We start from the raw sequence: 57671 nt of genomic DNA on the forward strand, positions 1-57671 counted from the left end.
CGCCAGGATGCCGCGATGCATCGGGAACCCCGCGATAGCGTCCAGCACCGATTGCTCCGCCGCATAAACCGGCACATCGCCGGCCAGCGGCGCGACCAGATCGCCGACGGAGTCCATCCGGTGCGCCGCGACCAGCACCGACTTCGCACGATATCCGGTCGCGGCGACCAGCATCGCCAGCACCACGCGCCCTTCGGCCACGAACAGCCCCTGCCGCCCGACCAGATCCCGCTCGCGAATGTCGCGATACGCGGCGATGCGCGGGTCGTCCGCGTCGTGGATGGGCAGGATCGTCGGCATGGTTGCGCGCTACCGCATCGCGCGCGTGGCATGAAGAGCGAGCGAGATGCTCGAGACAGCTACTCCGCAACCGACGAAGGGCATGCCGTTGCCCGATCTCCGCTCCCCTCCCGTTGGGGAGTGGTTGGGGGAGGGCCTCGCCGCGAGCGCAACGCTGCCCGAACACCGCCGCACGCGCATTTTGTTGGACCCAACCCCTGTCCTACGCGCCCGACCTGTGACACGCCGGACCCGCTCTTTCTCATGCGTCGCCGGTCATCGGGCTCGCCCGGCCGACACGCCCATCCGACACGCTGGCGAAACACCGCATTGGACTAACCTTAGCCTAACCTTCCAAACGCAACGCCCGCCTACGATCTTCCGTCATAAGCGAAAATCCGCTGCATCGGCAGCCACTTGGGACCCGCCGGGTCGATCGCCCGCTGGTACACCCCCATTTCCGCTTCCCACGCCGCGACCACCGGATCCAGCGCGGGATCGGTCGCCCGCGGATAGCCGTCCGCCGCATCGAAGATCATCACCAGCCGGTCGGCGACATGCCACAGCTCCAGATCGTTGCAGCCGATCGCCTCCAGATAGCGGATGATATCGGGCCACACCGCCCCCGGCCGGTGCCGCGCGCGATATTCGGCGATCAGCGCCGCATCGTCGACCAGATCGAGCACCTGCACGACACGGCTCATGCATCCTCCATCAGCAGGTGCAGCGTGTCCGGGCGCACCCAGACCACCGCCCGCGCACCCAACGCCGACAGCGCCGCGGCATCGACCCTGTCGCGCGCCGCCACCACGATCCGCAACCGCCCCGGCAGCCGCGCGGCCACTACGACATTGTCCGCGCCGATCGCCGCTGCCACCCGTTTGGGCAAAGCATAGGCCACCGGCGTTGCCACTGGCGCCGCGACCACCGCAGGACCAGCGTCCAGCACCGCACGCATGTCCATCGCCAGCCCGTCCGCGATCCCGCCGACCACGACCTGCACCGCGGTCGGCGACGGCCGCAGGACGCCGCGCGCACCCAGCCGCTTCAGCGCGGGCTCGTCGATCGCCTGCGCATCCGCGACGGTCAGCCGCAGCCGGGTCGTACAAGCATCGACCCCGCGCAGGTTCGCCGCCCCGCCCAGCGCCGCGACATAGGCCGCCGCCCGATCGCGGACCGGCACCGGCGCCGCGGGGGCGGTCGCCTCCTCCGCCTCGCGCCCCGGCGTCGGCAGGTCGAACCGGACGATCGCCCAACGGAACAGCCCGTAATAGACCGCGGCATAGGCCGCACCGACCGGCAGCAGCAGCAGCGGCTTCGTCGCCTTGCCGAAGTTCAGCACATAGTCGAACAACCCCGCCGAAAAGCCGTAGCCGAGCCGGACACCCAGCGCGTTCATGATCGCCTCCGCCGCGCCGGTCAGCACCGCGTGCACCGCGTACAGCGCCGGCGCGAGGAACATAAAGCTGAACTCGATCGGCTCGGTCACCCCGGTCAGGAACGACGTCAGCGCCAGGCTGAACAGCAGTCCGCCGACCGCCTTCCGTCGATCGGGCAGCGCGGCGTGGTACATCGCCAGACACGCGGCGGGCAGGCCGAACATCATCACCGGGAAGAACCCGCTCATGAACCCGCCCGCGGTAGGATCGCCCGCGAAGAAGCGCGACAGATCGCCCGTCTTCCCGTCGTAACTCCCGACCACGAAGTACGCGACGTTGTTCAGGATGTGATGCAGCCCGGTGACCAGCAACAACCGGTTGAGCAGCCCGAAGGCGAACAGCCCCCACCCCCCGGCCGCGACCACGCCGTTGCTCAGCGCGTCGACACCCGCGCTGACACCCGGATAGGTCAGCCCCAGTACGCCGGCGATGACGAGGCCGGCGAGCCCCGCGACGATCGGCACGAACCGCCGCCCGCCGAAGAAGGCCAAGTAATCCGGCAGCTTGAACGTCGCGAACCGATTGTAGAAATGTCCGCCGACCAGCCCCGCGACGATGCCGATCGGCACCTGCAACTTGTCGATCGCCGCCGCTTTCCACGCGCTCGTCACCAGTCCTGTCGCAGTCTCCGGCACGCCCGCCAGCGTCGCCGCCGGCACGGTCAGGAACACTTGCGCACCGTTGCCCGCGACCAGATAACAGACGATCCCCGCCATCGCCGCGGCACCGTTACCGTCGCGCGCGAAACCGGTGGCGACCCCCACCGCGAACAGCAGGCCGAGATGCGCGAAGATGGCATCCCCCGCCGCGGACAGGAACGCGATGTCGAGCAGATCCGGCTGCCCCAGCCGCAGCATCAGCCCGGCGACCGGCAGAACTGCGATCGGCAGCATCAGCGCGCGACCGAGCGGCTGGAGGAACGCCATCGGCGATGTCATGCGACCGTCTCCTCGGCAAAACGTCTCGCCAGCGTGCGAACGTCGGCAGCCGACTCGCACGCCAGCGCCTGAAGCGCGTGGCCATGCGCCCGCGTCACATCGACCGCAGCGACGCCGGCGCGCGTCGCCGCGATCCGGCCCGCCGGCACTGACAGCGACGTGACGCCCAGCCCGGTCAGGATCGGCACCGCCAGCGGATCGGCCGCCAGCCCGCCGCAAACGCCGACCGGCACCCCGTGCCGCGCCGCGCCCTCGCACGTCGCCGCGATCAGGCGCAGCACCGCCGGATGCAAACCATCGAGCCCCACCGCGACCGCCGGATTCCCCCGATCCATCGCGAGCGTGTACTGAGTCAGGTCGTTGCTGCCGATCGACAGGAAATCCGCGCGCCGCGCGATCAGGTCCGCGCCGATCGCCGCCGCCGGCGTCTCGATCATCGCACCCAGCAAGACCGGCCGCGAGCCGCGCAAACGATCGACGACGACGCGCACCGCATCCAGTTCGGCGACGCTGGCGATCATCGGCACCATGATCCGGCACGGCGCACCCCCGGCCGCATCGAGGATCGCCGCGACCTGAGTCTCCAGCACATCCTCCCGCGCCAGCACGACGCGAACGCCGCGCAGCCCCAGCGCCGGGTTCTCCTCCGCCACGATCGCCAGATATGGCGCAGGCTTGTCGCCGCCGATGTCGAGCAGCCGGATCGTCAGCGGCCGGTTGCCCAGCGCCGTGCCGATCGCGCGATATTCCGCCGCCTGTTCGTCGCGCGTCGGCGCGGTCGCCCGATCCAGGAACAGCAATTCGGTCCGCAGCAGGCCGCACCCTTCCGCCCCCGCCGTCACCGCCGCCGCCGCTTCCGCCGCGCTGCCGAGATTGACGTGGACGCCGACCGCGACGCCGTCCGCCGTCGCCGCCGGGCGACCCGATGCCGCCGCCGCCAATGCCTCGGCCTCCGCCAGCCGGGCGGCCTCGACCTTCGCCCGCGCGGTGTTCAGGGACGGGGCGTCCGGATCTGGCAGCAGCGATCCGGCGTCGCCATCGAGAATCAGCGTCGCGCCGTCGGCGACGGTCGTCAGGGGATCGCCCAGCGCGACCAGCATCGGCACGCCGAGCCCCGCCGCCATGATCGCGACATGCGATGTCGGGCCGCCGCGAACGACCGCGATGCCGGCCAGCGCCGTCGCATCCAGCGCGGTTAGTTGCGATGGCAGCAGATCGTCGGCGAGCAGGATCGTTCCCGACGGCAGGACAATGGCGTCCGGCTCCGTGCCCAGCACCGCATGCGCCAGCCGCTGGCCGATATCGATCAGGTCGTCGCCGCGCTCGGCGATCCGCGCGTCGCTCGATCGCGCCAGCCGCGCCGCCTGAGCCCGCGTCACCGACAGAGCCGCCGCCGCCGCACCCTCCCCCGTCTCGACCGCGGCGATCAGCGCCGCGTCCAGATCGGGATCGTCGAGGATCGCCCGGTGCGCCGCCAGCACGCTGTGTCCACTCGCCACCGCCAGCGTGTCGCGCAGCCTCGCGATCCCGGTGACCAGTCGCTCGCGCTCCGTTGCCACGTCGTCGGCCGGCGGCACCTCCGGCGCGGCGACCCTGAGCCAGCGCGCAATCCCGATCGCCAGACCCGGCGCCGCCGGCACGCCCGCCAGCGCCCCGTCGGCGACCTCCGCCGGCGCAACCGGCACCGCACGCGGCGCAGGCGGGTCCGCGTCCTCGTGGGAAGTGAGGATCGCGACCACCGCCGCGACCGCCGCGTCCGCATCGCCGCCCTGCGCTGCGATCGTCAGCGTCGATCCGTGAACGGCATCGAGTCCGAGCATGCCCGTCACGCTCAGCGCCGACGCGTTGCGATCGTCGCGCGTCAGTGTCGCGCTCGCCCCCGCCGCGCGCACCGCCGCCGCGATCCGCGCCGCCGGACGGGCGTGGATACCATGCGGCAACGCCACGCTGACCGTCGCCGAGGCGCTTGTCGTCGTGGCTACCGTTCGCTCGCGCTGCGCCGCGCCGGTCGGGACCAGCCGCAACAGCGGCGCGCCGACTTCCACCAGCCCATCACCCGCAACACCCTCGATCCGAAAATCGTCGCCCGACGTCAGGACGATCGGTGTCGCCAGCGCACTCGCCCGCTGCGCGATCAGATCGACATCGAAGCGGATCAGCGGCGTGCCTGCCGCAACGTCCTGCCCCGGCTCCACCAGTCGCTCGAACCCCTCGCCACCCATCGCGACGGTGTCGATGCCGATATGGATCAGCACCTCCGCACCTCCCGCCGTCCGCAGCGTCACCGCATGGCCCGCGGCGTGGATGCTCAACACTGTGGCCGCGCACGGCGCGTGCAGCGTGTCGCCGGTCGGATCGATCGCGACGCCCGCGCCCATCATCCCCTCGGCGAAGACCGGATCGGGCACCGCCGCCAACCTCATCAGCCAGCCGGCGAGCGGCGCGACGAGCGTCTCTGCGCTCACGCCACCGCCCTCCCGCCGATCCAGGTGGCGACCGGGCGGAACTGCGCGTCGAGCTGTACCCAGTCGGCGCGCAGCCCCTTCGCCAGCGTGCCACGCTCGTTCTGCAAGCCCAGGAATGTCGCCGGGTTCGTTGCGGCCATTGCAGCCACCGTGGTCACCGGCACGTCGAGGTCGGCGACCGCGTTCGCCACCGCCTGCGCCATGTCGAGGTCGGACCCCGCCAGCGTTCCGTCCGCAAAACGGCAGATGCCGTCCGCGACGCGGATGGGACGGCCCTGCAACACGAAATCCTTGTCGACCGCACCGACCGACGACATCGCGTCGGTGACCAGCATCATCCGGTCGTGCGGTCGCGCCCGCATCGCCACGCGCAGCACCGCCGCCGCGACATGCACCCGGTCGACGATCAGCCCGCACCACGGTCGAGCATCGTCCAGCGCCGCGCCGACCAGCCCCGGCTCCCGCTGCATCATCGGCGGCATGGCGTTGAACAGATGCGTGATGCCGGAGAGGCCGGCGTCGAATGCTGCCTTCGCCTGCTCGAACGATGCCTCGCTATGCCCGGCGCTGACGATCACGCCCGCGGCGACCAGTTGCGAAATCGTGGCGGCGTCGGTGAGTTCGGGCGCAATCGTCAGCATGACCGTGCCACGATGCGGGCGAGACAGCAGCGCGACCGTCTCCGCATCCAGCCGGCGGAACCGCTCCGGATCGTGGATGCCCTTGCGCGCGACGTTCAGGAACGGTCCCTCGATATGAACGCCGACGACGCCCGGCACGCCCTGCGCAATGGCGGCGTCAGTCGCCTCCAAGGCGGCAGCGATGCGGTCCGGCGTCTCGCTGATCAGGGTCGGCAGCAGCGCCGTGGTACCAAAGGCGGCGTGCGCGCGCGCGATCGCCGCCACCGCGCCGACGCTGATGTCGTTGTTGAACAACACCCCGCCCCCGCCATTGACCTGCGTGTCGACGAACCCCGGCATCAGCCAGCCACCGTTCAGATCGACATCACCCGCGCCCTTAAAGGCATCGATCTCGGCGATCCGCTCGCCGTCGACCGCGATCGTCGCCCCTGGCCATACCGCACGACCGGCCACGACATGGCCGTTCCCGAACCGCATCGTGGTCATAGCGTGCGCGTCACCTTCGACAGGAACGGCGGTTCATCCGGGTCGAGCCCCCGCCGCCGCGCCAGCTGTTCCGCCAGCCCATAGAAACTCGCCAGCAACAGGATCGGCTCGATCGCCGGATGCGCCGCGGCGGCGGGCAGCAGCGACGGCCCACCCGCACGCGCCAGCAACACCGCCGCGCCGCGCGCCTCGAACTCGCCCGCCGCCTTCACCACGTCCGCACCCGCTGCGTCGGATGTCGCCAGCGCCAGCAACGGGAACCCGTCGCGCACGATCGCCATTGGGCCATGCCGCACCTCGGCGGCGCTGAACGGCTCCGCTTGGATCGCGCAGGTCTCCTTCAGCTTCAGCGCACATTCCTGCGCCACCCCGAACCCGTACCCGCGCCCCAGCACGAACATCTGCGTCACCCCGGATAGCGGCTCGATTGCAGCGCTCCAGTCCTGCCGCACCGCCTGCGCCAGCGCCTCGGGCAGCGTCTCCACCGCCGCCGCAAGCCGCGCATCGCCGGACCACGCCGCGACCAGCCCCGCCAGACCTGCCATCGCCGCGATGCAGGACTTGGTCGCCGCCACCGATCGCTCCGGTCCCGCGCACAAGGGGAGCAGCGTGTCGGCACGCTCCGCCAGCGGCGAACCCTCATCGTTGACCAGCGCGGCGACGTGAGCGCCCGCATCGGCATGCGCCGCAACGGTCGCCAGCAGGTCGGGGCTTCGACCCGATTGCGAGATCGCAATGCACAGCGCTCGCCGCGTCGTAACGCTCGCCTCGAACAGCGACACGACAGAGGGAGCCGCCGACGCAACCGGCACGCCGACCATCGTCTCGATCAGATACTTGCCGAACGTCGCGGCGTGATCCGACGATCCGCGTGCGCAGGTGACGACGACATCGGGAGCCTCGGCCCGCAACCGCGCGCCAAGCTCGGCGAACGCGACGGCGTTACGCGCGATCATCTCCGCTACGCGCGCCGGGGCCTCCAGCGTTTCCGACCGCATCAGCGTGGTCGTGGCAGGCGTTCGGGGTGCGTCGGTGATCACGAAAGCCTCTTGCTCAGAATCAGATGTCGGACAGCTCGGCCACGAAGTCGTAGGCGTCGCCGCGGTAATAGGAGCGGGTGAATTCGACGGCGCGACCATCGCGCAGGAACCCGCGCCGCTCGATCAGCAATCCCGGCTGGCCGGTATCCACGCCGAGCATGCGGGCATGTTCCGATCCGAACGGAACCGCGCGTAACCGTTGCAGCGCACGCACCGGTCGATGGCCGGCCGCGTCGAGCGCAGCGTACAGCGAGTCGCCGACGGCCTCTACCGACGGCAGGCAGAACCCTGCGATCGTCGAGAACTCCAGGGCCATCGGCACCTCGTCCGCATATCGTATCCGAACGAAGCGAAATACTGGCGCACTTGGCGACAGGCCGAGTGCCATCGACTCTTCCGGACTGACGGTACCCGTCGCGCGCGATACCCAGGAACTGCTCGGAACCCGCCCGCGGGCGACCATATCCTCGCTGAAAGACGACAGTTTGGAGAAGTTCTTCTCCACCCGCCCCGCGACGAACGTGCCCGCGCCGCGACGCCGCGTCAGCAGCCCCTCCTCGACCAGGCCGGCAATCGCCTTGCGCACGGTGATCCGCGACACGTCATAGTCGAGCGCCAGATCGCGCTCGGCCGGAATTGCATCGCCACGCGCGACCGACTCGTTTTCGATCGCTTCGCGGATCAGCTGCTGAAGCTGGATGTAAAGCGGCGAGGCGTTGCCGCTTCTGAAGCGACCGATCCTGCCGGTAAAGTTGTCCGATGCGTCCATCGCCCTGCCGTCCCCTCGGTCATGGCCTGCCCGGTTCGCGAACAGGTCACGGCACGGGCATGATACAGCCTTATTGTCTTACATTGGACTTGTTGTCTAATGCCATCTTCAAGCCGGCCACCACGCCGGCATCGGTAGTCCGTCGCGCCGCCGACGCGAACCCCAGTGCGACGACGCGGTCATCGCGTTCCCCCATGATCCCGCCGGCGGAAGCGTGCACGGCGGGGACGGCCGTCGCCGCCACCAGCGCTGCGACGTTTTCGGGCCGCACGCCCGACCCGGCGATCACCTCCACCCGACCTGCGGCGCGAGCGACCATCGCCGCAATCACGCCATGCGCCTCTCCCGCCGTCGGTGCCCCCCCCGATGTCAGGATGTGGGTGAACCCCAGCGCAGCGATGCGGTCGACCGCTGCGACCGGATCGTCGACCAGATCGATCGCGCGGTGGAAGACCAGGGCGGCGGAACGACCGATGCCGCCGCACACGCCTTCCATCCACCGCGTCGCTGCATCGACATCCACCTCACCGTTCCGTGCCGCACCGAATACGAGACCGTTCACGCCCCGATCGGCCAGTATGATGGCCTCGCGGATCGCCAAGTCGATCTCATCGGTGTCGTAAGCGAAGTCGCCACTGCGGGATCGTACCATCGCATGCACGGCGATGCCTGCGTCCGCGGCGCGGGCGACGGCGAACTCCGTCAGTGCACCGCCGGGCGTTAATCCACCCACGTCGAGAGCGGAGCACAGTTCGATCCGATCTGCCCCGCCTGCGATCGCCGCGCCAATGCCGGCTGGAGAATCGACGCAGATTTCCAGCGTGATGCGCGTCCCATTTCGGGATTCGGTACAGGTCATGCCCCCGCCCTTGCGCGGCCATCCGTCCCCGTTTTTCGGCGCTTAGTCACTTCAATCATTATACGATTCCTCCACTGAAATCGATTTGTCATTTTTGGTAGCACCTTTGGGCTATATTGGTTATGAAGATGCGTCACAAACATCGTATCGGGCCGATTGATGCGCCGGAGCGGACAGGAACAGTGGCCACCGCCAGCAACGCGGTGATTTCGGGGGGCTGCGCTGCTGGGCGCATCCCGAAAGGGACTTGCAACATGACCATCCGCCAACTGATCCTGTTCACCACCGCCTTGTCCGGCGCGATCGGTTTCGCCGACATCGCCGCCGCTCAGGAAGCCGGCCAGAGTGGTGCTCCGAGCGACACCCAGATCGGGACCGAAGACGAAATCCTCGTCACCGGATACCGCCGCAGCCTTGCCGATGCGATCGAAACCAAGCGCCGCGCCGATTCCATCGTCGATGTCATCAGTGCCGAGGATGTCGGCAAGCTACCCGACAGCAACATCGCCGACTCGCTGGCGCGCCTGCCCGGCGTGACCGTCGACCGCCAGTTCGGCGAAGGCGAGCAATTGTCGATCGCGGGCGTCGAGCCGGCACTCAACCGCCTGACCATCGACGGCCACTCGGTCGCCTCCGCCGACTGGGGCGGCAACCCGTCCGACCGATCGAGCCGCAGCTTCAACTATTCGCTGCTGTCGCCGACGATCATCAGCCAGGCCGTCGTCTACAAGACCCCGGAAGCGCGTCTGCAGGAAGGTGCGATCGGCGCGACTGTCGACATCGTGACGCGCAAGCCGCTCGACCTCAAGGCGAACACGATCGCCGTCACGGCCGGCGGTGAGTATAACGACCGGGCCAAGCGCGGCAGCTTCCGTGGCTCGGCGCTGTACAGCTGGCACAATGCGGACGAGACGATCGGCTTCCTCGGCGCGGTCAACTACGACAAGGAACAGCTCAGCCGCGCCGGCGTCGCGACCTACTGGTACCGTACCGGCGCCGCCCTGCTGGAGGCGTATCCGCGCGATATCAACGGCAACATCGTCTATGATGGCCCCGGCGGTACCGTCGCCACCGGCCCGACGATCAACGGCGCGCGGCCCAATCGGGCGACGATCGACGCCTTCAGCAGCGCCCGTTACGCCTCGTTCCTGGCGCGCGAGTTCTTCAAGCAGGAGCGTGAGCGGATCGGCTTCAGCGGCGCGATCCAGGCGAAGCCGACCGACAATCTTTCGGTCGTCGCCACCGGCCTGTTCATCCGCGGCAATTACGACAACGTGTCGAATTCCATGTACACCTATGGCTTCGAAGGGTCGCGGATGAGCGCGGCGACCTTCGACAACGGCATCGTCACCTCCGCGACCTTCACCGGAATACCGGACGGCACCAACGGCGCGACGGGCCAGCTCGACACCAACTTCCGACGTACGCGCATCAAGAACGACTCCGTTGCGATGCTGATCGACTGGCGTCCGGACCGGTGGGAAATCACCGGTAATTTCGGCGGCACGCGCGCGTCGGGTGGCAAGAACCCCGAATATCTGCTCGATTTTCGCACGAAGCAGGGGTTCACCGCCGGTGCCAATGGCCGCAATACGATCGTCAACTGGAACTCGCCCGCCAGCGACCCGACCAAGTGGCTGAGCAACTTCACCGCGCTCGGCGGCGAAAATCTCAGTGCGTCCGATCGCGAAAACAATGGCGGCCGCAATTTCTTTGGTCGGCAGATCGGCGGCATCCCGCTCCAGTCCGGGTTCACGCTCGACAAGGAGATCTTCGGAGAGGCCAATTTCAAGCGCGAGGTCGACATGGGACCGATCAAGAGCCTGTTGTTCGGCGGGCGCTACGTCGCGCATGAGAACAGCAACAGGACGTTCAGCAACGCGATCTTCACCAACCAGAATTTCACGCTGGGCGACCTCGACTTCTACGTCCTCGACGGCGATCTGTATAACGGTCTCGGCACGTCCGGGAACGGCACGCCCTATGCCACGCTGGACCGCGACGGCATCATCGCCGCGCTTCGCAAGTTCGGCACCACCAACGTCGAGCGCGGCTTCTCGGCAGGCGACTATTGGCTGGTGAGGGAGAAGATCGCGTCCGGTTACCTGCAGGCGAACTTCCAGTCCGGGAAGCTGCGCGGCAACGTCGGCGGCCGGTTCGTCAACACGCGCGACGAGTCGAACTTCTTCCTCCAGAGCAACGGGCGGTTCGCCCCGACGCAGATCACCAAGAGCGACAATCGCTTCCTGCCCGCCGCCAACCTGATCTTCGACGTCAGCGACAGCGTCGTGCTGCGCGGTGCCGCGGCCAAGGTCATCGCCCGACCGCGCTATTCCGATCTCGCCGGCTCGATCTCGCTCGACGACGCCTCCCGCTCGGGCAGCGGCGGCAATCCGGATCTGAAGCCCTATGCGGCGAACAATTTCGGGCTGTCGGCGGAATGGTATTTCGCGCCCGGCAGCTTCCTGTCGGGTGAGGTCTTCTACCGCGACATCACCAACTATATCGGCAATTCGGTGACGGATGACGTGACGTTCACCAACTTCGTCACCGGCATCACCCAGACCTATTCGATCTCGCAGCCGATCAATATCGCCAACGCCTCGGTCACCGGCTTCTCGCTGTCAGGCAATACCGCGCTGAAATGGGGTTTCGGCATCCAGGCCAACTACACCTTCGCGGATGCGCAGACCTCGATCGCGACCGGCCTGCCGTTCCTGTCGCGCAACACCGTCACGGTCGTGCCCTATTACGAGAACGGACCGCTACAGGCGCGGTTCAGTTACAATCGCCGGTCGAAGTATTTTTATCGCGTCGGCCGCCTCCAGTCGCAGGATTACACCGATGCCTATCGTCAGCTCGACGCATCGATCTCCTATGCGCTGACCGACAACATCCAGGTCCAGGCGCAGGCGTCCAACCTGCTCGACGAAACCTATTACCAGTATAGCAGCACCAAGAGCGCGCCGACCTCGATCTACAAGAACGGTCGCGTATTCTCGCTGAGCGCCAGCTTCAAGATGTGATGACCGACACGGGGCGATCCCTGCACGATATCGCTCCGTATCGCCCGGCCTTCCCGTGGCGTGCCGTCTCTTGGGGCACGCGCCCTACCTCCCGCTCGCTGGCGTCTCGCCGGCGGGCGGTTTTTCTATTGTCCTGTCGGCACCGCCCGCCCGACGCGGTATGGACCATGTCCGTTATCTTCAGGAGCATGCCTTGATCGCCCTTCGCCTCTCGCCGGCCATCGCAGCCCTTCTCTGCTCCACGCCCCTCGCGGCGCAGTCGCTGCTGCCGATCCCCGCCTCGGTGACGCCGGGCAGGGGCAGCTTCACCGTCGCCGACGGCGCACGGATCGGCGCGGCCGCGGACGACGCCGGTGCGACCACCGCCACGAAACTGCTGGCCGAGCATGTGAAGAGGGTCCGCGGCCTGACGCTGGTGCCCGGCACGACCGGCCCGATCCGCTTCGTGCGGGACGCCGGCATCAAGGGCGACGAAGCATACCGCCTGACGGTGACTTCCACCGGCATCGTCGTCGCCGCATCGGGCGACCGCGGACTCGTCCACGGCGCGATGACGCTGGCGCAGCTGGTCAGCCCCGATGCGCAGTTCGGCAGGCCCGTCACGGTCGCCGCAACGACGATCGCCGACGCGCCACGTTTCGGGTGGCGCGGCCTGATGATCGACCCCGCGCGGCACTTCCTGCCGATGCCCGCCCTGCGGGCGATCGTCGACCAGATGGCGGCGGTGAAGCTCAACTCGCTCCACCTGCACCTGACAGACGATCAGGGCTGGCGGTTCGAGGTGAAGCGCTATCCGAAGCTGACCGAGATCGGCGGCTTCCGCACGCCGCCCTCGACCGGCGGCGCGCCGGGGCCGAAGGTCGGCGGCTTCTATACCCAGGCGGACTTGAAGGCGCTGGTCGTCTATGCACGCGACCGCGGCATCACGATCGTGCCGGAGATCGACCTGCCCGGCCACGCACAGGCGCTGGTCGCCGCCTATCCCGAGCTTGGCCTGCTCGGCGACCGGCCGGAGGTCAGCAACAACTGGGGCATCATGCCCTATCTCTTCAATCCCGGCCCGAAAGGCATCGCGTTCGTGAAGGCGGTGCTGGACGAGGTCATGGACGTGTTCCCCGGCACCTATATCCATCTCGGCGGGGATGAGGCGGTGAAGGACCAGTGGGAACGCAGCCCGGACGTTCAGGCGCAGATCAGGGCGCTTGGCCTGAAGGACGAGAACGCGCTGCAAAGCTGGATGATCGACCAGTTCGGCACCTATCTGCAATCGAAGGGCCGCCGCCTGATCGGCTGGGACGAGATCCTGGAGGGCGGCCTGCCCGCGTCCGCATCGATCATGTCGTGGCGCGGCGAGAAGGGCGGGATCGACGCGGCCAACATGGGCCACGACGTGGTGATGTCGCCGGGCACCCCGATGTACCTCAACTATACGCAGAGCGACCTGTCCGACGAACCGCCGGGCCGGTTCGACGTGCTGCCGCTGGATAAGGTGTACCAGTACGATCCGATGCCCGTCGGCATCGCGCCCGATCGGGAGCGGCACGTGCTCGGCGCGCAGGCCAATCTGTGGAGCGAATACATCGCCACGCCCTATCAGTTGCAGCACCACATCTTCCCCCGCGCCGCCGCCGTCGCGGAGGTGACGTGGGCGCAGAAGGGCGGCAAGGACTTCGCCGCCTTTCTGCCGCGCGCCCACCAGCAGGGCGAACGGTGGAAGCGCGCCGGCATGCAGGTCGCCGACAGTGCCTTTGCGGTGGCCTTCGCCGTGAACGGCACTCGCGGCGACGCGCTGCGCCGGAACAGCATCCCGCTGACGCTGAAGACGCAGGCCCCCTACGGTACGATCCGCTACACCAAGGACGGCAGCACGCCGACCGCACGCTCCAAAGCGTATGCCGCGCCGCTGTCCGTGAAGCCCGGCACCGTCGTCCGCGCCGCCGCGTTCGACGCCACCGGTATGGCGACCGCGACGCCGCGCAGCTTCGACACCGCGCGCGCCGCATTGCTGGCGGGGTCGAGTTCGGACATGCGCGCCTGCCCGAACGGTTCGCTCGGGCTGAGGCCGCCGCTGACATCGGAATCGACCGCCAACGCGCCGGCGTTCAACATCAACCTGTTCGACACCTGCACGCTCTACCCGGATGCGCCGCTCGACATCGCGCGCGGCTACACGGTCGATGTCGTCCGCCTCGCGCGGCATTATGGACTGGCGCACGAAGCCCGCATGCTGCGCGAGCATTACAACGTCACGGACCACGGCGAATTGCTGGTGCAGGTCGGTTGCGTCGCCGCCGCCGCCGCGCGCAAGGCGGGTGACAAGACCGCGCGACCGGTCGCGGCGGGGGCGTTCCCGCTGCCCGATCCAAAGACCGCGCCGCAACGCTTCACGTTCAAGGGCATGTTCCCGAAGATGAGCGGCGATCGGGCGAAGGATCAGGACGTCTGCTTCCAGTTCACCTCGCCGCTCAGCGACCCCTATTACACCGTCGAACGCGTGCAGTTGACGGAGGGCGACCGATGAGGATCGCGTCGGCCCTGACTGCCGCGCTTCTCCTGTGTCCGACCGCCGCCTGGGCGGGTCCGAAAACGGTCACGCCGCTCGACGCCGGGTGGCAGGTGCGGATCGACCCCGCCGACGCGGCGGCCACGAAAGCGCATCCGAAGGCCGCCCGCTGGCTGAAGGCGACGGTGCCCGGCAGCGTGCAGCAGGACCTGATCGCCGCGCGCATCGCGCCCGACCCGTTCAAGGGTACGAACGAGGCCGCGATCCAGTGGGCGGGGCTGACCGACTGGCAGTACCGGCTGGTGCTGGACGTGACGCCGGCGATGCTGGCGCGCGACCATCTCGATCTGGTGTTCGACGGACTCGACACGTTCGCGACCGTGTCGGTCAACGGCCAGCCCCTGCTGTCCGCCGACAACGCGCACCGGCGCTGGCGCGGCGACGCCAAGCCGCTGTTGAAGGCGGGACGCAACGAGGTGACGGTCCGCATCGCCTCCCCGATCAAGCGGCTTCAGCCGATGGTGCTGGCGGAGAAGAACCCGCTGCCGGGCGAATATGATTCCGCATTCGGCGACGAGCCGAAGGGCAAGCAGACTTCGCCCTATCTGCGCAAACCCAAATATCATTATGGCTGGGACTGGGGCCCGCGGCTCGTCGCGATCGGCGTGTGGCGGCCGGTGCGGCTGGAGGCGTGGGACGATGCCCGGATCGAGGCGTTCCGCGTCGATCAGCAGGCGCTGAACGACGCCGAGGCGCGGCTGGCCGCGACGTTCGACATCGTCGCCGACGCGCAAGCCACGACCGAGGTCCGCGCCACCGTCACCGGCCCGACCGGCACGCCCGTCACGGCGGCGCGCACCGTCACGCTGGTGGCCGGACTGAACGTCGTCACGGTGCCGCTGACCGTCGCGCACCCCGAGCGGTGGCAGCCGGTCGGGTACGGCGCGCAACCGATGTACCGCGTCGACGCGGCGCTGGGTGGGGACGATAGCGCCAGCCGCCGCATCGGCCTGCGCACGGTCGAACTGATCCGCGGCGGCGGCGCGTTCGGATTCCGGGTCAACGGCATTCCGATCTTCGCCAAGGGTGCGAACCTGATCCCGTTCGACAGCTTCCCCGCGCGCGTCACGCCCGCGTCGATGCGCCCGCTGCTTCAGGGTGCGCGCGACGCCAACATGAACATGCTGCGCATCTGGGGTGGCGGTTATTATCTCGACGATGCCTTTTACGACATGGCCGACGCGATGGGCCTGATGATCTGGCAGGACTTCATGTTCGGCGGCAGCGTGACGCCGCCCGACGCCGCCTATCGCGAGAACGTCCGGATCGAAGCGGAGGAACAGGTCGCGCGCCTGTCCTCGCATCCGTCGATCGTGCTGTGGGCGGGCGGCAACGAGATCCTGTCTGGCTGGGAGAACTGGGGCGACCGCAAGGCGTTCAAGAAAGCCGTCGGTGCGGACGAGCAGGAGCGGATCGGCGCGAACATGGCCGTGCTGTTCGACCGCGTGCTGCGCGCGGCGGTGACCGCGAAGGCCCCGCAGACGCCGTATTGGGCGAATTCGCCATCGACCGACTATGACGGCCCTGTCGACACCGACGCGGCGGGCGACCGGCATTTCTGGGACGTGTGGTCGGGATCGAAGCCGATCGAGCGCTATCTGGATAGTTGCCCGCGGTTTATGTCCGAATACGGGTTCCAGTCGATGCCCGACCTGTCCACGATCCGCGATTTCGCGGGGAAGGGTTCGCTCGCCGCCGAAAGCCCGGTGATGAAGGCGCACCAGAAGTTCCTGGCCGGCGAGGGCAATGCGCGTCTGCAACTCTACCTCGACGCGCGACTGCGGCCGGCGAAGGATTTCGCCGACATGGTCTATCTGACGCAGGTCAATCAGGCGCAGGCGATCGAGCTGGCCGCGCTGCACCACCGCGCCTGCCGGCCGGTGACGATGGGGTCGCTCTACTGGCAGTTGAACGATGTCTGGCCGGCGATCTCGTGGGCCAGCATCGACTATTCAGGGCGGTGGAAGCTGCTCCACTACGCCGCGCGCCGCTTCTTCGCACCGCAGGCGATCGTCGCGGAGAATGTGAACCGGGTCACGCGGGTGTCGCTGATCTCCGACCTGACCACGCCGACGCCTGCGCGGTGGCGCATCACGGTGCGCGACATGGCCGGGGCGACACTATCGACGCGCGACGAAGCAGTGACGCTCGCGCCGCTTGCGGCCACATTGGTAGCGACGCTGGACGATACCGCGTTGTTCGGCACGGCAGCGCCGACCGCCAGCTATGCGGTCGCGGAGCTGCTGGTGGATGATAAGCCGGTCAGCCGGGCGATCGTCGAGCGCGCGCCGCCCAAGGACATGGCCTATCCCGCGCCCGGCCTGTCCACGCGTTGGAACGGGCGCGACGTGACGATCACCGCCACCGCACTGGCGCGTGCGGTGATGCTCGATTTCGGCGATGTCGCCGCACAACCGTCTGACGATGGGTTCGACCTGTTGCCGGGGGAGAGCATCACCGTCGCGGTCGCCTCCGAGGCTTCGCCGGCGACGCTGGCCAAATCGCTGACATTGAGGACGCTGGCACGATGATCTGGCTATTGTTCGCGCAAGCTGTCTCGGGTTCGGGTGACCCCGTCGCCGCATCGATCGCGACGATGTCTGTCGCCGAAAAGGCCGCGCAACTGCAAAGCAGCGCCCCCGCCGATGCGGAAGCCGGCCTGCCCGCCTATGACTGGTGGGGAGAGGGACTGCACGGCTTGGCGCGGAACGGCCACGCCACGGTGTTTCCGCAGGCGATCGGCATGGCCGCGACCTGGGACCGCGATCTGGTGCGCCGCATCGGCGACACCGTCGCGACCGAGGCGCGCGCGAAGTTCAACGCGCAACCCGTGGCGGCTCCACGCCGTATCTACGAAGGGCTGACGATCTGGTCGCCCAACATCAATATCTTTCGCGATCCGCGCTGGGGGCGGGGGCAGGAGACGTATGGCGAGGACCCGTATCTGACGGGCACGCTCGGCGTCGCGTTCGTCACCGGCCTGCAAGGCCCCGATCCGCTCCACCCCAAGGTCGTCGCCACGCCCAAGCATCTGGCGGTGCATAGCGGGCCGGAGGCGGGGCGCGACGGGTTCGACGTCGATCCCTCCCCCCGCGATCTCGAAGCGACCTACCTGCCCGCGTTCCGCATGGCGGTGATCGACGGCAAGGCGCGGTCGTTGATGTGCGCGTACAACTCGATCCACGGCACCCCCGCCTGCGCGGACGGCGCGTTGTTGAACGATCGCATCCGCGGGGCATGGGGGTTCAAGGGCTTCACTGTCTCGGACTGCGATGCGGTGGCGAACATCCACCTGTTCCACCACTACCGGCTGGACGGCGCGGCGGCGGCGGCGGCGGCAGTGCGCGGCGGCACCGACCTGAATTGCGGCAACGCGTATAGCGCGCTGCCCGCCGCGGTCGCGCGCGGGCTGGTCACCGAAGCCGAACTCGACACCGCGTTGACGCGGGCGCTGACCGCGCGGCGCGATCTCGGCATCGCCTATGGCGCGAACAGCCCGTGGTCGCGGATCAAGCCGTCGCAGATCGGCACGCCGGCCCACCGCGCGCTGGCGCTGGAGGCGGCGCGCAAGGCAATCGTGCTGCTCCAGAACACAGGCGACCGGCTGCCGCTGGCGACCACGACACGGCTTGCGGTGATCGGCGCGGACGCGGACGATCTCGGAGTGTTGCAGGGCAATTACCACGGTACCGCGACCGCGGCGGTGACCCCGCTGGAGGGTCTGCGCGCGCGTTTCGGGGACGTCGTCTATGCCCAAGGCTCGATCCTCGCGGACGGTGCGCCGGTGGTGGTGCCGGAGACGGCGCTGACCGGACTGAAAGCGGAATACAGCGTCGAAGGCCGCACCGTCGCGACGCGCACCGAACGTCGCATCGACCTCGACATCAACCGCGCCGCGCCGGTGCCGCAGATCCGCGGCGACCGGTTCTCCGCGCGCTGGACGGCGCGTTTCACGCCGCCGGGTCCGGGCACGTATAAACTGGTCGTCGACGTTCCCGCCTGCTGGAAATACTGCAAGTCGCACGACGCGGTGCGGCTGTGGATCGGCGACCGTCAGCTTGCCGCGGGCGAGGTCGCGAAGGGTCGTGTCGAGGTCGATTACGTCAGCGACGGCGCGCCGGTGCCGCTGCGGCTCGAACTCGATCACGTCAGCGAGGACGAAGGCATCCGCCTGATGTGGCTGCCTCCCGCAGAGCCGTTGCTGGCGCAGGCGGTGGCCGCCGCCGAGTCCGCCGATGTCGCGGTCGTATTCGCCGGCCTGTCCCCCGATCTGGAGGGCGAGGCGCTGCCGGTGCAGGTGCCCGGCTTCGTCGGCGGCGACCGCACCGACATCGCGCTGCCGTTCGCGCAGCAGCGCCTGCTCGCCGCGCTGAAGGCGACGGGCAAGCCGATCGTGCTCGTCCTCGCCAGCGGCAGCGCGGTGGCGGTCGATCCGGCCTCCGCCGACGCGATCCTGACGATGTGGTATCCTGGCGAGGCGGGTGGCACCGCCGTTGCCGACACGCTGGCCGGCGTCAGCAATCCCTCGGGGCGGCTGCCGGTCACGGTCTATGCGCGTACCAGCGACCTGCCCGCCTTCGTCGATTACGGGATGAAGGAGCGCACCTATCGCTACTTCACCGGGACGCCGCTCTGGGGTTTCGGTCACGGACTCAGCTATACGCGCTTCGGCTATGAGGGCGTCGCCGCGCCGGGCGTCGCGACGGGTGCGCCGATCACCGTGACCGCACGTGTCGCCAACACCGGTGCGCGCGCTGGCGAGGAGGTGGTGCAGGCTTACTTGGTCCCGCCGCCGTCGGACGAGCCCGCGGGCTTCACCGATCCGGTGCTCCAGCGCCAGCTTGCCGCCTTCACGCGCGTGGCGCTCAAACCCGGCGAGACGAAGACGGTGTCGCTCCGGATCGATCCGCGGACGATGGGCAGCGTGTTCCGCGACGGCACGCGCCGCGTGCTGCCCGGCACCTATCGCCTGTGGGTCGGCGGCGGCCAGCCGGATGCGGCGGCGGGACGCTGGATCGACGTGGCGGTCACGGGATCGCCACTCGACCTGCCGAAATGACCCTTACCGGAGTAGCCGCATGACCGAGTTTTCGCGCCGTACCCTGCTGGCATCCGGTCTGGTGTCGGGGCTGGCCAGCGCCGCTCCGGGCCTGGCCGCAGACGGCGCACCCAAGGCTTGGGGTGCGACGCCGTCTGCCCGGCAATGGGCGTGGCACGGGCACGAGCAATACGCGTTCGTGCATTTCTCGATCAACACCTTCACCGACAAGGAATGGGGCTATGGCGACGAAAGCCCGTCGCTGTTCGACCCGACCGATTTCGATCCCGACCAGATCGTGGCGGCGGCCAAGTCGGCGAACATGCGCGGCATCATCCTGACCGCCAAGCATCACGACGGCTTTTGCCTGTGGCCGACGATGCTGACCGACCACTGCATCCGCAACAGTCCCTACAAGCAGGGCAAGGGCGACATCGTCGGCGAGATGGAACGCGCCGCGCGCCGCGCCGGGCTGATGTTCGGGCTGTATCTGTCGCCCTGGGACCGGAATCATCCCGAATATGGCCGCCCCGCCTATATCGACTATTACCGCAAGCAGGTGGTCGAGCTCTGCACCCGCTATGGCGAGCTGTTCGAATTCTGGTTCGACGGCGCCAACGGCGGCGACGGCTATTATGGCGGCGCGCGCGAGACCCGGACGATCGATGCACCGAAATATTACGACTGGCCGTCGATCATCGCGCTCGTCCACCAGCACCAGCCGATGGCGTGCACCTTCGATCCGCTCGGCACCGACATCCGCTGGGTCGGGAACGAGGACGGGGTGGCGGGCGACCCATGCTGGCCGACGATGCCCAATCACCCCTATGTGCAGGCGGAGGGCAATGCCGGCGTGCGCGGGGGCGCGCTGTGGTGGCCGGCGGAGACCAACACGTCGATCCGGCCCGGCTGGTTCTATCACGCCGACGAGGACGCGAAGGTGAAGAGCCCCATGCGGCTGCTGAGCTATTACGACGAGTCGGTGGGGCGCGGCACCAACATGCACCTGAACCTGCCGCCCGACCGGCGCGGACGGATCGCCGATCCCGATGTCGCATCGCTCACGTCGTTCGGTGCGGCGATGCGCGCGACGCTGGCGTCGAATCTGGCGGAGGGGGCGGTCGCGTCCGCCAGCGCCACGCGCGGGGCTGCGTTCGCCGCCGCGAACGTCCTCGACGGCCGGCGCGATACCTATTGGTCCAGCCCGGACGGCGACACGACGCCGTCGCTGACGCTCGATCTGCCGCCGGGACGCAGCTTCGACCTGATCCGTATCCGCGAATATCTGCCGCTGGGGGTGCGGGTGACGCGGTTCGCAGTCGATGCGTTTTCGGATGGCCGCTGGCAGACGCTGGCCGAACGAGACTGCATCTCGGCGCAGCGGATCATCCGCCTCGATCGGCCGGTCGCCGCGCGCCGTCTGCGCCTGCGCATCCTCGACGCCCCCGTCTGCCCGGCGATCAGCGAGATAGCGCTGTTCCATCAGGTCGCGCCGCAGCCGGTCGCCGCTGCCCGGTCGAGCGACCGCACGATCCTGTCCCCCGCCGGCTGGTCGATCGTCGCCGCCTCCGCCCCCGGCGGCGAAGCGCTGATCGACGATGACGCCGCGACAATGTGGACGATCGATGCACCGACGTCGACCTCTCCGGCCACCGTGACGATCGATCTCGCCCGTGCCGAAACGCTCGCCGGATTCAGCCTGACCCCGTCACGCGCGCCGCCGAACGGCTCGGTCCCGCCGCGCGGCTACCGCGCGGACACCAGCGTCGACGGACGCGCGTGGCAGGCCGGCTCCAGCGGCGAGTTCGCGAACATCGCCTACGCCCTCGCCACCCAGCGCATCGCCTTCGCCCAACCCCGCACCGCGCGCTTTCTGCGATTGCGCTTCGACGCACCCGCCGTGGCGGGCGCGACCCGCGTCGCGGTGGCCGGGATCGGGGCGTTTACCACGCCGCAGGGTGCACCGCAGCCGCGGTAGCGCTCCCGCCATCTTGCATTAGTCCCGTCATGGCCGCAAAATACTTTCCGGTACAATTGTTTGCACGCCGGCTCGCCGGTCGTGACTTTGCCGTTACGACCGGTTAGCATCATCTCATGACAGGCCAAAAATTGCCCGAGAACGAGGGAAAGTCTCCCACCTATTCAGCCCCCGCGTTGGAAAAGGGGCTCGACGTGGTCGAGCTGCTCGCGCGGGAGCCGTCCGGTCTTTCGATCGGCGAAATGGCGGCGCGGCTGGGTCGCTCGATCAGCGAGCTGTTCCGCATCATCGTGGTGCTGGACCGGCGCGGCTGGTTGCAGAAAATTCCCGGTGGGGACCGCTACCGTGTGACGTACAAGGTGCTGGAGGTGGCCCACCACGCCACGCCGGCCCGCGAACTGACCCACGTCGCCGCACCCCTGATGCACGATCTGGCGGCGAAGATTCAGCAGTCGTGCCACATGGCGGTGATGAACGGCGACCACGGTTTGGTCGTGCTCCGCCACGAAAGTCCCGGGCCGACCGCGTTCGCCGTGCGGCTGGGTACGACGATCGACCTGCTGACCAGCTGTTCGGGCCATGTCCTGCTCGCCTTCGCCAGCCCGGAACGTCGCGAGGCGCTGATGTCGGCGCTATCCGCCCCGGCGGGACTGGACGCCGAACTCGAAACGATCCGCGAACGTGGGTATGAGCGGCTGGCCAGCGCGCGCCTGTCCGCGGTGTGCGACGTCAGCTGCCCGATCTACGGCTTCGACGGCAAGGTCGTGGCGGCGCTGACCGTTCCCTATCTGGAGGCGATCGACCGCGACGGTCACGCCGATCTGGACGCCTCGCTGGCGGAACTGCAAAGCACCGCGGCCGCGATCTCGACCGCGCTCGGCTGGTACGACCGCTCGGACCAGCCGATCATGCCGACCCTGTCGGTCGCCACGCCGCCGCCACGCCGCCGCCGCGCCCCCTGATCGCGCCGGCCGGAGCGACGGGCGGCACGATGGGCGACCGCATCCTGATCCTGTACGGGTCCTACCGATCCGATCGGCAGGGCATCAGGCTGGCGGACTATCTGGTCGCCAGCTTCACGGCGCGCGGCGCGACGGTAGAGTTGATCGATGCGAAGGCGATCGACCTGCCGATCCTCGATCGCATGTACAAGGAATATCCGGCGGGCGAGGCACCGCCGAAGCTGGCGGAACTGGCGGCGAAGATCCGGGCGGCCGATGCCTTCGTGATCGTGACCGGCGAATATAACTGGGGCGTCCAGCCCGGCCTGAAGAACCTGACCGACCATTTCCTAGAGGAATGGTTCTGGCGACCCGCCGCCATCGCCAGCTATTCCGCCGGCCGGTTCGCCGGCGCGCGGGCCGGGCTGGCGTGGCACGGCACGCTGTCGGAAATGGGGATGGTCGTCATATCCAGTTCGCTGGCGGTCGGCGGCATCGGTCAGGCTTTCGATGCGGACGGTACACCCGTCGGCTCGGGCGGCGCGGCGCTGGAACGCGCCTTTCCACGCTTCGCCGACGATCTGGCGTGGTGGACCGAGGCCGCACGGGAACAGCGCGCGAAACGACCGCCGCCATATTGATGGTGGTGCGCGGCAGCCGCTCTCTCATGTCACCCCGGCGGAAGCCGAGGCCAGTCGGGATGTCGGCGGCAATCGACTGAGAACGTCAGCCGAACGCGACTTCGGCCTTTGCCGGGGTGGTAGTGACGGGCAGCTTCGCTATGAAGCCCCGCCCGAGCCCACGGCGTCCGCCCCCGTGACGTCCCCCAGCAAGTCCCGCGTCGCACTGATCCGCGCATTCTCCAACAGCGCCGCCGCCCGTTCGTCGGGATAGGCGCGGGACAAGGCGACCGTGCCGACCATCTGCGCCAGCACCGATGCGGCGCGCGCATGCGCCACGTCCGCCTTCAGCCCCAGCCGCTCGAGCAAATCCGCCACCCGCCCGACCAGACGGTCGATCGCATCCGCGAACCGGGTCTGTGCGGCTTCCGGCAATCGGTGGATCTGCCCCGCCAGGATCGGCACCGGACACCCCTTGGCCAACGACTCACGGTGCAGCATCGACATATAGGCATCCACGAAGCGGCGCAGCGTCGCCGCCGGATCGTCCCCCTCGCCTTCCAGAAACCGCCCGTACCGCTCGTCGAACATGTAGCGGACGGCTTCTCCCAGCAGGTCGTCCTTCGACTTGAAGTGCGCGTAGAAGCCGCCATGCGTCAGCCCGGCACGGTTCATCACCGTCGCCACCGCCATCCGGTCCGCGCCTTCGATCCGGATCGCCTTCGCCGCCTCTTTCAGCACGCGCTCGCGGGTCCGGGCCTTGTGTTCGCTGTCGTAGCGCATGCCGCATCCTATCCCCTCTTGTGACATGACGTCCATCATATTATGAGCATCATATTACGATTAGGAACGCTCTCACATGAGTCAGGATCAGGATACCGACGGCCTCGACGGACTCACGCAGTTGCGGGCGATGATGGAGACGAACCGGCAACCGCCGATCGGCGAGACGCTCGGCTTTTCGCTGGTCGAGGTCGATCGCGGCCATGCGGTGTTCACGGGCGCGCCCGGTCGCAGCGTCTACAACCCCATCGGTTCCGTCCACGGCGGCTATGCCGCGACGTTGCTCGACAGCGCGTGCGGGATCGCGACCCATTCCGCCCTCGCCGCCGGCCAAGGCTACACGACACTGGAGCTGAAGGTCTCGTACGTGCGCGGTCTCTCCGATCGCAGCGGCGAAGTCCGCGCGGTCGGCCGGCTGGTGTCGATCGGCCGCCGCGTCGCCTTTGCGGAGGCGACGCTGCACGACGGCGACGGACGCCTCTGCGCCACCGCCACGTCCACGCTGCTCGTCTTCGAACAGCCGCGCTGACCCCCGTCCTGCCGCCCCATTCTATCGGAGAAATACGATGATGATCGTCACCGCCACGCTCGCCCTGTTCGCCGCCGCCGCCCCGCAGACGGCCGAGGCTCCCAAGCCCGGAAAGTATCTGACCCAGGCCGACGGTCGCCAGATCGCCCGCATCCAGCGCGTGCTGGCGGACGGTTCCGTGGTCGTGATCGTCGGCGAAAAATACGTGACCGTCCCCGCCGCCACCGTGTCGGTGAAGGACGGGAAAGCCAGCACCACGATGACCCAGCGCGAGATCGCACGGATGTAGCCGGCCGGCGACGCACCCTTCCTCGCCCCGTCCCGTTCGGACTGAGCCTGTCGAAGCCCCTGCGCCCATCGACGACAGTGCCGGCGGGTAGCAGCCTTCGACACGCTTTGGGCGAACGGACTGGGCGAGTAGCCGTCGTCACCTCCACGGCATCACGGGATCAGCCGGTCCGCGCGCAGACGATCGAACAGCGTCAGGAACGCGTCGTCCGTCTCGCGGTAGCCGGTGAACCCCAGCCGCCGACTCTTGGACATATCCGTGACAACCTCGATCGGTCGGCCAAGATCGGCGTCGGTGTGCCACGGCGACGCCAACCGGGCGAGGTCCGGTTCCGCCAGCCCCTCGCGCAGCGCCAGTTCGCGCCAGATCGGCGCATCGTTCGCCATCTGCTGCTCCAGCGGATGGACGGTGCCGTCGAACGGTGCCGCCTCGACCCCGAAGGCAGCGGCAATGCGGCCCCACATCCAGCTCCAGCGGAAGACATCGCCGTTGACGACATTGAACGCCTCGTCGCGCGCGGCCGGCGTCGTCGCCGCCCATAGCAGATGCTCGGCGAGTAGGCCGGCGTCGGTCATGTCGGTCAGCCCGTTCCACTGCGCCGCCGATCCGGGAAAGTAGAAGGGCCGTCCGGTCTCGCGACACAGCGTCGCGTAGACCGCCAGTGTCGTGCCCATGTTCATGGCATTGCCGACCGCTTTGCCGATCACGGTATGCGGCCGGTGCACGCTCCACCCGAAACCGTCGCGCGCGGCCGCGGCGAACACCTCGTCCTCCTGCGCGTAGTAGAAGTTCTCGATATCGAGCCGCCCCTGCTCCTCGCGGAACGGCGTCTGCGGCAACGTGCCCTTCCCATACGCCTCGAACGGCCCGAGATAATGCTTCAGGCCGGTGACCAGCGCGACATGCCGGGGCGCGCCGCCGGGTCGCAGACCGTCCAACAGGTTGCGGACCATCGCCGAATTGACGCGGATATTGTCCGCCTCGCTGTCCTGCCGCAGCCATGTGGTGATGAACACCGCGTCGGGCGTCACGCCCTCCAGTGCCGCCGCCGATCCAGCCGCATCCGTCAGGTCGGCGACGATGGGCGTCACGCCCGCCTGCTCGACCGGCCGCCGTGCGAGACCCTGCACGCTCCAGCCCCGCTCCACCAGCAGCGCCGCCGTCGCGCTGCCGACGATCCCGCTCGCGCCCACCACCAATGCCGTCTTCGCCATCTTTCCAGTCCCTTGCTGCTGCGGACGGCAGCTAGGCAGCGGATGCGTGCGTTCCTAGACGGCACCAAGAGGTAACCACATGCAGGCTGGCAGCGACGATAACGACTGGCGGGAGGATTGCGCGCCGCGCCGCGTGATGGAGCTTTTCGCGACGAAATGGACGAGCATGATCCTCCACACGCTGCACGCCCGTCATGCCGGGGCGGCGCGCAGCGGCGTGCTGCTGCGCAGCCTGCCGGGTATCTCGAAGAAGATGCTGACTCAGTCGCTCCGAGAGATGGAGGGCAGCGGCCTGGTGTCGCGCCATGTCGAGGACACGACCCCGCCCGCGGTCGAATACCGGCTGACCCCGCTCGGCTCGCGCTTCGTGGGCGCGGTGGAACTGCTCTACGCCTGGGGCCGCGACAACGCCGATGCGCTCGATGCGCTGGGCGCGCGACCGTCGTCGCGGCGGGCTGGCCCGGCTCCTCCCCGGCAAGGGGAAAAATAGCGCTCGCCGCCAGAAATCCTCCCCTGCAAGGGGAGGTGGCAGTCCGCAGGACTGACGGAGGGGTGTCCACGCTGATGGCGCCACCCCTCCGCCGCTCCGCGCCCCCCTTGCAAGGAGGGATTACCGCTCGTGCAACCGCGCCAATGCGCCACCCGCCAGATTCTGCGCCCGCTTCACATACCGAACCCGCGGCCCCTGCCCCGCCGTCGCCTCGACGAACACAGCATGATGCCACGCGTCCCCGCCCCGCGCCCGCACCGTGCCGTTCGCCTGCGCCACGACCGCCGCAGAGTCGCCGATCAGCACGACTGCGTCCCACCCGATCGCCCGCGTCAGCTCCACCGCCTGCAGCAACGCGAGCCATTCCGCGTCCATGCTCGTCCCCGGCCCCAGATCGCGGCGGACATGCGCCTCCCCGCGGATCACCACCGCCGTTTCCATCCCTTCGGGACGCAGGCCGCCGTCGAAATACACCTTCAACCGTGACAATCGCGGGCTCCTTTGCGCTAAGGCGGCGCTCATGCTGCGTATCACCGAACTGAAACTGCCGCTCAACCATCCGGAGGAGGCGCTGGCCGCCGCCATCCGCAACCGGCTGCGCATCACGCCGCGCGACCTGATCCGCTACACGATCGCCCGCCGCGCCAACGACGCGCGCGACAAGATGGACATCCAGCTCGTCTATTCGATCGACGTGACGCTGAAAAACGAGGCGCAGGTGCTCGCCCGGTTCAAGCGCGACCGCCACGTCAACCCGACGCCCGACACCGGCTACCGCTTCGTCGCCAAGGCCCCCGCTGGTTACGACGGTCCGCGCCCGATCGTCGTCGGCGCGGGTCCATGTGGGCTGTTCGCGGGGCTGTTGCTGGCGCAGATGGGGTTCCGCCCGATCATCCTCGACCGTGGCAAGGTTGTGCGGGAGCGGACCAAGGACACCTGGGGCCTGTGGCGGCGCAGCGAGTTGAACCCCGAATCCAACGTCCAGTTCGGAGAGGGCGGCGCGGGCACCTTCTCCGATGGCAAATTGTGGAGCCAGATCAAGGACCCGCGCCATCTCGGCCGCAAGGTTCTGACCGAGTTCGTCAAGGCCGGCGCACCGCCCGAAATCCTGACCGAGGCGCACCCGCATATCGGCACGTTCCGCCTTGTCACGATGGTCGAAAGCATGCGCGAGACGGTCGAGAAGCTGGGCGGCGAATACCGCTTCGGCACCCGCGTCGAGGATGTCGACATCGCGGAGGACGCGGACGGCACCCGCCGCCTGACCGGGCTGACCTTCCACACCGGCGAGCATATCGACGCCGGACCGGTCGTGTTCGCGGTCGGTCACAGCGCGCGCGACACCTTCGCGATGCTCCACCGCCACGACGTGCATATGGAGGCCAAGCCTTTTTCGATCGGCGTCCGCATCGAACATCCGCAAAGCTGGATCGACGAGGCGCGCTTCGGCCCCTGCGCCGGTCACCCCGATCTCGGCGCCGCGGCCTACAGCCTGTCGCACCACTGCAAGAACGGGCGCACCGTCTACAGCTTCTGCATGTGCCCCGGCGGCACCGTCGTCGCCGCCACGTCGGAGGTCGGCCGGGTCGCCACCAACGGCATGAGCCAATATTCGCGGAACGAGCGCAACGCCAATTCGGGCATCGTCGTCGGCATCGATCCGGCACGCGACTATCCGGGCGATCCGCTGGCCGGTATCGCGCTGCAACGCCATTGGGAGGAACGCGCGTTCGCGGCGGGCGGCGGCGACTACCGGGCCCCGGCGCAGCGGCTGGGCGACTTCGTTGCCGGGCGACCCTCGACGGCGCTCGGCAGCGTCATTCCCAGCTACAAGCCCGGCGTGACGCCGACCGATCTCGCCGAGTGCCTGCCCGATTTCGCCGTCACCGCGATGCGCGAGGCGCTGGTGGCGTTCGGGCAGCAGATCCCCGGCTACGACCATCCCGACGCGGTGATGACGGGCGTGGAGACGCGCACCTCCTCCCCCGTCCGGATCACGCGGGGCGACGACTTCCAGAGCGTCAACACCGCGGGGCTCTACCCTGCCGGAGAGGGCGCGGGATATGCCGGCGGTATCCTGTCGGCGGCCGTGGACGGCATCAAGATCGCCGAGGCGGTGGCCGCGCAGCTGACAAAGGATTGCAGCGGCTAATTCACATCGATCAAGATAAAAGTCTTATTTTTCCAACATATATGCATTGAGGCGAGGCAACACGCGCGGTATAATTGCATCACTCACTTCGAGCGGAAGGCCGCCGAAGCCGCTTGGGGGATGATGCGATGAAGGCGAAGATGGCGTTGTGGATGGGCATGTCGGCAATGGCCGCCATGACCAGCCTGTCGCAGGCGCAGGCGCAGACGGCGTCACCGTCGAGGACACAGCCGCAATCCGGTGCGGCCGACCTGCCGCGGCCGGAAACGCCGTCGGATCAGAGTGCGAACACCGCCGCGCCACTGCCGGCGGTGCAGGAAACCCCGGAAGAGGGCGGCGACATCGTCGTCACCGGCCTCCGCCGCAGCCTCGAATCCGCGCAGGCACTGAAGCGCAATTCCGACGGCATCGTTGATGCGGTCGTCGCGGAAGATATCGGCAAACTGCCCGACACCTTCGCCTCCGCCGCCCTCGCCCGCATCTCGGGCGTGCAGGTCACGCGCGGGGCGGGCGAAGCCGCGGGTGTCCAGATCCGCGGCCTGCCGGACATCAGCACCACCTATAACGGGCGTGAGATCTTCACCGCCGAAGGGCGCTTCGTCGCCATCCAGGACTTCCCCGCCGGCACCGTCGCCGCGCTGGAGGTCTACAAGAACGGTACCGCCAACCTGATCGAGGGCGGCATCGGCGGCCAGGTCAACGTGCGCGGTCGTCGCCCGTTCGACTTCAACGGGTTCGAGGTGTCCGGTTCGCTTAACGGCGTGAACTGGGAGCATTCGGGCCGGACCACGTGGAATGGCAACATCCTGATCAGCGACCGTTGGGACACCGGCATCGGCGAGATGGGCCTGCTGGTGAACGCGTCCTATGTCGGGCTGAACTATCTCGACGCGACGCGCGAACAGTCCACCGTGATCGGCACCACCACCGCCGAAAATGCGCCGGGCGTCGGCGCGGGCATCCGCTATCCCGATGCGCAGGGTCGCTTCACCAGCAACGGCGACCGTTTCCGCCCGTCCGCCAACGCCGCGTTCCAGTGGCGGCCGACGCCGGAGCTGGAAATCTACGTCGACGGCCTGTTCCAGGGCTATCGCGGCAAGGACACCAACCAGTGGATGTTCGTGCCGATCTTCGGCGGCCCCGACTTCCGGCTGGAGAATGTGACGACGCGGGCCGGGCGTTCCAACGTGGCGCAGAGCGCGACCGTCGTCGGTGCGACCGCGCCGGACGGCTACTACACCTCCGCCAACGGCCACACCGACACGTATCAGGCGGGCGGCGGCGCGGTGTGGAAGCGCGACAACCTCCAGATTTCGGGCGACATCGCCTACACCAACAGCAAGTATAAATTCGACCTCGTCAACATCGACTATGCGATGGCGAGCTCGCCGACCCGCGACGTCGTGTTCGATGCGCCGGGCACGAACGGCGGACCGACCTTCGCCTTCCGGAACTTCGACGTCACCGATCCGTCGAACTACATCGCCCGCGGGCTGTTTCAGGAATATCTAGTCGTCAGCGGCAAGGACATCCAGAGCCGCGCCGACGTGCAGTATGAATTCGACAGCGGTTTCCTGAAGCGCATCCAGTTCGGCGCGCGCTACAACGACCGCGATGCCACGCGCGACCGCGGTGCGCCCTACGTCAACACGATCAACGGCGTGCCGGTGCCCGACCTGCGCATTCCGATCTCCGGCTTGCCCGTCTCCGTCCAGAACACGCGTCCCGCCTTCACCTTCGACAATACGTTCGGGGTGCGGACCTTCGCGGGCATCTCGTCGGCGAGCATCCGCGACAATCTGCCTGAGTTGCGCGCGTTCTTCCAGGCACCGGAAGGGCGGCCGGCGTTCAACCCGACCGAGAATTTCGTCGCCAACGAAAAGGCGTATGCCGCCTATGCGCAGCTCAAATACGGCTTCGATCTCGGCCCGACCATGTCCGTCGACGGTTTGATCGGCCTCCGGGCGGTCAAGACCAAGACCCGGATCAGCGGCTTCGTTCAGGAAGAGACGACGCCGGGCGCGACGCCCAGCTTCTCGCCGACGACGGCGTCGAACGACTATACGGACTATCTCCCCAACGCCAGCGCACGGCTGATGTTCACGCCGGAACTGCAACTGCGCCTGAACTACAACCAGACGCGCACGCGCCCGAACTTCTTCGACCTCAACCCGACCCTGACCGTCGGCCCGCCGCCGACGATCTCGCCGGAATGTCAGGCGAACCCGGCGCTGCCGCAGTGCATCAACAGCAACCTGCGCAACATCACCGGCGGCAATCCCGATCTGCGCCCGCTGACATCGGACAATTACGACATCAGCCTGGAATGGTATTTCTCGCGCTCCGGTTCGCTGACGGCGGCGGTGTTCCGCCGGGACGCCAACGGCTTCATCTCGCGCATCAACCGGGAGGGCGTGGATGTCGGCTACGGTCCGTCGCGCCTGAACCTGCCGGAGAATACGGGCAACACCCGCTTTCAGGGTGCGGAGCTGCAGTTCACCAGCTTCCTCGACATCGACGGCCTCCCCGATTGGGCGAAGGGTTTCGGCATTCAGGCCAACGGAACCTATGTCGACTCGAAGGGCGACCTGCCGACCGATCTCGCGAACTCCGCCAATATCGCGGGAAGCCCGCAGCGCTTCACCGGCGTGTCGAAATGGTCGGGCAACCTCGTCGCGCTGTACGAGCGCCCGTTCTTCTCGGCGCGCATGGCGTATAACTACCGCTCCGACTTCGTGTTCGAATACGGCGTCGTGAACCTCGACGTCGATGCGAACGGCGTACCGCGCACCGGTGCGATCATCGAAAAGGGTCGCGGACAGCTCGATTTCTCGACCACGGTCACGCCGATTCCGAACATCACGCTGGCGTTCGACATCGTCAATCTGCTCGGCAATCCGCTGAAGCGCACCCGCGAATTCGGCAGCGACGGCGACGCCTTCCCGCGTCAGGTCGTCTATCTCGAGCGCGTCTACTCGCTGGGCGTCCGCTTCCGGTTCTGAACGACATACGCGCCGTCATGCGGGGATGGTCCGGCATGACGGACGATGATTGTCGATCGTGCTGCTCCAGATCAAAGGAGGCGGCGGTTGAGGGTGACACCCCCCGCCCCCGGGACTAGACGGCACGCGTGATCCCGGTCCGCCGCCTGATCCGCGACTATCGCGCTGTCGCCGCCCTGCTGGTGGCGCTGGCGTTGGCGCTCCGGCTGCTGGTGCCGGCCGGGTACATGCCGATGATCGCGCAGGGCAGCGTCGTGCTGGCCATCTGCGACGGTGCCGGGCCGGTGACGATCACCGCGCCCGCCGCCAGGACACCGATGGCCGGCATGCACCATCATTCCGGCACCCCTGCCGACACCGCACCGGTACCGTCCAAGCCCGCCAGCGCCTGCGCCTTCGCCGACCTGTCGACGCCGGCGATGGCGTCGGTCGACGCGGTGCTGCTGGTCGCGGCGATCGCGTACGCCGTGGCGCTGGCGATCCGCCGGGTGGTGCCGCTGCGGGTCCGCGAACATGGCCATCTGCGCCCGCCACTCCGGGGACCACCGGCGCTCGCCTGAGCCCGTCCGTCTCCTCGCCCTGCGGCCCGGCCGCGGGGCCAAGCTGGTATCGTCATGTCCCGAACATCTCCGCGCGTCGCCGCGGCCGCACTCGCATGCGTCCCGTGCGCCGTCCTCGCGCAAGTCGCGCCGCCGCCCCCGCCCGTGCAACAGCCAGACGAGATCATCGTCACCGGCACCGCCCTGACGCTGACCACCGGCATCGCCGGCCAGACCGTCACCACGATCGACACGCGCGACATCGCGCTGACCCCCGCCACCACGATCGGCGACATCGTCAAGCTCGCGCCCGGCGTCGCCTTCATCCAGGGTAACGGCCCACGCGATGTCGGCGTCTCGATCCGCGGCTCCAACGCCCGCCAGAGCTTCGGCGCGCGCAACATCCAGGTGTTCGAGGACGATTTCCCGGTCACCCAGCCGGACGGTCTTGCCCGCTTCGACCTGACCGATCCGCATGCCTATGGTGCGGTCGACATCGTCCGCGGTCCCTCCTCCGCGCGCTACGGCAATTTCGCGCTCGGCGGCGCGGTCAATTTCCGCAGCCGCAGCGGGCGGGAGGTCGACGGGCTGGAGGTCGGCAGCGACGTCGGCCGCTACGGCTACGCCAAACTCTATGCAACGCTCGGCAAGGCCGGGCCGGGTTACGACTACAGCATCTTCGCCAGCCTCGTCGGCGGCAAGGGTTCGACCGGACACACCGATTACCGCACCGGCACGATCAACGCGCTCGGCACCTTCGCTGTCGACGGCAACGATCGCATCGCGGTGAAGCTGATCCACAACACGGGCGAGTTCCGGCTGTCGACGCGGCTGTCCTACGCGCAATATCTGGCGAACCCGTATCAGCAGGGGTGCGAGCGTGCCGCCACCGCCGCGCCCGGCTGCGCGACGATCCAGGTGTTCGTCAACGGTCGCAACGGCCCCCGCATCGCGCAGACCGCGGCGGAGGCCGATCTGGCCCGCGACGACAAGCGCACGATCATCGGCGTCCGCCACGAACATGATCTGTCGTCGCACGCCACGTTGCGGACGCAGGGCACATTCGATCGCCGCGACGTGTACCAGCCGACCAGTGCGACACCGTTCCGCGGCACGCTCAACAGCTACCAACTGTCGTCGGACCTGACCGTCCGGTCGGGCAAGACGACCGGCTTCGTGCAGGTCGCCTACGGATCGCTGGAGAACCGCAGCTACAGCTTCGCCAAGACCCCGGCGGGCCGCGACGGGTTCGGCGCACCGACACAGTTCGTGGTCGGCGACGTCCGCAACCTCGCGATCCGCGCGCGCGGCGAAACAGCGCTGACGCCGCGATTGCTGGCGGTGGCGGGCGTCGGCGCGGAACGGTCGTGGATCGACGTCGTACAGACCGGCTTCACCTATCCGCTGAACTCCACGCGCATCGTCACCGTCATCCCGGCCCAGCGCCGCTTCGACAATCTCGCGCCCGAAGCCTCGCTGCGCTGGCGCGCGATCGACCCGCTGACGCTCCACGCCCGCGTCGCGAAGGGTTACGGCATCCCGCAGGCGGGCGGCCTGTTCGTCACGCAAGCGGGCATTCCCGGCGACAACCGCGCGCTGAAAAGCCAGCGCAACACCGGCGTCGATCTCGGCGCGACGGTGGCGCTGGGCGGCACGCTGACCGCGGAAGCGACGGTGTATCAGGAGTGGTTCCGCAACGAACTGGTCAGCCAGTCGGCGGGCGTGAACCTGCTCGCCTACACGTCGAACGTACCGCGCTCGGTCCACCGCGGCGTCGAACTCGGTCTCGACTGGCGACCTGTCGCGGGCCTGCGTGCGCTGGCGAGCTATGGCTATACCGACCAGACCTATCGCGATTTTCAGGAGCGGCTGACCACCGGCACCGTCTCGCGCACGATCGACCGGCGCGGCAATGCGATCCCCGGCGTGGTTCCGCATTTCGGCAATGTGCGGCTTGGGTACGACCAGCCGACCGGGCCGGCGGCGGGGCTCGGCGGGTTCATGGAGACGACCGTCCGCAGCCGCTACTGGCTCGACAACGGCAACCGGCTGCGCGTGCCGGGCTATGCGCTCGTCAACCTCAACCTCCATTACGACCCGCCGCCCGGCGACGGCGCGTGGCGGCGCTTGAGCTACTTCGTCTCGGTCCAGAACGTCGCCGACAAGACCTATGTCGGGTCCGCCGGCATCGTGTCCGACAGCCTGTCGGCGGCGGGTGTGGAGAACAGCGCGGCGGTGCTGCGCAACGTCGGCGGCGCGCTGTATGCCGGTCAGCCGCGGACGTGGTTCGCGGGCATCAGGGCGCGCTTCCAGTGAAGCGCGCCTGGCCCCGCTATCCGACCGTCTGGCGCTGGCACTTCTATGCCGGGCTGTTCTGCATCCCGTTCATCCTGTGGCTGTCGCTGACCGGCGGCGTGTACCTGTTAAAGCCGCAGATCGAGGCGTGGCTCGACCGCCCCTATGCCACCGTCGCGCAACCCGGCCCGCGCGCCGGCCCGGCCGCCGAAGTCGCCGCCGCGCTGAAGGCGGTACCGGGCGGTACGCTGTCGCAGTACGAATTGCCCGCGACCCCGACGCAGGCGGTGCAGGTGCTGGTCAGCGACGGCGACCTGACGCAGCGTGTCTATGTCGATCCGGCGACGCTCACGGTGCTGAAGGTCGGGCGGGAGGATCGCCGCCCGATGAAGATCCTGTCGCGACTGCATGGCGAGCTGCTGGCGGGTCCGGTCGGGTCCTACGTCGTCGAACTCGCCGCATCCTGGGCGATCGTCATGCTGGTGTCGGGTCTGTTCCTGTGGTGGCCGCGGGGGCAGGGCCTCGCCGGTGTGGTCTACCCCCGCCTGCGCACCGGCGGCCGCCGGTTCTGGCGCGACCTGCACGCCGTGACGGGGTTCTGGGTGTCGGCGGCGGCGCTGTTCCTGCTGGTGTCGGGCCTGCCCTGGGCGGCAAGCTGGGGCGCGTATCTGAAGATGGCGCGGCACGTGGCGGAGGGGCAGCCGGTGAAGCAGGACTGGTCCTCCAGCCACAGCGGACACGACGGGATGGCCGACATGGCGGGCATGACGATGCCGAAGCCCGCGTCCGTCCCCCTCGCGCCGCTCGACCGCGTGGTCGCAACGATCCGACCGCTCGATCTCGCCGCGCCGGTCCTGATCGCGCCGCCCGCGCAGGCCGGGCAGTCGTGGACGGCGAAATCGAACGCCGCGAACCGCCCGCTCCGCGCCGACCTGACGCTCGACACCGAAGGTGACATCCTGACCCGCGAAGAGTTCACGCAGCGGCCATTGGTTGATCGCCTCGTCGGCTGGGGCGTGGCGATCCACGAGGGGCAGGCGTTCGGCTGGATCAACCTGCTCGTGAACCTCGTCACCGCGCTGATGCTGTTGCTGCTGTCGATCAGCAGCGTCATGCTGTGGTGGCGACGCCGCGCGCCGGGGACGCTGGGCGCTCCGAAAGTCGCGGTACGCCCGGCGCTGGCGTGGAGCTTCGCCGCGATGGTGGCGCTGCTGGCCGTGATGCTACCGCTGTTCGGCGCGTCGCTGCTGCTCGTTCTGCTGATCGACCGCATCCTGCCGGCTCGGCCACGCGCCTGGCTCGGGCTGGAGGCGACGTGAAAGATAGTTAACTTGGCAGTATCCTTTTTCTTGCAATAGCGCGGGATCAGGGAGCGAACATGTCGGAAAACCCGGTCTTCTACGATGCCACGGGACGGCGACGGCGCCGCTTTCTGGTGGCGGCGCTGGCATTCGCGCTGCTGCTCGTGCTCGCGGTGGCGGCGTTCGCCGCGACGGTGCTCGACGTGGTGCCGCAATCCGCGCTGCCGTTCCACGCGGAGCGCGCGCAGTTGCGCAAGCCCAGCGGGGCGGAGCGGCTGGTCGCGCAGGGTCGCCAGACGCTGCGTCACACCGTTCATGCCGGCAAGCGCCTGTTCCGCACCGGTCCCGCCGTCAGCCCGCCGCTGGCGGTTGCCTTTCACGCGCCGTGGGACGATGCCAGCGCCGCCTCGCTCCAGCGCAATATCAGCCAACTCGACTGGCTCGTGCCCGGCTGGCTGTCGATCACGGGCCCGCAGCATCAGGTGACGCTGTTCCCCGACGCTCGCGGACGCGCCATCATCGCCGGGGCTGCGCGCAGACCCAAAGTGCTGCCGATGGTCCAGAACGCGCTGAACGGCGAGTGGGACGGTGCGGGCGCGGCGGCGCTGATGCGCGACCCGACCGCGCGCAAGGCGGCGCTCGACCGGATCGAGGCGCTGCTGGTGCAGACGCATGCGGACGGCGTGTTCTTCGACTTCGAAAGCCTGCCCGACACCGTTCATCCCTATTATCGCCGATTCCTGACGGAGGCGCGTGCCCGCTTCGCCCCGCGCAACTGGGTCGTGTCGATCGCCGTGCCCGCCGCCGATCCCGCCTGGGACCTCGCCGCCTATGCCAAGGTCGCCGACAAGCTGTTCCTGATGGCCTATGACGAACATTATGCCGGCGGCACCCCCGGCCCGATCGCGTCGCAGGAATGGTTCGAGAACGTCGTCGCCCGCGCCGCCCGCGACGTGCCGGTCGGTCACCTCGTCGTCGCCGTCGCGTCCTACGCCTATGACTGGCACAAGGGCGGCACGGACGCGCTGGCCGTCGACGAGGCGTGGCTGGCCGCCAAGGAATCCGACGTCGTTCCCCGCTACGACCGGGCGAGCGGCAACAGCGCCTTCGCCTATGACGAGGATGGTGAGCGGCATGAGGTCTGGCTCGCCGACGCCGCCTCCGCCTATCACCAGATCGACTGGCTGCGGAAAGCCGGCATCCAGTCGCTGGCGCTGTGGCGGCTGGGGAGCGAAGACCCGTCGCTGTGGCGCTTCTTCGGCCGCAATCACCGCAAGCTGCCGCCCGCCAACGTCATCGACGAAATCCCGGCGGGTACCGATGTCGATATCGAGGGGACCGGTGAGGTCCTGCGCATCGGCGATCCCCCCGTCGCCGGCCATCGCAAGGTCACCGTCGATGCCAAGGGCGAGCTCAGCGACGTCGTGTTCTCGCAGCTCCCGTCCCCCTGGACGGTGCAGCGGACCGGTTACCGCCCCGGCCTGGTCGCACTGACGTTCGACGACGGTCCCGATCCAAAATGGACGCCGCAGATCCTCGACGTGCTGAAGGCGAAGCACGTCCCCGCCACCTTCTTCATCATCGGCGACAATGGACTGACGCAGCGCGGCCTGCTCCAGCGGCTGATCGCGGAAGGGCATGAGGTCGGCAACCACACCTACACCCACCCCAATCTGGCGACCACGTCGGACGACACGACGATGCTGGAACTGAACGCGACGCAGCGGCTGTTCCAGGCGTTCACCGGCCGCTCGCTGCGCCTGTTCCGCGCGCCCTATTTCGGGGACGCCGAGCCGAGTACCGCCGACGAAATCGGCCCCGCCTATGCCGCGCAACAGCGTGGATACCTGTCGGTCGGCCTGCACGTCGATCCCGACGACTGGATGCGTCCCGGCGCGCAGGCGATCGTCGATCGCACCGTGGCCGGCGTCGAAGCCGGCGACGCGGAGCGCAGCGGCAACATCGTCCTGCTTCACGACGCCGGCGGCGACCGCGCCCAGACCGTCGCGGCACTGCCCGTGCTGATCGATCGGCTGCGCGCCAAGGGGTACCGGTTCGTGCCGGTGTCGGAGCTCGCCGGCCTGCCCCGCGACATGGTCAACCCGCCGATCTCGTCCGGCGACCGCTGGGCCGCGCGCGCCGACCTGGGCCTGTTCCTGACGCTCGGCGGGCTGACGGTAGCGATCAAATGGCTGTTCGCGGTCGCGATCACGCTTGGTATCCTGCGCGCACTCGCCTTGTCCCTGCTCGCCCTGATCCAGGCGCGGCGCGAGGCGCAGACGGTATTCCCGGCGATCGATCCCGCCACCGAAGTCACCGTGCTGATCCCCGCCTTCAACGAGGAACGCGTGATCGAGCGGGCGGTGCGCCGCGTGCTCGACAGCCGCGACGTGGCCGTGAAGATCGTCGTGATCGACGACGGCTCCAGCGACCGTACCAGCGCCGTCGTCGCCGAGGCGTTCGCCGACGAACCGCGCGTCCGCCTGATGACGCTGGCGAACGGCGGCAAGGCGCGCGCGCTCAACACCGCCTTGCTGGAAGTGACGAGCGACATCGTCATCGCGCTCGACGCGGATACCCAGTTCGAGGAAACGACGATCGCCCGCCTCGCCCGCTGGTTCGTCGATCCGAAGCTGGGTGCGGTCGCGGGCAACGCCAAGGTCGGCAACCGGGTCAACCTCATCACCCGCTGGCAGGCGCTGGAATATATCACCGCGCAGAATCTGGAACGGCGCGCGCTGGCGCGGCTCGACGCGATGACCGTCGTGCCCGGCGCCGTCGGCGCATGGCGGGTCGCAACGCTGCGTCAGGTCGGCGGCTATCCGACGGATACGCTGGCGGAGGATCAGGACCTGACGATCGCCATCCAGCGCGCCGGCTGGCGCGTCCATTACGACCAGTACGCCGTCGCCTGGACCGAAGCGCCGGAAAACATTCGCGGCCTTGCCAAGCAGCGCTTCCGCTGGGCGTTCGGCACGCTGCAATGTTTGTGGAAACACGGGCGGGTCATCCGTGAAGGCCACCCGAAAGGTCTTGCCCACGTCGGCCTGCCGCAGGCGATCCTGTTCCAGGTCGTGCTGGCCGCGATCAGCCCGATCATCGATCTCGCGCTGATCCTCAGCGTCATCGGCACCTGGACCCGCGTCGCCGCGCATGGCTGGGCACAGACGCAGACCGACGTGTTCACGATGCTGACCTATTGGCTGATCTTCACCGCGATCGATTTGCTGGCGGCGTTCATCGCCTTCGCGCTGGAACGGCGGGAGAAGTGGCGCCTGCTCTGGCTGCTGATCCCGCAACGCATCGGCTATCGCCAGATCATGTACTATGTCGTCTGCAAGGCCATCGTGCAGGCGATGCGCGGCCCCTCCGTCGGCTGGGGCAAGCTCGACCGCAGCGGCCGGGTGACCGCGGCATAGCGACGCTTTAACCGCCGTCATTGCGAGCGTAGCGAAGCAATCCAGAGCGTGGAGGTCGGCCCTGGATTGCTTCGCTACGCTCGCAATGACGGGTGAATTGCCGGTCGCTCGCCAACCTTCAAACCGTGAAGGCCGAAACGCGTCAAAACGCCCCCGCGAAGTCCGGCACCACCGCACACCCCGTCCGCGCCGCCTCCGCCGCCGCCTCGACCACCGCCATCACCGCCAGCGCCTCGCCTGGCGGTACGGGGTTCGGTGCGCCCGCCGTCAGCGCCGCCGCCAAACCTGCGTAGAAGCGCCGCTGATCGCCCGCGATCGCCGGCACCACCCGCGGCGCGCCACCGCTGCCGTCATAGACCAGCAGCGGGTCCGGGTCCTCGCCCCAGCCCGGCGCACCCGGCGTCATCCCCTCGATCAGCTGCGCCTCCTGCCGGTCGATCGACGGCTTCACCAGTGTGCCCCCGCTGCCATGCACCACGAACCGATGCGTGCCCCCCGCGACCAGCATGCCCGCATGCAGCACCACGCGCCGCGTCGGATAATCGAGCACGACATGCGCCCAGTCGTCGACCTGCGCGCCGCGGCGCAACGTCCCCAGATTGGCGTGCACCCGCTCCGGCGGACCGAACAGGCACAGCGCCTGATCCGCCAGATGCGGCCCCAGATCGTACCACAGCCCACCGCCCGGCCCATTCCGCTCGCGCCAGCGGTCGCGGACGACCGGGCGGAACCGGTCGATGTGCGATTCGAGATGCGCCACCTCACCCACCCGCCCGTCCTCGATCGCCTGCCGCACGGTCAGGAAATCGCTGTCCCAACGGCGGTTGTGATACACCGACACCAGCCGATCGGCATCGCGCGCCGCCGCGATCACCGCGCGCGCTTCGGTAAGGTCCAGCGTGAAGGGCTTGTCGACCACGACATGCCGCCCCGCCCTCAGCGCGGCCAGCGCCAGCGGCGCATGGCTGTCATTGGGCGACGCGATCACGACCAGATCGACACTCTCGCTCGTCGCCAGTGCAACCGGGTCGCCGTCCACCCTGACGTCCGGCCAGTCGGCATGCACCTTCGCCGCATCGCTCGACGCCACCGCGACCAGCTCCAGCCCCGGCGTCGCCTGGATCAGCGGGGCATGGAACGTCTTGCCGACATAGCCATAGCCGATCAGCGCGACGCGGATGGGGTTCGGCATGGAGGTTCTCCCGGTGGTGCCGCCGGGCGACGGCGGCTATCGTCACCGACTTTCCACAGGAATGGGCCGATGACCACCACCTCGCGCGCCGTGACGACGATCCGCATCTTCTGTCCGGTGCAGGCAGCGACGCTCGCTGCGGCCATTGCGGGCGACGCGGCGGCGATGGACGCCGATCCGGTCCTCGGCGCGATGCTCGCGATCCTGCGCGACGACGGCCCGCTCGGCGACTTCGGCATCTACCGGAACGTGGTCGAGATCGCGCCGGGGTGGGAGAGCTTCCGCCCGACCGACGACGCGAACCCGACCAGCGGCACCGCCGGTGCGGTCGCGTTGTCACCGACCATCGTGCTGACGACCTATATCGCGGCGAATGCGCCGGCCGAGGCGGTCGACACGGCACTGGCCCGGATCATGGCCGCGCATCCGTGGGAAGTGCCGGTCGTGGAGATCGGCAGCGCCCGGTTGTTGGTACGGGGGTGAGCACGCACGAGCGGGTTGGCCTGTGGCCATCCCGCTCGTGGCGCAAACCCTCAGTGGTTATCCCGCGGCAGCCCCATCGTCTGTGCGATCCGCTGATAGGCTTCCGCGCCCTCCAAAATCGCGCCGGTGCCCAGCTGGCCCACCGTCGCACGCTGAATCTCCTGCCACGGCGTCTGCGAGGCGGGATATTTGAACCCGCCCTCCGCCGCGAGCGCGGCACGACGGTCGGCGATCTCGGCGTCGGACAGCAGTACGTCGGCGCTGCCCGTCTTCAGGTCGATCCGCACCCGGTCACCCGTGCGCAGCAGCGCCAGCGTTCCGCCCGCCGCCGCTTCCGGGCTGGCGTTCAGGATCGACGGCGAACCCGACGTCCCCGACTGACGACCGTCGCCGATGCACGGCAGCGCGTGGACGCCGTCCATGATGAGGTGCGCGGGCGGCCGCATGTTCACGACCTCCGCGGCACCGGGATAACCGACCGGGCCGGCGCCGCGCATGATGAGCAGCGTCTCCGCGGTGATGCCCGTCGCCGGATCGTCGATGCGGTGGTGATAATCCTCCGGCCCGTCGAACACCACGACCGGTCCCTCGAACGCGTCGAGATCGCCCGGCTTCGACAGATAGCGCTCGCGGAATTCCGGGCTGATGACGCTGGTCTTCATCACCGCGCTGTCGAACAGGTTGCCGGACAGCACGACGAAGCCCGCCGCCTCCTTCAGCGGCTGGTCGAACGGGCGGATCACCTTCTCGTCCTCGATCGCGACGCCGCGGCAATTGTCGCCCATCGTCTTGCCGTTGACGGTCATCGCGCCTTCGTGGATCAGCCCCTGACCCATCAGCTGGTTGACCACCGCGGGCACGCCGCCGGCGCGGTAGTAATCCTCGCCCAGATACTCGCCCGCCGGTTGCAGGTTGACGAGCAGCGGCACGTCCAGCCCCTGCTCCTGCCAGTCGGTGATCGGCAGGTCGACGCCGATGTGGCGCGCGATCGCGCACAGGTGGATCGGCGCGTTGGTCGATCCGCCGATCGCGGAATTGACGCGGATCGCGTTGTGGAACGCCTCCTTGGTCAGGATGTCGGACGGCTTCAGGTCCTCCTGCACCATCTCCACGATGCGCCGGCCGGTGTGGTACGCCACCTCCTGACGGTCGCGATACGGGGCCGGGATCGCCGCCGAACCGGGCAGCGACATACCCAGCGCCTCGGCCAGCGAGTTCATCGTCGTCGCGGTGCCCATCGTGTTGCAATAGCCCGTCGACGGTGCCGACGACGCGACGAGGCGGATGAACTCCGCATCGTCGATCTCGCCCGCCGCCAGCATCTGCCGCGCCTTCCACACGATCGTGCCCGATCCGGTGCGCTCGCCCTTGTGCCAGCCGTTGAGCATCGGCCCCACCGACAGCGCGATCGCCGGGATGTTCACCGTCGCGGCGGCCATCAGCATCGCCGGCGTCGTCTTGTCGCAACCGATCGTCAGCACCACCGCGTCGAGCGGATAGCCGTACAGCACCTCGACCAGCCCCAGATAGGCCAGATTGCGGTCGAGCCCGGCGGTCGGGCGCTTGCCCGTCTCCTGGATCGGGTGGACGGGGAATTCGAGCACGATGCCGCCCATCTCGCGGACGCCTTCGCGCACGCGCTCCGCCAGCACCAGATGGTGGCGGTTGCACGGCGACAGGTCGCTGCCCGACTGCGCGATACCGATGATTGGCCGGCCGGACCGCAACTCGTCCAGCGACAGGCCGAAGTTCAGATACCGCTCCAGATACAGCGCGGTCATGTCGATGTTGGCGGGATTATCGAACCACGCGCTGCTGCGGAGCTTCGGGGCGGTGGTATCGGACATCGTTACGAGCTCCGGGTCAGAAATACGAACACAGATATAGTCAGACAATTATGCCAATCGCGGCGACGGGGCAAGCGGGCCGGTGACGCAAATATAACATGCGCTATCGACAAAGACCGGTGCCGTCGGCTCACGCCATTCGCGAAGAGGGAAACGCTGGCTGCCCGAACCGGTCGGTCGGAAAACGGGACTACCGGTAAGGCGAACGGACGGACGGCATGCGATGCGATTCACGACGTCCTCCTCCCTCATCGCCCACTACGATGGCGGACGCGTTGCGCTGATAGCGCTATCACGAGCAGGGTTATCGGGCCGCTCGCTAGGCGTCAAGGCGCATGCTCGTCAGCGGTAGCGGTACAGCTTCACCCGCTGGATCTGCCAGTCGCCCGCACCCAGCCGGATATGGCGTCCCTGATGGGTCTGATCGCCGTTGAGCAGCCGGCCCGGCACCCAGCCTCCGCCCGCATCGAACACCCCCTCGTACGCGCTGTCGATACCGGCGGAGGCCGGGCCGTCGCCGACCGGCTTGAACGTGACCGTGATCCCCTGCCCCGCGATCAGATACTCTTCCGGCCCGATCTGGATGATCATGCCGCCCGCGGTGGCGATGTCGGGCGACGTGACCGGGCGCTGGATGTCGGCGAAGGCGATGGTGAAGCGATAGCCGCCGATCTCGCGCGTCTGCGGCTCATAGACGATCGTGTCGTCGTACAGTTGCCGCGGTTTGAAACCTGCCATCCGGCCCGTCCCCTGCGCCGCCAGGATGTGCGGACGAAGCTGCTGCAACACGCCGTACGCATCCTTGAGCTTCCCCGGCTCGGCGTCGATCGAATCGATCGAGAACGGCCCGAAGCCGATCGCGTCCAGTTGTCCGAAGGCATAGAAGGCGTTGGCGGCGACGGTCGGGTGATCGGCATTGTTGGCTTCGGGCACGAACAGCGGATTGTCGCGCCGAGTGTACCGATTGACGATGTCGACGAAGTTCGGGAAATAGATGTCCGGGGCGATCAGGTCGATGCTCGGCGCGCCCGCTTTCCACACGTCGATCAGATGCGGCAACGGCCCCCCCGCCGGATACTCGCCGGGCGCACGGCCCGGGCGGTTGAGCGCCACGTTGACGTACATCGGCATCGGGTACGCCGCCTTGCCCGCCCGCGTCAGGGCATCGGCGAACCGCGCATAGTGCCATGCCGCGAACACCTCCGCCCCGGCATCGCCCTCGCCGAACAGTTCGGTCCAGCTTCCCGCCGTCTTCGCCCCGCGATCCAGCCACATCGCCCGCATTTCGGGCACCAGCCCATCCTTGTGGGCGACCAGATAATCGACCAGCTCGCGCGGCACCGGCTGTGCGAAGGCGGCATTGGCGACCGGGCTGTAATCGCGTGCGACCGGCAGCATGCCGATCTCGTTCTCCACCTGGGTCATGACCACGGTGTTGTCGCGGTCGTCCACGGTCTTCAGATGCGCCATCAGCGCCGCGAACGCCTTCTGGTCCGCCGCCAGCGTCTCGGCGCCGAAGGTCGAGAGGATCTCCACGCCCTGCCCGTTCGGCAAACCCGCTCGCGGAAACCGGGTCTGATCGCGCTTCACCCACGCCGGGACATAGGTGGACATCGAATTCTTCCACGCCCCGAACCACAGCACGACGATCTTCAGGTCGTTGGCCCGCGCCGCCTTCAGCATCGCATCGACCGACGACCAGTCGTAGCGGCCCTCGACCGGCTCGATCAGTTCCCACGACACCGGCGCCAGCACGGTATTGAGATGCATCGCCTTCAGCTTCGCCCAGTGCGGAGCCATGTAAGTCGCACTCGACGCGGCGGAATTGCTCAGTTCGCCACCGATGACGAGCATGGGCTGGCCGTTGACGATCAGCTGGGTCGCCGTTCCCTGCTTGCGCAGCGAGGGCGGGTCGGCGAGCGCCGGCGCGGAAATCAGGGTAGCCAGAAGCAGGGCGCGGCGGATCATCGTTGAGTTCCCAGGCTGGCGACCGCGGCCCGGGCGCCGCTGGTCTGAAGGAGGTGGAGATGCGCCGCGATCGTTCCGCGCGCCGTGGCGTCGATATCGTCGGCACCGATCGCGGCCAGCAAGGCGTCCACTCCTCGCGCCGATGCCAGTCGATCGGCGATGGGATCGTCGACGACGAACCGGTCGCCGGCATCCGTCGTGCCCGCCTGCCACCGCATCCATGCCGCCACCGCGAGAGCGAGCGCATCCACCGGCAAGCCCCGCTCACGTCGCTCGCGGATCGGCGCGATCAGCCGCTGCGGCAGCTTCTGCGACCCGTCCGCCGCGATCTGGCGGGTGCGATGCTGGAGCGCCGAATTGGCGAAGCGCGCCATCAACTGTTCGCGATAGGACGCCACGTCCAGCCCCGCCGGCGGAGTCAGCGTAGCGGCGGATTCATTCCACAACGCATCGACGAACGCCCGCCCCTCTGGCCGTGCGACGAATTCGTGCACGAAATCATCGCCTGCCAGCCCGCCGAGATAGGCGATGCCCGAATGGGCACCGTTGAGCAGCCGCAGCTTTGCGTCCTCCCACGGCCCCACCGCGTCGGTCAGTTGCACGCCGAACCGAGCCAAGTCGGGTCGCGGTCCGGAAAACCGGTCCTCGACCACCCATTGCAGGAACGGCTCGGTCTTCACCATCGCGCGATCCTCGACGCCGATGCGCTCCGTCAGCTTTATGATATCGTCGTCGGTCGTCGCCGGGACGATCCGGTCGACCATCGTCGCAGGAAACGCCACGTTCGTCGCAATCCAGTCCGCCAGCGCCGGATCGTGCGCGCGCGCGATCTCCAGCACACCCGCTCGCAGCAGCGCCCCGTTGTGCGGAAGATTGTCGCACGACAGGACCGTGATCGCCGCGATCCCCGCCGCCCGCCGCACGGCGAGCCCGGCCGCGATCAGCCCCGGCACCGTGCGTGGCGCGTCGAGCGACGCCAGATCGCGGGTCACGTCCGCGTCGGTCCGGTCGAGCGATCCGCTGGCACGATCCAGCTTGTAACCCTTCTCCGTCACCGTCAGCGTCACGAGGTGCGTGTCCGGCGCGCCGATGCCTGCCACGACCGCTTTGGGGTTCTCGGGTGCGACCAGCACGTCCAGCACCGCGCCGATCACCTGCACCTGCGCTGCGTCGTCGTCTCGCACCACCACCGTGTACAGCCCGTCCTGCGGCCGCATCTGGTCGCGCACCGCCGGGGACCGCAGGGAGACGCCGACGACGCCCCATCGCAGATCGCCCGCCGCCAGTGCCGCCTCGAAGATCGTTGCCTGATGCGCGCGGTGGAACGCGCCGATGCCCAGATGCACGACGCCGCGCCGGACCTGCGACCGGTCGTAGGTCGGTACGGCGGCGCCGTCCGGCAGGACGGATGTGGACAACCTCACAGCTTGTAGGCCGCCTTCGCCAGATCGTACGTCAACGCGTGCGCCAGTTCGTGCGCCTCGTCCTCGTCGAGCCGATGATCCGCGACGAGTTGCGCCAGCCACGCGCAATCGATCCGGCGCGCGACGTCGTGGCGGGCCGGGATCGACAGGAATGCACGCGTATCGTCGTTGAACCCGACCGTGTTGTAGAAGCCGGCGGTTTCCGTCGCCCGCTCGCGGAACCGGCGCATCCCTTCCGGCGAGTCGTGGAACCACCACGGAGGCCCGAGCTTCAACGCCGGATAGTGCCCCGCCAGCGGTGCGAGTTCGCGGCTGTACGTATCCTCGTCGAGGGTGAACAGGATCAGCGTCAGCCGCGGATCGTTGCCGAACCGGTCGAGCAGCGGTTTCAAACTGCGAACGAACTCCCCCGGCAGCGGGATGTCACCGCCCTTGTCGCGCCCGAAACGGGCGAAGACATCCTTGTTGTGACTGCGGAACACGGCAGGGTGGAGCTGCATCACCATCCCGTCCTCGACCGACATCCCGGCCATTTCCGTCAGCATCTGCGCACGGAACAGTTCCGCCTCCGCCGGCGTCGGGTCGGCAAGGACACGCAGGTACAGCGACGCCGCCTCGTCCGGCGGCAGGTCCGCCGTCGCGGCGGACGGATGACCGTGATCGGTCGATGTCGCTCCCGCCTCGCGGAACCGTGCCCGGTGAAAGCGGTGCGCGGCAAGATAACCGGCATAATCCGCCACCGCGACACCCGCCGTTTCGCCGAAGCGGCGGACGTTGTCCGCGAAACCCGGCGTGTCCGGATCGACGACCGGGTCGGGGCGATAGGCCGTGACGACCCGCCCGTGCCAGCCGCTCGCCCGGATGGCGGCGTGATGCTCCAGCGGATCGAGCGGGCTTTCGGTCGTGGCGATCACTTCGATGCCGAACCGTTCGTATAGCGCACGCGGGCGGAACGCGTCGGTCTTCAGCGCCGTGTCGATCGTGTCGTAATAATGGTCGGCCGTGGACGGCTCCAGTTGTACGTCGATCCCGAACGCCTCCGCAAAGACCCAGTCGAGCCACAGTCGCGACGGCGTACCCCGGAACAGGTGGTAATGGTCCGCGAACACCCGCCAGATCGCGCGCGGATCGGTCTCGACGGGACTGCCGTCGACGCTGGGAACCCCGAGCGCTTCCAGCGGAACGCCCTGGCTCATCAGCATGCGAAATGCATAATGGTCGGGCACGATCAGCAGATTGGCCGGATCGCTGAACGGCTCGTTTCGCGCGAACCATGCCGGATCGGTGTGACCGTGCGGACTGACGATCGGCAGATCCTTGATCCGGGCGTACAGCGACCGGGCGATCGCACGCATACCCGGGTCGGCGGGGAACAGGCGGTCGGGATGCAGAACGAGCGGGCGGGTCATGCCATGATCCTCACGGCCCCATGATGGAGCGTCGGCCACACACTATCAGCAGTTCCTTGGAAATGGCCAGACCACATCGACAGACAGCATTCCTGACATCTGCTTACCAATCCGACGCGATATATGAGGCCGCTCAGGCGATCTCGAGCGTCGCGGTCTTCAGGTCGCGGCTGTTCGGACCGGCCATGATGTCGAACAGACCGGGCTCCACCACCTCGCGCATGTCCATGTCCCACATCCGGAACGCCTCCGGACCCAATACGAAGCGCAGCGTCCGGCGCTCGCCGGGGGTCAGCGTCACGCGCTCGAAGCCCTTCAGCTCCTTCACCGGTCGCGCCACCGACGACACCTGATCGCGGACATAGACCTGCACGACCTCGTCGCCAGTTCGCTCACCGACATTCGCGACGTCGACCTCGACGGTGACGCTGCCGCCGCTGCCGATTTTCGACACGGACAGCCGCGGCGCGCCCACCTCGAACCGCGTGTAGCTCAGCCCGAAACCAAACGGGAACAGGGGTTTATCGTCATCAAACAAATATCCGCGCCGCGCCGACGGCTTGTGATTGTAATAGAACGGCACCTGCCCGACGTCGCGCACGACGGTGACGGGCAGCTTCGCGCCCGGATTGAAATCGCCGAACAGCGCCTCGGCCATCGCGGTGCCGCCCTCCTGCCCGACATACCAGCATTCCAGCAGCGCGTTCGCCCCCGCGACGACGGTCGGCCATGACGGCGGCCGGCCATTGATCGCCACCACCACCACGGGCTTGCCGGTCGCCTTCATCGCCTCGAACAGCGCATTCTGCTCGCCGAGCAGGTCCAGCCCGGTACGGTCGCCGAGATGGTTCTTTGCATAGCCTTCGCGGCTGGTCTGTTCGGTGTCACCGATGGCCAGCAGGATCACGTCGGCGGTCTTCGCGACCTCGACCGCCTCCGCGATCAGTGCGCGGTTCTTCGCGGGGTCGGCGAGCAGCACCTCGTTCGCGGACCGATCCTCGCTCTGCGTAATGAACACGCCCTGCGCATGCACGACCTCCGCCTTCCCCTTCAGGCGCGCGCGCACGCCGTCCAGCAGCGACACCTCGGTGCGTGGGATCGAGGAATAGCCACCCAGCCGCGTCACCGCCGCGTTCGGCCCGATCACCGCCACCCGTTTGTGCGCGCCCGCCGTCAGCGGCAGCACGCCGTCATTGACCAGCAGCGCGATCGACCGCCGCGCCGCCTCCAGTGCCAGCGCGCGTGCCTCCGCGTTGGCGGTCAGCGCCGCCGCCGCGCGTGCATTCACCGGCTCCGCCTCGAACAGCCCCGCGCGGAACTTCAGCGTCAACATGCGCCGACAGGCGGCATCCACCGCCGCGACCGGCACCGCGCCGCTGCGCACCTGATCGGCGAGCGTGCGATACGCGACCCCGTCCGGCAGGTCGCTGTCCACGCCGGCCTTCAGCGCCAGCGCCGCCGCCCCCGGCAATCCGGGGGCGATGCGGTGGAAGCTCGCCAGTTCCTGGATCGCGGCATAGTCGCTGACCACCGCCCCGTCGAACCCCCATTCGCCGCGCAACACCGTGCCCAGCAGCCAATGATTGGCGTGACTCGGCACGCCGTCGATCTCGTTATAGGACGGCATCACCGCGCCGATGCCGGTCCGCTCCACCACCGCGCGGAACGGCGGGAAGAAGCTCTCGCGCAACTCCCGCTCGCCCAGCGGCGCCGGCGCGACATTGTTGCCCGCCAGCGGCTGGCCGTGCCCGGTCATGTGCTTCAGTGTCGCGAAGACCTTGTCCCGCGCCAGCGTCTTGCTCGGACCCTGGAGGCCGAGGACGGCGGCCACACCCATCTCGCCGCACAGATACGGGTCCTCGCCGAACGTCTCCTCGATCCGGCCCCAGCGCGGGTCGCGCGCGATGTCGACGACGGGCGACAGCGCCAGCACGGTGCCGTGCGCGCGCACCTCGCGCCCGATCACCGCCTGCACGCGCGTCATCAGGTCGCGGTCGAAGCTGCCCGCCAGCGCGATCGCCTGCGGAAAGCTGGTCGCCTCGGGCGCCATGTACCCGTGCAGCGACTCCTCGTGGTACAGGATCGGAATGCCCAGCCGCGTCGTCCGTGCCCAGGCTTGCCCGGCATTGACGAAGGCGATCGTATCCGCCGGCTTCCGCCAGCGACCGGTAACATCGGCGCCCGTGTTGTTCGCCGTCGCCGCACCGCCGCGATCGGACGGCCGGGCGATCTGGCCGATGCCGTGGGGATATGCCGTGCTCGCCATCACCGGATCGAAGGCGCGGTCGGCGTTCATCACGTCGCGCTTGCTGGTCGACAGCGTAATCAGCTGCGCGACCTTCTCGTCCAGCGTCATCCGCCCGATCAGGTCGCGGACGCGCAGGTCGACGGGCGCGCGTGCGTCACGGTACAACGGGCGATCGGCGACGGCAGCACGTACGGCGGCGGGCATCAGGCTGGCCAGCGAAACGCCCGCGCTCCAGCGCAACAGGTCGCGGCGGGCAAGGGTCGTGGCGGCGGGGGTCATGTCAGGCTCTCTCCCGGATGCAGACGCGGCATTGCTTGCGATGCCATCACTGTGATAGCGTTACCATGAACGACAGGAGGCGGCGCTGTCAACGGCGCCGCCCGCGCAATGGGACGAGGATGATGACGCTTTTCGCACGCATCGTGCTGATCGCCGGGTTGTTGTCGGCGGGTGCCGCGCCCGCACTGGCCGAAGATGGTTACGACCTGTGGATGCGATATCCTGCGACGACGATCGCGCCGGACAGCGTCTCGGTACGCGGCGACACCCCCATGCTGCGCGTCGCCGCCGCGGAGCTTCGCCGCGCGCTTCCCGCCCGGGCCGGTGCGATCGTGCTGGCAAAGACGGATGAGGTCGCCGACCTGAAGCTGCCGACCGCGACGCTGGGGGACGAAGGCTATCTCATTCGCGCCGTCCGGCTGAACGGTCGCCCGGTCACCCTCGTCACCGGCAACACCGACCGCGGCGTACTCTACGGCGCGTTCGCGCTGATCCGCCAGCGCGCGACCGGCGCCACCGGCGACCTCACCTCCGCCCCCCGCGTGAAGCTGCGCGTCCTCAACCACTGGGACAATCTCGATGGCGTGGTGGAGCGCGGTTATGCCGGCCGCTCGCTGTGGGACTGGTGGACGCTCCCCGACTATAAGGACTCGCGCTACGTCGATTATGCGCGCGCCAACGCGTCGCTGGGCATCAACGGCACCGTCCTCAACAACGTGAACGCGAAGGCCGAAAGCCTGTCGCCGCGCTACATCGCCAAGGCAGCGGCTCTGGCCGACATCTTCCGCCCCTATGGCATCCGCGTCTACCTGTCGGCGCGCTTCTCGGCGCCGATCGAACTGGGCGGGCTGAAGACCGCCGATCCGCTCGACCCGCAGGTCGCCGCATGGTGGCGCGCCAAGGCCGACGAGATCTACCGCGCGATCCCCGATTTCGGCGGCTTCCTCGTCAAGGCGAACAGCGAGGGTCAGCCCGGCCCGCGCGACTATCACCGCACCCATGCCGACGGCGCGAACATGCTCGCCGCCGCCGTCGCGCCGCATGACGGCATCGTGATGTGGCGCGCCTTCGTGTATGCGGACACCGATCCCGACGATCGCGCGAAACAGGCCTATACCGAGTTCAGGCCGCTCGACGGCCGTTTCGCGAAGAACGTCATCGTGCAGGTGAAGAACGGCGCGATCGACTTTCAGCCGCGCGAACCCTTTCATCCGCTGTTCGGCGCGATGCCGAAGACGCCGCTGATGATGGAATTCCAGATCACCAAGGAATATCTGGGGTTCGCCACTCACCTCGCCTATCTCGGCCCGCTCTTCGCCGAAACGCTGGCGAGCGACACCTTCGCGAAGGGCGCGGGATCGACCGTGGCGAAGGTCGTGGACGGCTCGCTGGAGGGACATACGCTCACCGGCATCGCCGGCGTCGCCAATATCGGCGACGATCGCGACTGGACCGGCTCAACCTTCAATCAGGCGAACTGGTACGCGTTCGGCCGCATGGCCTGGGACCCGTCGCTCTCTGCGGAGACCGTGGCGCGCGAATGGGCGACGCAGACCTTCGCACCCGCCGCCGTCGCGCCCGCCGTGACGATGATGATGGGATCGCGCGAAGCCGTGGTCGATTACACCGGCGCGCTCGGACTCGCGCATGTCATGGCGACGGGCCACCATTACGGGCCGGGGCCGTGGGTGTCGGATCTGAAGCGCCCCGAATGGAACCCGGTCTATTACCACAAGGCCGACAAACGCGGCATCGGCTTCGACCGCGCGAAGTCCGGCAGCAACGCCGTCGCGCAATATGCCCCGCCGGTCGCCGCGAAGCTCGCCGATCCCGCCACCACGCCGCCGGGCGAGCTGCTCTGGTTCCACCACGTCGCATGGGACCGGCGGATGCCGTCCGGCCGGACGCTCTGGGCGGACCTCGTGGGGCATTACGATGCCGGTGTCGCCTATGTCGCCGGCATGCGCACCCGGTGGGATACGTTGAAGCCCGTGGTCGACGCCGAACGCTGGCAGAAGACCGCCAGCTTCCTCGCCGTGCAGCAGCGCGAGGCACAGTGGTGGCGCGACGCCAGCCTCGCCTACTGGATGTCGGTCAACGGCCTGCCCCTGCCCGCCGGCGTCGCGCCGCCGCCGCACGACCTGAGCTGGTACAAGGCCCTGAGCTTCCCCTACGCGCCCGGCAATCCGCAATAGCGGCGAGCGCGGAGTATCAGCACGGCCAGCAGCGGCACCGCGACGACGCCGTAGAGATACAGCCCGCCCCAGGTCGACCAGCCGAACCACTCGCTCGGCCATGTCCGGAGGTCGCCGCGCAGGAACCGGTACTCGATCACCGCTCTCCAGATCGGGAAGCGGAATTCGGGCGGCGCGGCGATCTCGGCCGAAGCCACGCAGAGGTTCAGCCCGATCGATACCGCCAGCACCGCGCCCGCCGCCCATCGCCCAATTGGCTTCAATCCCGCCCACCACGGCGCGAGACACAGCGCGAGCAATCCCACCGCAGGCATCGCATGCCGCGGTCCAGTGGAATTGCCGCCATCCCAATAGACATAGGCGGCGTTGACCATCAGCACGATCAGGATCACCGCCGCCGCCATCGCCGCCACGTCGCGCGTCCGCCGCTCGTCCGCCATCGTCGCCAGCCCCAGCGGCGCGATCAGCAACACCGGCGCGACCCAGAACAGCCCGCGCCGCTCCCCGAACAGGATTTGCCACAACAGGATCGGCCGCGGCCATGTCAGCCCAAACAGCCCCTGCTGCATCCCGTCGAAGCCGACCACACCCGAATAACCGACCTTGAACACCGTCCCGAACGCGAACAGGTTATAGAGCGGCAACGGCAGCAGCGCGACGACCCCGCCGGTGGCGGCCAGCCCCAGCAGCAGCCAGCGTCGCGGCGACGGCCACACCCGCCACACCGCCCAAAGCGCGATGGCGCTGCCCGCCAGCACCGCCTGATATTCGACCACCACCGCCCAGCCGAGCGCCGCGCCACCGATCAGCGCCGGCCAGCGTCCTTGCGTCAGGCTCGCACGCCAGAAGCACCAGACCGCGATGACGTACAGCGCGGCCACCGCGGCATGGCCGAAGATCGTCGTCGACCATCCCCAGATCGGCGTCCCCAAGGCATAGGCGAGCGCCGCGAACAGCCCCGCCCCCACGCCTGCTCCCGAACCGGCGGTCGACGCCGCCGCCATGTCGAACAGCAGCACCGCCGCGATCGCCGTCAGCAGCGCCGGTCCGCTTGCCGTCGCCAGTCGCAACCTCAGCCGCAGGAACCGCGCGAGTTGCGGATCGCCCAGCGCCATCACGAACGAACTCGCCCGCTCTCCCGTCACCGCATCGGCCACCGCCACCGCCGGCAACGCCATCAGCGTCATGCCCGGCGCCTTGTCGAGATAGGCGTGCGGCCCGAAGATCGCCTTGTCGATCGTCAGGTCGCGGAACTCGTCGATCGTCGCATCGCCGTCCTCGACCATGCTGATCGCCGCGAACAACCGCGTCGAGTTGTTCGGATTGAACTCCCACGACCCGAACCACGCGCACGACAGCCAGACGAGCGCGAACAGCAGGATGCGGATCGTCTTCATCTTACGACCCGGCGACTAGCCGGCGGCCGGACAGCACGACGGCACCGACCGACAGCATGTTCTGAAACCCGTCGGCCGCCATCCCCGATCGCGGCGGAACCCCCGAAACGATCGTCGCCATGTTCTGCGCCCCCCGGAATCTACCCGATCTGGCTAGCCGTCATGTCCGGTGCCGTCAAAGTGCAGGACGTGCCGAGGATGCAGTCGTCATCTGCCGAGCCCACCGCATGCGACGATGCGCGAGACTTTTGCTGTCACGCCTCCACATAGTGGAAATAGCGGAAGTCCGCCGGTCGGCCGGTGCCGGCCATGTCCTGGCACGCCATGCCCACGAACGTGCCGGTAAAATTCGGCAGACCGGGCAGCGTCGCTTCGTCCGACAACAGGCTGGCATCGTGCTGGTCGTCCAGCCAGCACCAGTCGGTGCCGCCTTCCATTCGCCATGCGAACCGCAGCTGTTCGTGGTCCACACTGACGCGCAGTTCCACCGGACCGGGCGCGATGACGATCGGCGGCGTCATCAAGCTCTGCCCCTCGCCGAGCGGCAGGATCGACAGGAGCTGGATCTGGCGCCCGCCGTCGTCTCCGGCGGTAATGTGCAGGAAATGATATTTGGTGCTGTTGTAGTAACAGACCAGTCCCGCCGCCTGCTGGAAGTGTTCCGGCTCGAAATCGACCAGCGTCATGGCATCGTACCGAAACGCCTGTTGCCGGCGCGCGACCAGCGATTGGCGGAAGTGACTGCCGATCGTCTCGCGCCCGAACAGCCGCAGATGTCCTGGCCGCTTGGTCAGGCTGAACAGATCTTCCGGGTACGGCGTGCGCAGCCACTGGAACGCCGGCGGGAGGAGCGACCCGGCGAATTCGCTGCGTTCGTCGATCGGCGTCTCGACGGTTTGGGCAGGCAACGGCGCGGCACTGCGCAGCCAGCCGTCCGCATCCCACCGCATCGGCAGGATCGCCGTTTCGCGGCCCAGCACGCAGCGATCGCTGGCGGGCAAGGGGCGTCCGCACAGGAACGCCATCCACGGCTCGCCCGTGGGCGTCTCGACCAGATCGCCGTGCCCGACGCGCTGCAATGCCGACACCGGATTGCCCGCCGCGGTCAGGACGGGACCGTCCGGGTGCGCTTCATACGGGCCGAACAGCGAGCGCGACCGGGCCATCACGACCGCGTGGTTGCGCTCGGTACCGCCCTCCGCGACGAGCAGATGATACCAGCCGTCGCGCTTGTAGAGGTGTGGTCCCTCGGTGAACCCCAGCGGGGTGCCGCGGAAGATGAGGTGCCGCTGCCCGACCAGGTGCCCGGCGTTCAGGTCCATTTCCTGCGCGACGATGCCGGCGAAGCGCCCCCGGTCCGGGCGGTGATCCCACAGCATGTTCAACAGCCAGCTTCGGCCGTCGTCGTCATGGAATAGCGCCGGGTCGAAGCCGCTGCTGTTGAGGTGGACGGGATCGGACCAGTCGCCGTCGATCCGATCGCTCCACACCCAGAAGTTGTGGAAGTCGCGCAGCGACGCCCCCTTCGCACCGTCGACGGTGGTACGGCCGTAGCGCTTCACGTCGGTGAAGATCAGGTGGAAGCGGCCGTCCCTGTAGCTCAGGTCCGGTGCCCAGACGCCGCAGGAATCGGGATCGCCGCGCATGTCGAGCTGGCTGGGGCGGACGAGCGGGCGACCGACCAGCCGCCATGCCGCGAGGTCGCGGCTGTGGTGGATCTGCACCCCCGGAAACCATTCGAAGGTCGATGTGGCGATGTAGTAATCCTCGCCCACCCGCACGATCGAGGGGTCTGGATTGAAGCCGCGCAGAATGGGGTTGGCAGGAGTCATGCGGGTTTTCGCACCAGGGTCCAGAGCAGGGCCGCACCGGCGAGGTCCAGCAGGCCGAGCAGGATGAAGAAGGGCTGGTAACCGACCTGATCGACCAGCGACCCGAGCGTCAAGGTGAAGATCAGGACGCCGAGATTCGCGGCGGTGCCGGACACGCCCGTCGCCGTCGCGACCTGATCCTGCGGAAACAGATCGGAACACAGGGTGATGACCGTGACCGAGAGCGTTTGGTGCGCGAAGCCGCCAAGGCACAGCAGCGCCACGGCGGCGACGGGGCTGGTGACGCTGCCCACGAACATCATTCCCGTCATCAGCACCGCGCCGAGCGTGAAGGCCCCGCGGCGGGCGTCGATCAACCCGATGCCTCGCCGTTGCAGGAACGCCACCACCGCCGGGCCGAACAGGCACCCCAGATCGGCCGCGAGAAACGGCAGCCAGGCGAACAACGCGATCTGTCCGAGGTCGAAGTGGCGGACCTGCACGAGGTAGAGCGGCATCCACAGCGACAGCATGCCCCAGACCGGATCGGCCAGGAACCGCGCCGCCGCGATGGCCCAGAGGTTGCGGCGGCGTAGCAGTTCGCCCAGCGGCGGCCGGCGGCGATGCTGGACCAGCGCGGGCTCCTGCCCCTCGACGATCAGCGTCCGCTCGCGATCGGACAGGGCGCGATGCCGCGCAGGCGGCGCGTACCATGCGATCCATCCGAGCACCCAGACCAGCCCGAGCCCACCGGCGACGAAGAACGCCGCACGCCAGCTATAGTTGAAGACCGACCAGGCGACGAGCGGCGGCGCCAAAACCGCGCCGAACGACGCCCCGATCTGGTAGACGCCGCCGGCAACGCCGCGTTCGCGGGCGGGAAACCACTCCGCGACCAGCTTCATCCCCGCCGGCTGCGCCGATCCCTCGACCAGCCCCAGTGCGCCGCGCAGCCCTGCGAAGCCGACCCAGCCGGTGGCCAGCCCGTGCCCGAGCGTGATGAGCGACCAGACCGCGACGAACAGCGTGAAGCCGATCTTCAGTCCGATCAGGTCGAGCAGATAGCCTGCCACCGGCTGGAACATGATACCGAACTGGAACGCGCCGGTGATCCACGAATATTGCGCGGAGGAGATGTGCTGTTCGGCCATGATCGCCGGGGCCGCGACGCCCAATACGCTGCGGGTCAGATAGTTGATGACCATCGCGCCGACGAACAGCGCGATGATCGTCCAGCGGACATAAGGGAATCGTCTCACCGTCCGCCTCCGTGACTCATGGCTGTGGCCCCTGTGGTAAACAACGTCCGAAAGGTTCGCCAAATTCCGGAGACGATACGCCCCATTGACGTGCCCCGGCGGAACGATGCAAGTCCGTGAGCGGCGGCGACGATCCACGATACGCCGGGGCCAGCGCAGAGAGAGACTTGGACCGTTCGACCCGTCGCCCACGCGGCGTGACCATCATCGATGTCGCGAAGGCCGCGGGCGTGTCGCCGATGACCGTGTCGCGCGTCATCAACGGCGACGCGGGCGTCCGGGCCGAAATGCGCGCGGCGGTCACCCAGGCGATCACCGCGCTGAAATACACGCCGAACCTGATGGCGCGCAGTCTCGTCACCTCGAAAGAGGTGAGGATCGGCGTGATCTATTCGAACCCCAGCGCCGCGTTCATGAGCGACTTCCTGGCCGGCGTGTTCGAGGAGGCGTCCGCGCGGGCCGCGCAGTTGATCCTGCTGAAGGGCGAAGGCGGCGCGCCACCGACGCGCGATGCGATCGAGGGGCTGATCGCATCGCGGATCGGCGGCGTGATCCTGGCGCCACCACTCGGCGAGAGCGCGGCGGTGCGGCAGATCGTGACCGACGCCGGCCTGCCCGTCGCCGTCGTCGGCGGCGTCGTCCCGGATGCGATCTGCGTCAACATCGACAACCATCGTGCCGCCTACGACATGACGCGGCATCTGGTCGGGCTCGGCCATCGGCGGCTCGGCTTCGTTCTCGGCAACCGCGATCAGGCCGCCAGTATCGAGCGGCTGGCGGGCTTCGAGGCGGCGGTGCGGGATGCCGGGACGGTCACCACCCACGTCGTCGAAGGTGATTTCAGCTACGCGTCCGGCCTGATCGCGGGCGAAACGCTGCTCGACGCGGCCAGCCCGCCCAGCGCGGTCTTCGCCAGCAACGACGACATGGCCGCCGCCGTCGTGTCGGTGGCGCACCGACGGCACATGGACGTGCCCCGCGACCTGACCGTCGCCGGATTCGACGACAGCACCGCCGCGGTCACGCTCTGGCCGCCGCTCACCACCATCCGCCAGCCGGTCCGC

General features: G+C 68.4%; 39 protein-coding genes (2 of these 39 cut by a window edge). 19 read left to right on the top strand and 20 right to left on the bottom strand.

The window, feature by feature from the left end; genetic code table 11:
- The 8 genes from AC0CH8_RS11680 to AC0CH8_RS11715 form a co-directional block, all read right to left on the bottom strand.
- Positions 1-300, bottom strand: the beginning of a protein-coding gene (locus tag AC0CH8_RS11680) for a TrmH family RNA methyltransferase (protein ID WP_465240030.1). The gene continues 525 nt to the left of window position 1, outside the view; 300 of the gene's 825 nt are visible here — the first part of the coding sequence; its start codon is at positions 298-300; its stop codon lies off the left edge, out of view.
- Positions 301-650: 350 nt separating this feature from the next.
- Positions 651-983, bottom strand: coding sequence for an L-rhamnose mutarotase (locus AC0CH8_RS11685; RefSeq protein WP_465240031.1), 333 nt, complete (start codon positions 981-983; stop codon positions 651-653).
- On the bottom strand, positions 980-2656 hold the full coding sequence (gene nagE, locus AC0CH8_RS11690) for an N-acetylglucosamine-specific PTS transporter subunit IIBC (RefSeq protein ID WP_465240032.1): 1677 nt from the start codon (positions 2654-2656) through the stop codon (positions 980-982). Before nagE ends, AC0CH8_RS11685 begins: the two co-directional genes overlap by 4 nt.
- Positions 2653-5121: a phosphoenolpyruvate--protein phosphotransferase gene (gene ptsP, locus AC0CH8_RS11695; RefSeq protein WP_465240033.1), complete on the bottom strand. Its 2469-nt coding sequence runs from the start codon at positions 5119-5121 to the stop codon at positions 2653-2655. Before ptsP ends, nagE begins: the two co-directional genes overlap by 4 nt.
- On the bottom strand, positions 5118-6248 hold the full coding sequence (nagA, locus tag AC0CH8_RS11700) for an N-acetylglucosamine-6-phosphate deacetylase (RefSeq protein WP_465240034.1): 1131 nt from the start codon (positions 6246-6248) through the stop codon (positions 5118-5120). The genes ptsP and nagA overlap by 4 nt, the downstream gene beginning before the upstream one ends.
- A complete protein-coding gene (locus AC0CH8_RS11705; protein WP_465240035.1) occupies positions 6245-7288 on the bottom strand; it encodes an SIS domain-containing protein in 1044 nt (347 codons plus the stop codon). The genes nagA and AC0CH8_RS11705 overlap by 4 nt, the downstream gene beginning before the upstream one ends.
- A gap of 19 nt (positions 7289-7307) precedes the next feature.
- Positions 7308-8057 carry a GntR family transcriptional regulator gene (locus AC0CH8_RS11710; protein WP_465240036.1) on the bottom strand — a complete coding sequence of 250 codons (750 nt, stop codon included), beginning with the start codon at positions 8055-8057 and terminating at the stop codon, positions 7308-7310.
- A gap of 70 nt (positions 8058-8127) precedes the next feature.
- Positions 8128-8916, bottom strand: a complete 789-nt coding sequence (locus AC0CH8_RS11715) for a copper homeostasis protein CutC (protein WP_465240037.1) — start codon at positions 8914-8916, stop codon at positions 8128-8130.
- Positions 8917-9170: 254 nt separating this feature from the next.
- On the opposite strand from AC0CH8_RS11715, the gene AC0CH8_RS11720 reads away from it, so the two are divergent.
- From AC0CH8_RS11720 to AC0CH8_RS11750, 7 genes are all read left to right on the top strand, one after another.
- Positions 9171-11942, top strand: coding sequence for a TonB-dependent receptor (locus tag AC0CH8_RS11720; protein ID WP_465240038.1), 2772 nt, complete (start codon positions 9171-9173; stop codon positions 11940-11942).
- Between the two features lie 193 nt (positions 11943-12135).
- Entirely contained in the window at positions 12136-14463 is a 2328-nt protein-coding gene (locus tag AC0CH8_RS11725; RefSeq protein ID WP_465240039.1) for a beta-N-acetylhexosaminidase, read from the top strand.
- Entirely contained in the window at positions 14460-17036 is a 2577-nt protein-coding gene (locus tag AC0CH8_RS11730; protein WP_465240040.1) for a beta-mannosidase, read from the top strand. Before AC0CH8_RS11725 ends, AC0CH8_RS11730 begins: the two co-directional genes overlap by 4 nt.
- Positions 17033-19564: a glycoside hydrolase family 3 C-terminal domain-containing protein gene (locus tag AC0CH8_RS11735; RefSeq protein WP_465240041.1), complete on the top strand. Its 2532-nt coding sequence runs from the start codon at positions 17033-17035 to the stop codon at positions 19562-19564. The genes AC0CH8_RS11730 and AC0CH8_RS11735 overlap by 4 nt, the downstream gene beginning before the upstream one ends.
- A gap of 19 nt (positions 19565-19583) precedes the next feature.
- Entirely contained in the window at positions 19584-21521 is a 1938-nt protein-coding gene (locus AC0CH8_RS11740) for an alpha-L-fucosidase (protein ID WP_465240042.1), read from the top strand.
- Between the two features lie 176 nt (positions 21522-21697).
- On the top strand, positions 21698-22483 hold the full coding sequence (locus tag AC0CH8_RS11745) for an IclR family transcriptional regulator (RefSeq protein WP_204200005.1): 786 nt from the start codon (positions 21698-21700) through the stop codon (positions 22481-22483).
- Positions 22484-22512: 29 nt separating this feature from the next.
- A complete protein-coding gene (locus AC0CH8_RS11750; RefSeq protein ID WP_465240043.1) occupies positions 22513-23103 on the top strand; it encodes an NADPH-dependent FMN reductase in 591 nt (196 codons plus the stop codon).
- 138 nt (positions 23104-23241) lie between these two features.
- Here the strand turns inward: AC0CH8_RS11750 and AC0CH8_RS11755 are convergent, their stop codons facing one another.
- Positions 23242-23865: a TetR/AcrR family transcriptional regulator gene (locus tag AC0CH8_RS11755; RefSeq protein ID WP_465240044.1), complete on the bottom strand. Its 624-nt coding sequence runs from the start codon at positions 23863-23865 to the stop codon at positions 23242-23244.
- Positions 23866-23941: 76 nt separating this feature from the next.
- Between AC0CH8_RS11755 and AC0CH8_RS11760 the strand changes: the two genes are divergently transcribed.
- Together AC0CH8_RS11760 and AC0CH8_RS11765 are read left to right on the top strand one after the other, a co-directional pair.
- A complete protein-coding gene (locus tag AC0CH8_RS11760) occupies positions 23942-24394 on the top strand; it encodes a PaaI family thioesterase (RefSeq protein ID WP_465240045.1) in 453 nt (150 codons plus the stop codon).
- A gap of 37 nt (positions 24395-24431) precedes the next feature.
- Positions 24432-24683, top strand: a complete 252-nt coding sequence (locus AC0CH8_RS11765) for a hypothetical protein (protein WP_465240046.1) — start codon at positions 24432-24434, stop codon at positions 24681-24683.
- Positions 24684-24835: 152 nt separating this feature from the next.
- On the opposite strand, the gene AC0CH8_RS11770 is transcribed toward AC0CH8_RS11765, so the two are convergent.
- Positions 24836-25897 carry an SDR family oxidoreductase gene (locus AC0CH8_RS11770; RefSeq protein WP_465240047.1) on the bottom strand — a complete coding sequence of 354 codons (1062 nt, stop codon included), beginning with the start codon at positions 25895-25897 and terminating at the stop codon, positions 24836-24838.
- A 79-nt stretch (positions 25898-25976) separates the two neighbouring features.
- Between AC0CH8_RS11770 and AC0CH8_RS11775 the strand changes: the two genes are divergently transcribed.
- Positions 25977-26387: a winged helix-turn-helix transcriptional regulator gene (locus tag AC0CH8_RS11775; RefSeq protein ID WP_465240048.1), complete on the top strand. Its 411-nt coding sequence runs from the start codon at positions 25977-25979 to the stop codon at positions 26385-26387.
- Between the two features lie 120 nt (positions 26388-26507).
- Here AC0CH8_RS11775 and AC0CH8_RS11780 read toward each other — a convergent pair whose 3' ends face one another.
- Entirely contained in the window at positions 26508-26876 is a 369-nt protein-coding gene (locus AC0CH8_RS11780; RefSeq protein WP_465240049.1) for a reverse transcriptase-like protein, read from the bottom strand.
- 31 nt (positions 26877-26907) lie between these two features.
- Between AC0CH8_RS11780 and AC0CH8_RS11785 the strand changes: the two genes are divergently transcribed.
- The 6 genes from AC0CH8_RS11785 to AC0CH8_RS11810 all read left to right on the top strand — a co-directional run bounded on the left by AC0CH8_RS11785 (position 26908) and on the right by AC0CH8_RS11810 (position 39095).
- On the top strand, positions 26908-28539 hold the full coding sequence (locus AC0CH8_RS11785; protein ID WP_465240050.1) for an NAD(P)/FAD-dependent oxidoreductase: 1632 nt from the start codon (positions 26908-26910) through the stop codon (positions 28537-28539).
- A gap of 128 nt (positions 28540-28667) precedes the next feature.
- A complete protein-coding gene (locus tag AC0CH8_RS11790) occupies positions 28668-31541 on the top strand; it encodes a TonB-dependent receptor (protein ID WP_465240051.1) in 2874 nt (957 codons plus the stop codon).
- A gap of 128 nt (positions 31542-31669) precedes the next feature.
- Positions 31670-32101, top strand: coding sequence for a DUF2946 family protein (locus tag AC0CH8_RS11795; protein WP_465240052.1), 432 nt, complete (start codon positions 31670-31672; stop codon positions 32099-32101).
- Between the two features lie 144 nt (positions 32102-32245).
- The gene (locus tag AC0CH8_RS11800) at positions 32246-34396 is read left to right on the top strand and encodes a TonB-dependent receptor family protein (RefSeq protein ID WP_465240053.1); all 2151 of its coding nucleotides are present in this window, start codon (positions 32246-32248) and stop codon (positions 34394-34396) included.
- Positions 34393-35694, top strand: coding sequence for a PepSY-associated TM helix domain-containing protein (locus AC0CH8_RS11805; protein WP_465240054.1), 1302 nt, complete (start codon positions 34393-34395; stop codon positions 35692-35694). Before AC0CH8_RS11800 ends, AC0CH8_RS11805 begins: the two co-directional genes overlap by 4 nt.
- Positions 35695-35753: 59 nt before the next feature.
- On the top strand, positions 35754-39095 hold the full coding sequence (locus tag AC0CH8_RS11810) for a polysaccharide deacetylase family protein (protein ID WP_465240055.1): 3342 nt from the start codon (positions 35754-35756) through the stop codon (positions 39093-39095).
- A 142-nt stretch (positions 39096-39237) separates the two neighbouring features.
- Here the strand turns inward: AC0CH8_RS11810 and AC0CH8_RS11815 are convergent, their stop codons facing one another.
- Positions 39238-40287 carry an oxidoreductase gene (locus AC0CH8_RS11815; protein WP_465240056.1) on the bottom strand — a complete coding sequence of 350 codons (1050 nt, stop codon included), beginning with the start codon at positions 40285-40287 and terminating at the stop codon, positions 39238-39240.
- Between the two features lie 69 nt (positions 40288-40356).
- Here AC0CH8_RS11815 and AC0CH8_RS11820 point away from each other — a divergent pair, with 69 nt between their 5' ends.
- On the top strand, positions 40357-40770 hold the full coding sequence (locus AC0CH8_RS11820) for a hypothetical protein (protein WP_465240057.1): 414 nt from the start codon (positions 40357-40359) through the stop codon (positions 40768-40770).
- Between the two features lie 50 nt (positions 40771-40820).
- On the opposite strand, the gene AC0CH8_RS11825 is transcribed toward AC0CH8_RS11820, so the two are convergent.
- From AC0CH8_RS11825 to AC0CH8_RS11845, 5 genes are all read right to left on the bottom strand, one after another.
- Positions 40821-42617 (bottom strand): IlvD/Edd family dehydratase, encoded by a 1797-nt coding sequence (locus AC0CH8_RS11825; protein WP_465240058.1) that lies wholly within the window; start codon positions 42615-42617, stop codon positions 40821-40823.
- 342 nt (positions 42618-42959) lie between these two features.
- Positions 42960-44585 carry a GH35 family beta-galactosidase gene (locus AC0CH8_RS11830; protein ID WP_465240059.1) on the bottom strand — a complete coding sequence of 542 codons (1626 nt, stop codon included), beginning with the start codon at positions 44583-44585 and terminating at the stop codon, positions 42960-42962.
- Positions 44582-46009 (bottom strand): mannitol dehydrogenase family protein, encoded by a 1428-nt coding sequence (locus tag AC0CH8_RS11835; RefSeq protein WP_465240060.1) that lies wholly within the window; start codon positions 46007-46009, stop codon positions 44582-44584. The genes AC0CH8_RS11830 and AC0CH8_RS11835 overlap by 4 nt, the downstream gene beginning before the upstream one ends.
- A complete protein-coding gene (uxaC, locus tag AC0CH8_RS11840; protein ID WP_465240061.1) occupies positions 46006-47418 on the bottom strand; it encodes a glucuronate isomerase in 1413 nt (470 codons plus the stop codon). The genes AC0CH8_RS11835 and uxaC overlap by 4 nt, the downstream gene beginning before the upstream one ends.
- 133 nt (positions 47419-47551) lie before the next feature.
- Positions 47552-49945, bottom strand: coding sequence for a glycoside hydrolase family 3 N-terminal domain-containing protein (locus AC0CH8_RS11845; RefSeq protein ID WP_465240062.1), 2394 nt, complete (start codon positions 49943-49945; stop codon positions 47552-47554).
- Positions 49946-50064: 119 nt separating this feature from the next.
- Between AC0CH8_RS11845 and AC0CH8_RS11850 the strand changes: the two genes are divergently transcribed.
- On the top strand, positions 50065-52140 hold the full coding sequence (locus AC0CH8_RS11850) for an alpha-glucuronidase family glycosyl hydrolase (protein ID WP_465240063.1): 2076 nt from the start codon (positions 50065-50067) through the stop codon (positions 52138-52140).
- On the opposite strand, the gene AC0CH8_RS11855 is transcribed toward AC0CH8_RS11850, so the two are convergent.
- The 3 genes from AC0CH8_RS11855 to AC0CH8_RS11865 all read right to left on the bottom strand — a co-directional run bounded on the left by AC0CH8_RS11855 (position 52116) and on the right by AC0CH8_RS11865 (position 56607).
- Complete coding sequence (locus AC0CH8_RS11855; protein WP_465240064.1) at positions 52116-53537, bottom strand: hypothetical protein; 1422 nt, start codon at positions 53535-53537, stop codon at positions 52116-52118. The two genes, AC0CH8_RS11850 and AC0CH8_RS11855, sit on opposite strands and share 25 nt — an antisense overlap.
- A gap of 254 nt (positions 53538-53791) precedes the next feature.
- The gene (locus AC0CH8_RS11860; RefSeq protein ID WP_465240065.1) at positions 53792-55369 is read right to left on the bottom strand and encodes a glycoside hydrolase family 43 protein; all 1578 of its coding nucleotides are present in this window, start codon (positions 55367-55369) and stop codon (positions 53792-53794) included.
- Positions 55366-56607, bottom strand: coding sequence for an MFS transporter (locus tag AC0CH8_RS11865; RefSeq protein ID WP_465240066.1), 1242 nt, complete (start codon positions 56605-56607; stop codon positions 55366-55368). The genes AC0CH8_RS11860 and AC0CH8_RS11865 overlap by 4 nt, the downstream gene beginning before the upstream one ends.
- A 197-nt stretch (positions 56608-56804) precedes the next feature.
- On the opposite strand from AC0CH8_RS11865, the gene AC0CH8_RS11870 reads away from it, so the two are divergent.
- Positions 56805-57671, top strand: partial view of a LacI family DNA-binding transcriptional regulator gene (locus AC0CH8_RS11870; protein ID WP_465240067.1) — the 5' portion only. Its footprint extends 135 nt past the window's final position; 867 of the gene's 1002 nt are visible here — the first part of the coding sequence; its start codon is at positions 56805-56807; its stop codon lies off the right edge, out of view.

The organism is Sphingomonas sp. AC435 (assembly GCF_979253005.1).

What these genes read in the sequence shown, in the direction of transcription:
- AC0CH8_RS11685 (WP_465240031.1), bottom strand. Translation starts at nt 983, where the DNA reads ATGAGCCGTGTCGTGCAGGTGCTCGATCTGGTCGACGATGCGGCGCTG.
- nagE (WP_465240032.1), bottom strand. Translation starts at nt 2,656, where the DNA reads ATGACATCGCCGATGGCGTTCCTCCAGCCGCTCGGTCGCGCGCTGATG.
- nagA (WP_465240034.1), bottom strand. Translation starts at nt 6,248, where the DNA reads ATGACCACGATGCGGTTCGGGAACGGCCATGTCGTGGCCGGTCGTGCG.
- AC0CH8_RS11710 (WP_465240036.1), bottom strand. Translation starts at nt 8,057, where the DNA reads ATGGACGCATCGGACAACTTTACCGGCAGGATCGGTCGCTTCAGAAGC.
- AC0CH8_RS11715 (WP_465240037.1), bottom strand. Translation starts at nt 8,916, where the DNA reads ATGACCTGTACCGAATCCCGAAATGGGACGCGCATCACGCTGGAAATC.
- AC0CH8_RS11720 (WP_465240038.1), top strand. Translation starts at nt 9,171, where the DNA reads ATGACCATCCGCCAACTGATCCTGTTCACCACCGCCTTGTCCGGCGCG.
- AC0CH8_RS11730 (WP_465240040.1), top strand. Translation starts at nt 14,460, where the DNA reads ATGAGGATCGCGTCGGCCCTGACTGCCGCGCTTCTCCTGTGTCCGACC.
- AC0CH8_RS11735 (WP_465240041.1), top strand. Translation starts at nt 17,033, where the DNA reads ATGATCTGGCTATTGTTCGCGCAAGCTGTCTCGGGTTCGGGTGACCCC.
- AC0CH8_RS11740 (WP_465240042.1), top strand. Translation starts at nt 19,584, where the DNA reads ATGACCGAGTTTTCGCGCCGTACCCTGCTGGCATCCGGTCTGGTGTCG.
- AC0CH8_RS11750 (WP_465240043.1), top strand. Translation starts at nt 22,513, where the DNA reads ATGGGCGACCGCATCCTGATCCTGTACGGGTCCTACCGATCCGATCGG.
- AC0CH8_RS11755 (WP_465240044.1), bottom strand. Translation starts at nt 23,865, where the DNA reads ATGCGCTACGACAGCGAACACAAGGCCCGGACCCGCGAGCGCGTGCTG.
- AC0CH8_RS11760 (WP_465240045.1), top strand. Translation starts at nt 23,942, where the DNA reads ATGAGTCAGGATCAGGATACCGACGGCCTCGACGGACTCACGCAGTTG.
- AC0CH8_RS11765 (WP_465240046.1), top strand. Translation starts at nt 24,432, where the DNA reads ATGATGATCGTCACCGCCACGCTCGCCCTGTTCGCCGCCGCCGCCCCG.
- AC0CH8_RS11770 (WP_465240047.1), bottom strand. Translation starts at nt 25,897, where the DNA reads ATGGCGAAGACGGCATTGGTGGTGGGCGCGAGCGGGATCGTCGGCAGC.
- AC0CH8_RS11775 (WP_465240048.1), top strand. Translation starts at nt 25,977, where the DNA reads ATGCAGGCTGGCAGCGACGATAACGACTGGCGGGAGGATTGCGCGCCG.
- AC0CH8_RS11785 (WP_465240050.1), top strand. Translation starts at nt 26,908, where the DNA reads ATGCTGCGTATCACCGAACTGAAACTGCCGCTCAACCATCCGGAGGAG.
- AC0CH8_RS11790 (WP_465240051.1), top strand. Translation starts at nt 28,668, where the DNA reads ATGAAGGCGAAGATGGCGTTGTGGATGGGCATGTCGGCAATGGCCGCC.
- AC0CH8_RS11810 (WP_465240055.1), top strand. Translation starts at nt 35,754, where the DNA reads ATGTCGGAAAACCCGGTCTTCTACGATGCCACGGGACGGCGACGGCGC.
- AC0CH8_RS11815 (WP_465240056.1), bottom strand. Translation starts at nt 40,287, where the DNA reads ATGCCGAACCCCATCCGCGTCGCGCTGATCGGCTATGGCTATGTCGGC.
- AC0CH8_RS11820 (WP_465240057.1), top strand. Translation starts at nt 40,357, where the DNA reads ATGACCACCACCTCGCGCGCCGTGACGACGATCCGCATCTTCTGTCCG.
- AC0CH8_RS11825 (WP_465240058.1), bottom strand. Translation starts at nt 42,617, where the DNA reads ATGTCCGATACCACCGCCCCGAAGCTCCGCAGCAGCGCGTGGTTCGAT.
- AC0CH8_RS11830 (WP_465240059.1), bottom strand. Translation starts at nt 44,585, where the DNA reads ATGATCCGCCGCGCCCTGCTTCTGGCTACCCTGATTTCCGCGCCGGCG.
- uxaC (WP_465240061.1), bottom strand. Translation starts at nt 47,418, where the DNA reads ATGACCCGCCCGCTCGTTCTGCATCCCGACCGCCTGTTCCCCGCCGAC.
- AC0CH8_RS11845 (WP_465240062.1), bottom strand. Translation starts at nt 49,945, where the DNA reads ATGACCCCCGCCGCCACGACCCTTGCCCGCCGCGACCTGTTGCGCTGG.
- AC0CH8_RS11850 (WP_465240063.1), top strand. Translation starts at nt 50,065, where the DNA reads ATGATGACGCTTTTCGCACGCATCGTGCTGATCGCCGGGTTGTTGTCG.
- AC0CH8_RS11855 (WP_465240064.1), bottom strand. Translation starts at nt 53,537, where the DNA reads ATGAAGACGATCCGCATCCTGCTGTTCGCGCTCGTCTGGCTGTCGTGC.
- AC0CH8_RS11860 (WP_465240065.1), bottom strand. Translation starts at nt 55,369, where the DNA reads ATGACTCCTGCCAACCCCATTCTGCGCGGCTTCAATCCAGACCCCTCG.